This window comes from Microbacterium sp. GQ128, from assembly GCF_059758615.1.
Genome location: NZ_JCAXDY010000008.1, coordinates 1 through 57,671 on the forward strand (window position 1 = coordinate 1; position 57,671 = coordinate 57,671).

Annotated in this window: 54 protein-coding genes (1 of these 54 running past the window's edge); 25 read left to right on the top strand and 29 right to left on the bottom strand. The window is 65.3% G+C overall.

Translation table 11 applies throughout. The annotated features are described in order from the left end of the window. From AC6CHX_RS19135 to AC6CHX_RS19230, 20 genes are all read right to left on the bottom strand, one after another. Positions 1-598 (bottom strand): hypothetical protein (locus tag AC6CHX_RS19135; RefSeq protein ID WP_498274214.1); only part of this gene is annotated, 598 nt, incomplete at its 3' end. 160 nt (positions 599-758) lie between these two features. Next, on the bottom strand, positions 759-890 hold the full coding sequence (locus tag AC6CHX_RS19140) for a hypothetical protein (RefSeq protein WP_498274216.1): 132 nt from the start codon (positions 888-890) through the stop codon (positions 759-761). A gap of 411 nt (positions 891-1,301) precedes the next feature. After that, positions 1,302-1,817, bottom strand: coding sequence for a thermonuclease family protein (locus AC6CHX_RS19145; RefSeq protein ID WP_498274218.1), 516 nt, complete (start codon positions 1,815-1,817; stop codon positions 1,302-1,304). Further along, positions 1,810-2,292 carry a hypothetical protein gene (locus AC6CHX_RS19150; RefSeq protein WP_498274220.1) on the bottom strand — a complete coding sequence of 161 codons (483 nt, stop codon included), beginning with the start codon at positions 2,290-2,292 and terminating at the stop codon, positions 1,810-1,812. The genes AC6CHX_RS19145 and AC6CHX_RS19150 overlap by 8 nt, the downstream gene beginning before the upstream one ends. Positions 2,293-2,579: 287 nt before the next feature. Further along, on the bottom strand, positions 2,580-2,858 hold the full coding sequence (locus tag AC6CHX_RS19155) for a hypothetical protein (protein ID WP_498274222.1): 279 nt from the start codon (positions 2,856-2,858) through the stop codon (positions 2,580-2,582). Between the two features lie 9 nt (positions 2,859-2,867). Continuing rightward, positions 2,868-3,101 (bottom strand): glutaredoxin-like protein NrdH, encoded by a 234-nt coding sequence (gene nrdH / locus AC6CHX_RS19160; RefSeq protein ID WP_498274224.1) that lies wholly within the window; start codon positions 3,099-3,101, stop codon positions 2,868-2,870. Between the two features lie 617 nt (positions 3,102-3,718). Next, positions 3,719-4,048, bottom strand: coding sequence for a hypothetical protein (locus AC6CHX_RS19165; RefSeq protein ID WP_498274226.1), 330 nt, complete (start codon positions 4,046-4,048; stop codon positions 3,719-3,721). Between the two features lie 104 nt (positions 4,049-4,152). Further along, positions 4,153-4,581, bottom strand: a complete 429-nt coding sequence (locus AC6CHX_RS19170) for a hypothetical protein (protein ID WP_498274228.1) — start codon at positions 4,579-4,581, stop codon at positions 4,153-4,155. Further along, entirely contained in the window at positions 4,581-5,213 is a 633-nt protein-coding gene (locus AC6CHX_RS19175; protein ID WP_498274230.1) for an AAA family ATPase, read from the bottom strand. Before AC6CHX_RS19175 ends, AC6CHX_RS19170 begins: the two co-directional genes overlap by 1 nt. Before the next feature lie 263 nt (positions 5,214-5,476). Further along, positions 5,477-5,905 carry a hypothetical protein gene (locus tag AC6CHX_RS19180; RefSeq protein ID WP_498274232.1) on the bottom strand — a complete coding sequence of 143 codons (429 nt, stop codon included), beginning with the start codon at positions 5,903-5,905 and terminating at the stop codon, positions 5,477-5,479. Between the two features lie 15 nt (positions 5,906-5,920). After that, positions 5,921-6,328, bottom strand: coding sequence for a hypothetical protein (locus AC6CHX_RS19185; protein WP_498274234.1), 408 nt, complete (start codon positions 6,326-6,328; stop codon positions 5,921-5,923). 358 nt (positions 6,329-6,686) lie between these two features. Then, complete coding sequence (locus tag AC6CHX_RS19190) at positions 6,687-7,055, bottom strand: hypothetical protein (protein WP_498274236.1); 369 nt, start codon at positions 7,053-7,055, stop codon at positions 6,687-6,689. Positions 7,056-7,072: 17 nt separating this feature from the next. Then, entirely contained in the window at positions 7,073-7,399 is a 327-nt protein-coding gene (locus AC6CHX_RS19195; protein WP_498274238.1) for a hypothetical protein, read from the bottom strand. A 386-nt stretch (positions 7,400-7,785) separates the two neighbouring features. Next, positions 7,786-9,168, bottom strand: coding sequence for a ParB/RepB/Spo0J family partition protein (locus AC6CHX_RS19200; RefSeq protein WP_498274240.1), 1,383 nt, complete (start codon positions 9,166-9,168; stop codon positions 7,786-7,788). A 1,740-nt stretch (positions 9,169-10,908) separates the two neighbouring features. Further along, positions 10,909-12,753: a helix-turn-helix domain-containing protein gene (locus AC6CHX_RS19205; RefSeq protein ID WP_498274242.1), complete on the bottom strand. Its 1,845-nt coding sequence runs from the start codon at positions 12,751-12,753 to the stop codon at positions 10,909-10,911. A 412-nt stretch (positions 12,754-13,165) separates the two neighbouring features. Beyond that, the gene (locus tag AC6CHX_RS19210; protein WP_498274244.1) at positions 13,166-13,396 is read right to left on the bottom strand and encodes a hypothetical protein; all 231 of its coding nucleotides are present in this window, start codon (positions 13,394-13,396) and stop codon (positions 13,166-13,168) included. 255 nt (positions 13,397-13,651) lie between these two features. Then, positions 13,652-14,743, bottom strand: a complete 1,092-nt coding sequence (locus tag AC6CHX_RS19215) for an alpha/beta hydrolase family protein (protein WP_498274246.1) — start codon at positions 14,741-14,743, stop codon at positions 13,652-13,654. Next, positions 14,740-15,675: a hypothetical protein gene (locus AC6CHX_RS19220; RefSeq protein ID WP_498274248.1), complete on the bottom strand. Its 936-nt coding sequence runs from the start codon at positions 15,673-15,675 to the stop codon at positions 14,740-14,742. Before AC6CHX_RS19220 ends, AC6CHX_RS19215 begins: the two co-directional genes overlap by 4 nt. A 6-nt stretch (positions 15,676-15,681) precedes the next feature. Next, a complete protein-coding gene (locus tag AC6CHX_RS19225; RefSeq protein ID WP_498274250.1) occupies positions 15,682-16,077 on the bottom strand; it encodes a hypothetical protein in 396 nt (131 codons plus the stop codon). Positions 16,078-16,507: 430 nt separating this feature from the next. After that, positions 16,508-17,155 carry a helix-turn-helix domain-containing protein gene (locus AC6CHX_RS19230; protein WP_498274252.1) on the bottom strand — a complete coding sequence of 216 codons (648 nt, stop codon included), beginning with the start codon at positions 17,153-17,155 and terminating at the stop codon, positions 16,508-16,510. A 373-nt stretch (positions 17,156-17,528) separates the two neighbouring features. Here AC6CHX_RS19230 and AC6CHX_RS19235 point away from each other — a divergent pair, with 373 nt between their 5' ends. The 22 genes from AC6CHX_RS19235 to AC6CHX_RS19340 all read left to right on the top strand — a co-directional run bounded on the left by AC6CHX_RS19235 (position 17,529) and on the right by AC6CHX_RS19340 (position 41,936). Further along, on the top strand, positions 17,529-18,464 hold the full coding sequence (locus tag AC6CHX_RS19235) for a hypothetical protein (RefSeq protein ID WP_498274254.1): 936 nt from the start codon (positions 17,529-17,531) through the stop codon (positions 18,462-18,464). A 218-nt stretch (positions 18,465-18,682) separates the two neighbouring features. Continuing rightward, positions 18,683-21,790 carry an LPXTG cell wall anchor domain-containing protein gene (locus AC6CHX_RS19240; protein WP_498274256.1) on the top strand — a complete coding sequence of 1,036 codons (3,108 nt, stop codon included), beginning with the start codon at positions 18,683-18,685 and terminating at the stop codon, positions 21,788-21,790. Between the two features lie 289 nt (positions 21,791-22,079). Further along, a complete protein-coding gene (locus tag AC6CHX_RS19245) occupies positions 22,080-22,523 on the top strand; it encodes a hypothetical protein (protein WP_498274258.1) in 444 nt (147 codons plus the stop codon). 55 nt (positions 22,524-22,578) lie between these two features. Continuing rightward, the gene (locus tag AC6CHX_RS19250) at positions 22,579-22,815 is read left to right on the top strand and encodes a hypothetical protein (RefSeq protein WP_498274260.1); all 237 of its coding nucleotides are present in this window, start codon (positions 22,579-22,581) and stop codon (positions 22,813-22,815) included. A 38-nt stretch (positions 22,816-22,853) separates the two neighbouring features. After that, a complete protein-coding gene (locus AC6CHX_RS19255) occupies positions 22,854-24,248 on the top strand; it encodes a hypothetical protein (RefSeq protein ID WP_498274262.1) in 1,395 nt (464 codons plus the stop codon). 672 nt (positions 24,249-24,920) lie between these two features. Beyond that, positions 24,921-25,700: a DUF2637 domain-containing protein gene (locus tag AC6CHX_RS19260; RefSeq protein WP_498274264.1), complete on the top strand. Its 780-nt coding sequence runs from the start codon at positions 24,921-24,923 to the stop codon at positions 25,698-25,700. Between the two features lie 237 nt (positions 25,701-25,937). Further along, positions 25,938-26,681, top strand: a complete 744-nt coding sequence (locus tag AC6CHX_RS19265) for an RNA polymerase sigma factor (RefSeq protein WP_498274266.1) — start codon at positions 25,938-25,940, stop codon at positions 26,679-26,681. A gap of 60 nt (positions 26,682-26,741) precedes the next feature. Continuing rightward, the gene (locus AC6CHX_RS19270; RefSeq protein ID WP_498274268.1) at positions 26,742-28,079 is read left to right on the top strand and encodes a M23 family metallopeptidase; all 1,338 of its coding nucleotides are present in this window, start codon (positions 26,742-26,744) and stop codon (positions 28,077-28,079) included. Between the two features lie 47 nt (positions 28,080-28,126). Beyond that, entirely contained in the window at positions 28,127-28,792 is a 666-nt protein-coding gene (locus AC6CHX_RS19275) for a hypothetical protein (protein WP_498274270.1), read from the top strand. Then, positions 28,789-28,923 carry a hypothetical protein gene (locus AC6CHX_RS19280; RefSeq protein ID WP_498274271.1) on the top strand — a complete coding sequence of 45 codons (135 nt, stop codon included), beginning with the start codon at positions 28,789-28,791 and terminating at the stop codon, positions 28,921-28,923. Before AC6CHX_RS19275 ends, AC6CHX_RS19280 begins: the two co-directional genes overlap by 4 nt. Before the next feature lie 2 nt (positions 28,924-28,925). Beyond that, the gene (locus tag AC6CHX_RS19285) at positions 28,926-29,237 is read left to right on the top strand and encodes a hypothetical protein (protein ID WP_498274272.1); all 312 of its coding nucleotides are present in this window, start codon (positions 28,926-28,928) and stop codon (positions 29,235-29,237) included. Positions 29,238-29,239: 2 nt separating this feature from the next. After that, positions 29,240-30,307, top strand: coding sequence for a hypothetical protein (locus tag AC6CHX_RS19290; RefSeq protein ID WP_498274273.1), 1,068 nt, complete (start codon positions 29,240-29,242; stop codon positions 30,305-30,307). 14 nt (positions 30,308-30,321) lie between these two features. Beyond that, entirely contained in the window at positions 30,322-31,857 is a 1,536-nt protein-coding gene (locus AC6CHX_RS19295) for an SCO6880 family protein (protein ID WP_498274274.1), read from the top strand. After that, positions 31,854-33,332 carry a hypothetical protein gene (locus AC6CHX_RS19300; protein WP_498274275.1) on the top strand — a complete coding sequence of 493 codons (1,479 nt, stop codon included), beginning with the start codon at positions 31,854-31,856 and terminating at the stop codon, positions 33,330-33,332. The genes AC6CHX_RS19295 and AC6CHX_RS19300 overlap by 4 nt, the downstream gene beginning before the upstream one ends. Continuing rightward, a complete protein-coding gene (locus tag AC6CHX_RS19305; RefSeq protein WP_498274276.1) occupies positions 33,329-34,660 on the top strand; it encodes a MinD/ParA family ATP-binding protein in 1,332 nt (443 codons plus the stop codon). Before AC6CHX_RS19300 ends, AC6CHX_RS19305 begins: the two co-directional genes overlap by 4 nt. 12 nt (positions 34,661-34,672) lie before the next feature. Next, positions 34,673-36,490: a type IV secretory system conjugative DNA transfer family protein gene (locus tag AC6CHX_RS19310; RefSeq protein WP_498274277.1), complete on the top strand. Its 1,818-nt coding sequence runs from the start codon at positions 34,673-34,675 to the stop codon at positions 36,488-36,490. Positions 36,491-36,528: 38 nt separating this feature from the next. After that, complete coding sequence (locus AC6CHX_RS19315; RefSeq protein WP_498274278.1) at positions 36,529-36,903, top strand: hypothetical protein; 375 nt, start codon at positions 36,529-36,531, stop codon at positions 36,901-36,903. Then, entirely contained in the window at positions 36,893-37,348 is a 456-nt protein-coding gene (locus tag AC6CHX_RS19320; protein WP_498274279.1) for a hypothetical protein, read from the top strand. Before AC6CHX_RS19315 ends, AC6CHX_RS19320 begins: the two co-directional genes overlap by 11 nt. A gap of 172 nt (positions 37,349-37,520) precedes the next feature. Further along, positions 37,521-39,761 carry a DNA topoisomerase gene (locus tag AC6CHX_RS19325; protein ID WP_498274280.1) on the top strand — a complete coding sequence of 747 codons (2,241 nt, stop codon included), beginning with the start codon at positions 37,521-37,523 and terminating at the stop codon, positions 39,759-39,761. Positions 39,762-39,800: 39 nt separating this feature from the next. After that, complete coding sequence (locus AC6CHX_RS19330) at positions 39,801-40,742, top strand: hypothetical protein (RefSeq protein WP_498274281.1); 942 nt, start codon at positions 39,801-39,803, stop codon at positions 40,740-40,742. Between the two features lie 86 nt (positions 40,743-40,828). After that, positions 40,829-41,296: a single-stranded DNA-binding protein gene (locus AC6CHX_RS19335; protein WP_498274282.1), complete on the top strand. Its 468-nt coding sequence runs from the start codon at positions 40,829-40,831 to the stop codon at positions 41,294-41,296. A 136-nt stretch (positions 41,297-41,432) separates the two neighbouring features. Beyond that, positions 41,433-41,936 (top strand): hypothetical protein, encoded by a 504-nt coding sequence (locus tag AC6CHX_RS19340; protein ID WP_498274283.1) that lies wholly within the window; start codon positions 41,433-41,435, stop codon positions 41,934-41,936. 60 nt (positions 41,937-41,996) lie between these two features. On the opposite strand, the gene AC6CHX_RS19345 is transcribed toward AC6CHX_RS19340, so the two are convergent. Continuing rightward, positions 41,997-45,785 carry an AAA family ATPase gene (locus AC6CHX_RS19345; RefSeq protein WP_498274284.1) on the bottom strand — a complete coding sequence of 1,263 codons (3,789 nt, stop codon included), beginning with the start codon at positions 45,783-45,785 and terminating at the stop codon, positions 41,997-41,999. Between the two features lie 467 nt (positions 45,786-46,252). Between AC6CHX_RS19345 and AC6CHX_RS19350 the strand changes: the two genes are divergently transcribed. Together AC6CHX_RS19350 and AC6CHX_RS19355 are read left to right on the top strand one after the other, a co-directional pair. Continuing rightward, entirely contained in the window at positions 46,253-46,840 is a 588-nt protein-coding gene (locus AC6CHX_RS19350) for a hypothetical protein (RefSeq protein ID WP_498274285.1), read from the top strand. Further along, a complete protein-coding gene (locus AC6CHX_RS19355) occupies positions 46,765-51,999 on the top strand; it encodes a helicase-like domain-containing protein (RefSeq protein ID WP_498274286.1) in 5,235 nt (1,744 codons plus the stop codon). The genes AC6CHX_RS19350 and AC6CHX_RS19355 overlap by 76 nt, the downstream gene beginning before the upstream one ends. A 29-nt stretch (positions 52,000-52,028) precedes the next feature. Here AC6CHX_RS19355 and AC6CHX_RS19360 read toward each other — a convergent pair whose 3' ends face one another. The 6 genes from AC6CHX_RS19360 to AC6CHX_RS19385 all read right to left on the bottom strand — a co-directional run bounded on the left by AC6CHX_RS19360 (position 52,029) and on the right by AC6CHX_RS19385 (position 56,011). Continuing rightward, on the bottom strand, positions 52,029-52,658 hold the full coding sequence (locus tag AC6CHX_RS19360) for a DUF6349 family protein (RefSeq protein WP_498274287.1): 630 nt from the start codon (positions 52,656-52,658) through the stop codon (positions 52,029-52,031). Beyond that, positions 52,651-53,079 (bottom strand): hypothetical protein, encoded by a 429-nt coding sequence (locus AC6CHX_RS19365; RefSeq protein WP_498274288.1) that lies wholly within the window; start codon positions 53,077-53,079, stop codon positions 52,651-52,653. The genes AC6CHX_RS19360 and AC6CHX_RS19365 overlap by 8 nt, the downstream gene beginning before the upstream one ends. 394 nt (positions 53,080-53,473) lie before the next feature. Continuing rightward, entirely contained in the window at positions 53,474-54,475 is a 1,002-nt protein-coding gene (locus AC6CHX_RS19370; protein ID WP_498274289.1) for a zeta toxin family protein, read from the bottom strand. After that, positions 54,472-54,738, bottom strand: a complete 267-nt coding sequence (locus AC6CHX_RS19375; RefSeq protein WP_498274290.1) for a hypothetical protein — start codon at positions 54,736-54,738, stop codon at positions 54,472-54,474. Before AC6CHX_RS19375 ends, AC6CHX_RS19370 begins: the two co-directional genes overlap by 4 nt. A gap of 137 nt (positions 54,739-54,875) precedes the next feature. After that, on the bottom strand, positions 54,876-55,562 hold the full coding sequence (locus AC6CHX_RS19380; RefSeq protein WP_498274291.1) for a hypothetical protein: 687 nt from the start codon (positions 55,560-55,562) through the stop codon (positions 54,876-54,878). A gap of 68 nt (positions 55,563-55,630) precedes the next feature. Continuing rightward, on the bottom strand, positions 55,631-56,011 hold the full coding sequence (locus tag AC6CHX_RS19385) for a hypothetical protein (protein WP_498274292.1): 381 nt from the start codon (positions 56,009-56,011) through the stop codon (positions 55,631-55,633). Positions 56,012-56,808: 797 nt separating this feature from the next. On the opposite strand from AC6CHX_RS19385, the gene AC6CHX_RS19390 reads away from it, so the two are divergent. Beyond that, positions 56,809-56,937: a hypothetical protein gene (locus AC6CHX_RS19390; RefSeq protein WP_498274293.1), complete on the top strand. Its 129-nt coding sequence runs from the start codon at positions 56,809-56,811 to the stop codon at positions 56,935-56,937. A 114-nt stretch (positions 56,938-57,051) separates the two neighbouring features. On the opposite strand, the gene AC6CHX_RS19395 is transcribed toward AC6CHX_RS19390, so the two are convergent. Together AC6CHX_RS19395 and AC6CHX_RS19400 are read right to left on the bottom strand one after the other, a co-directional pair. After that, on the bottom strand, positions 57,052-57,627 hold the full coding sequence (locus tag AC6CHX_RS19395; protein ID WP_498274294.1) for a recombinase family protein: 576 nt from the start codon (positions 57,625-57,627) through the stop codon (positions 57,052-57,054). Further along, a protein-coding gene (locus AC6CHX_RS19400; protein WP_498274295.1) for a hypothetical protein crosses the window boundary here: on the bottom strand, positions 57,627-57,671 show its final stretch. It continues 198 nt past the right edge of the window; 45 of the gene's 243 nt are visible here — the last part of the coding sequence; its start codon lies off the right edge, out of view — the gene reads right to left on this strand; its stop codon occupies positions 57,627-57,629. Before AC6CHX_RS19400 ends, AC6CHX_RS19395 begins: the two co-directional genes overlap by 1 nt.

The window sequence follows — 57,671 nt, forward strand, 5'->3', positions numbered from 1 at the left end:
GAGGGCCGAAGAGTCGGGAGAGCTTGCGAAGACGCGCCTCTGTCACAGCCTCGATGGCCGCGGGCCCCTGGCCCGGGATGAGTTCCACCGACTGATTCGGATTGCGGGTGTGCTCCCCGACGTTCCGGAGGATCTGCTGGACCCTCTGCTTGGTGAGGCTCAGCACAAGACCGACCTTTTCGTGAGACCAGCGCTGCCTTTTCGGCAGGCGCTGGGTGAGGTCGAGCATGTACTGCGTGCGGACCTCGCGCGCGAGACCTGCTTGACTGTCGTGGTACCGCGCCGTTTCCTCTGCCAGCGCCATGAGCGCAGCGCGACGTCGCCCCGCATCTTCACCCGAGACCAGGTCGTCGTCCAGACGCATCGACCACTTCTCGTGCATATCCGGCCAATAGAGGGAGGGATCCGTCCGCGCGGCAAGCACGTCCGCGGGCGTCCAGCCGTAGGCGGCGAGGATCTCCGCGTCATCGGGCAGTTTGGTCCGATACATCATGACGGCCCGCCATTGCTCGCGGAGTGCGTCAGGAAGGGCAGCGAGCTCCCAGAGCAGATCCCACATCGGAGGTTCGAAACTGGTGCCAACGATCGCCATGTCCACGACAATACCCCTTGTCGAAAGGAGTGGACAAGGGGTATTGTCGAAACTCTCCGGGAGACGAGCCTGTTGGCTTCGGGTAAGCCGAACTCGTCGATGCTGATCTGACTCACGCACGGGGGTGTTGAAGGCCCAAAGGTGTCTTCAGCACCCGCGTGACGGGTTACGTCGGCGGTCCCAATCTGGCGATGCCGGCGCGCACGTGGCCGAGTAGCTCGAGGTGCCAGGTGACGATCGCGAATTCGTCGTCGGGATCTCCGTCGTATCCGAGGGCGATCACGCCGGCAGGTGACACGCTGCCATTCGGTGAGCGCGTCACCTGCCGGCGGCCCCGCCACGCCGGCTGCGGGCTCGCGCAGCGTGGCCGGATGCAGGTCAACAGGCATCGGCCGACAAGAGGCAGTCCGGGCAGGTGGCGGTTCGTCCATCGCTACCGGTGGTGAGACTGTCGGACGGGGTGTTGCAGAAGCTGCACATGTCATTCGCCGTGGATCAGTGAGGCGAGCAGGATGCTGCCCCTTCACCAGGTAGTCGTGACGGACGCCGCCAGAGTTAGCCCAGGTTCCGAGGAGTTTGAGCCCGCACCCGTTCCCATCCGGGGTCCGCGGAAAACCAGTCGGCGAGCCGCCCCCTGGTGACCGTCGCCGGTCGGGACCGCTCGCGCTTACCAAACATCGGCACCGCCGGACTTGAACGTGTCGATCGTCTACCCGGGGCAGGCGCTCCAGAGGCCGGCACCGGCCGCTTCCGCGTCCCGCTCGGCAGCCTGGTTCACGTCCTGGTTGATGTACGGGGCGTCGTACGTGTACTCGTAGCCAGCACCGGCGGTGATCGCCAGTTCGGAGGCGCTGCGCGTGTCGATGAGCACGTGCCGGAGAAGGCGACCGTACTTGTCGACGTCTGCCTGAGAGGGGTCGGTCACGAGTTCGACTTCCTGCCCGTAGAGCATCTCGTCAAGGAATGTGCGGGCCTCGTCCGCGTAGCAGTCACTGACCTCTCCCCCGCGGCCGATCTCCGGGGTATCGATCCCGATCAGCCGCACCCGAACGGTCCTCTCGTCCAGGGTGACGTCGATGGTGTCGCCGTCGACGACCGCGACGACCTCGGCCGTCGACGCGACAGGCTCAGCCGCCGGCGTCGCCACGGTCGGCGTGCAGCCGGTGAGGGCGAGGACCGCCAGGAGGGCCGCCACTCCCCCGCGGGCAATCGTCCGCTCAGGCATCGTGGCTCCTGCTCTCGACGTCCACGGCGGGGGTGCCGTCGATCAGGCTGCGGATCATCCCCAGAAGTTCCATGACCTCTGCGTTCGTCCACTTCAGGTCGGGGCGGTTGTCGTCGTTCGCGTAGACGGTTTGGTCGATGAATTCGAGCGCCCGACGCGTCTCGACGATCGGGAATCCCGTGAGCGATACGGGCGCCTCTGCCCGTTGATCGATCAAGGCTGTCCCCGGCTCTTCGACATCCGCGATCATGGCCCGAGCAACTTGCCACGCCTCGTCAGTATCGAGCGCCACGCCCTGCGGCGCACAGAGCCACACCATCCCGTCGCTCGCCCGCCGCCGAATCGTGACGGTCTCCCCCAACACGTCAGTGACCACAACTCGCGTTTGATCTGCGGTCATGACGTTCTCCGAATCTCGACATTTGCTCGGGCGGGGCGCACGCGGGTCATAAGGGCGATCTCCGAAACTTGGCATCTGCCAGGGTTTCCGAACCCTCAGAGCCGAGATGGGGCCACACCTCGAGCGGGGCGTCATCCCACTGCTCGGGGTCGCGGCCTCGGCCTTCGCCTTCCATGCAGTCGACGCAGACCTCCATAGGCGAGGGCGGGCAGTCGTCCAAGCCTTCGGGCTCGCCGTTCCCGTCGCGGTGCTCGCAGTCGCCTTCGAGGCAGTCCAACGGCCATGTCTCCGACACCGTCACGTGCTCTGCATGCTTCATGTCAATCATTGCTCTCTCCGGATCTCGTGGTTGGTGGGCGGGTTCATGCGGCGGCGCTTTGTTGTTCGGCGGGTGTCCATTCGCCGGTGAGTTCGTTGGCGCCGCGGGAGCGCCGGCGGTACATGAGTTGTCGCTCGAGGTCGGTGTAGGTGGCCTTCATGTACCAGTCGTTGGTCTGCTGTTCCCAGAAGGTCACGTCGGCCTGCAGCTGCGCGTTGCTGGCTTCGAGCTCGGCGATCTTCTGGCGCATGTACTCGTAGGTGACCCAGGAGATGTGTGGCCGTTCGACGAGGGGAGCCGGCGCAGTGGTTGCGGTGTTCATGATCGGGGCTCAGCCCAGACGGGCGGCGAGCTCGGAAATCTTGTCGGGACGGAAGCCCGCCCAGTGGTCCTCCCCCGCGATGACAACTGGCGCCTGGAGGTAGCCGAGGGATTTGACCTGCTCGAGCGCGGTGGGATCTTCGGTGAGATCACGGATCTCGTAGGTGATGCCTTCGGCGTCGAGGGCCCGGTAGGTGGCGTTGCACTGAACGCAGCTGGGCTTTGTGTAGACCGTGATGCTCATGATGTTTTCCCTGGCTATATGTGGTTTCCGTACTCCAATTCTACCCGGATTCGCCCTCTCAAATCAAGGTGTTTTTGCGTTCTGGTCTGGTGTTTTCTGAACCGTTAGCGCCGGGGCCGCTGGGTGCTGAGTGGGCTGGGAATCCCCGTGGCGCAGCGCGGGAACGGGTGCCCGTTAGTGCGTTTCAGGATGGCGGGATCTGCATCAGGGCGAACGTTTCTCAGGGTGTGGGGTCGTGAGGGAGGCTCGGTGACGGATCCCACAGTCAGGCCGACTCCGCCGTACTCAGCCAGGAGTGGTGATCTGTCGCTGCCGTCACCCGCACTCGGGCTTGGTGATGGGCGCGGGGTGGCGTTGAACGATCGGGGCTGGGTTGAGGCGGTCCACTGGGCGCGCGAGCGGTCGACGCTCGGTGTCCGGTCGGGGGGCACCCTGTGGTCCGGCTTGGGGTTGGGGTCCCGCTGTCCACCTTGTGGGCAGGACGAGCCCGAGCGATAGCTCCCGCTGTCCACAGGTGTGTCAGGGGGGTCGCCTGACGCGGGTGCGCGGCTCTCGGGGGGATCGCGAGGGGGTCGCCCCCGCCCGCCACGCTGGAACGCGCGCCCTCCCCTGGGCTCTCAGTTCGCGGGCGAGGCGTCGTCGACGAGCTCGACGGCGTTTCCCCAGACCCAGCATCGGAACGTTTGCTGCTCGGCGCGGAACTCGACACCGGCAGCGGTGGGCGTCGAGCGGACAAGCTTCGCATCGACTCGTACGGCCTCTCCCCCGAACCTCACCCACGCGCGTACGCGGCGCGGCCGCGGGTAGGTCGTCATGGGTTGCTCGCGCACCGCGAGTTCGCGATCAGTGAGCGACTGCAGCGGCCCGTGTTTCGCGGCCGCGAGGATCGACTGATGCTGTGAGCGCATGTCGTTGTACGCAGACAGGCGCGCTCCTGGGTTCCCCATTGCCGGCTGTTCCTTCCTCCGGCCGAGAGGAACCAAGCCTACGCGCGAGCACCGACGGCAACCAGCCAACCGCTCCCCCGCTGTACTTGCGCGTCGACCGGTCTCTACTTGAGGAGTTCCGCGCGGTCTCCAAGCTCTTCGGCTTCCCTGCGCAGGACATCAATCCCGCGACGAAGTGCAAGGAGGGTGGTCTGGTGTTTGTTACGTCCGACCAGCTCAGACAGTTCGTTGATCTCGAGCGGGATGCTGGGGTCTGGGTACCTCAGCAGGAACGTCTTTGAGACGTCATCAGGCCATTCGTTGGCTCGCACTGTGGCCGACCTGGGCGTGGAGGGCGCCGTGACCGCCTGTGTGAGGCGGTGGTCGCTGGAATCCTCTGCTGCAGTCGCAGCGCTAGTGGCGGAGTCGGCTGGGGTGGTCTCGCGCTGCACCGTTACAGGCCTCGGCGATTCGACGGGGGCATCTGCGGCCTCGCCGAAGGTGTCGATTGCCGCGCTGTCGACGGCGTTGCGTTCACGTCGCTTGATTGCCATCAGTCCATTACCTCCGCCGCGAGTGCGCGGATTTCCGCGCGTGCCGCTCCGTTGCTCCATTCGACGACGCCAAGGCCTTCTGGGATGACATCTCGATACGCCTTGCGGTCGTGAATGATCGTCTTGAAGGGTTTGATGAGGGGGAAGTCAGCGAGGTACTCCCCTGCGTCCTGGCTTTCGGTGACGCGGCGGTTAGAGGATGCGCGCGTGAGGAGCCCCCGCACTTCAAGGTTTGGGTTCAGGTCGAGCGCCTGTTCGATGACGTTGTGGAGGTGCTCGAATGTGTCGAGGTCGAACTGGCTGGGCTGGCTGAGCGCGAGCAGCTTGTCCGCGGCGACCATGCCGGTTCGCATCTCCTTGCTGTCTTTGCCCGCGACGTCGACGAGAACAATGTCGTAGCGGGTATCGAGGTCGACGAGCGTCGAGTGGATGTTTCCCAGCTTCTCGACGCAGGCGATCTCCGGATCGCGCTTCTGCTCGACGCGGTCTGCATGCCATTTGGCCGCGGACCGCTGGGAGTCGGCGTCGACCATGCAGACATCGTAGCCGCGGTATCGAAGTTCGACGGCGAGGTTGACCACGATCGTGGACTTCCCCACACCGCCTTTCTGGCTTCCGACGAGGATGATCATGAAGTCTCCTGATAGTTGGTTGATATTAGTTTGATGGTGATATCGGGTTGATGCTGGTATCGACGCGGGTTGATCGCACATCGGATTGAGGACAGATACATAGCAGTATCACTGTCATATCGGCAGCAATGCCATATCAATATCATGTCCATACTGATATCAGAACAGTAGCAGAAGCTTTCGGGATGCGTTCAATCCGATATCAGGGGAGTCTGAGGGGTGTCCCCTCAGCGCCGACGTTGGGGGTCGGCGCTGAGGGTGGGTTAGGGCCAGTAGCGGGGGTTGAGTGGGGTGGGGCCGTCGTAGTCGAGGGCGAGGAGTGCGGGGTTGAGTTGGTCGATGTAGATGCCGGTGAGGTGGGTGTGGTCGGTTCCGCGGGCATATTCGAGGACGTGGATGTCGATTTCGTCGGCGGGGGTGTGGCTGATCATGATGCCCATGCGTGCGGGGCGTTCGCGGCGGGTGCCGTCGCGGAGGGGGAGGATGCGGGCGGTGAAGAGGAGGCCGCCGAGCTGGTGGGCTCCGGCGATGGTGGTGAGGTCGGTTGCGCCGAGCGACATGAGCACGCCGAACTGTACGGCTGTGCGGAAGGCTTCGGCTGCTGCCCGGCAGCGGTCGCGGTCGTCGTCGGGGATGGTGAGGGTGTGGTGGGGGAATCGCTGGTAGGCGGCGCGGGTGGCTTCGAGGCTCATGGTGTGGGTCTCAGGTCAGTAGGTGAGGGTGCGGTGTGCGGTCTGCGCGATGACGACGCCGCTCGACGTGGCGATGGTGGCCCCGCCACGTGTCTGGGTCTGGGGGAGTGCGTCGGGTCCGAGCCAGGGGGCGAGGACTGTTCCGCCGGTGCGGGTGTCGAGGGCGAGTACGTGGCGGCGGCCGAGGTAGTTGCTGCGGAAGTCGACGTGAATCTCCGACCAGGGGCGGAACACGTCTGAGTGGAGGCGGTAATGCTCGATCGCACGGCGGATGTCGCCGGTGGCGGTGTTGGCTTCGGTGTAGTCGCGTTCGGCGTCTTCGCGGCGGGAGCGGTGGGGGCCGGTGGTGCCGTCGTCGTAGGCGGCGGCGAAGGTGTCGGGGGTGCGTGCGTACATGCCGATGGTGAGTTCGTGAATGGCCATGTGGGTATCTCTCTTCCCTCTCGTTGTTTTCCCCTGGCGGGTGGGGCGAAAGCTCAGAGAACGCAGCGGCAGAGCGGAGTGCGTTGGGGGAGCGGTAAGCGGACTAAGGAGCGGAGCGACGAGGGAGCATTAAGGAGCGGACCCGGCGCACGCAGAGATAGAGCGGAGCTATCGTGGCGCAGCACCCACGCCGCCTTGGGAAAACAATGTCTGCTGCCGCAGGCCGCGGACATGACCAGAGGGGCTGCCGGAGGCAGTCGGCTGGGAGGGCAGCCCTCCGTGGCTGCCCGTCGACCGGGGCGGCGTTCCGTCGCCGGCCCGGTCCGGGTGTGGTGCCCGAAGGCACCACACGAGGTGTTCAGGTGGTGAGGTGGATTCCCGCGTATCCGAGTAGCTGGTCGATGAGCGCGGATGCGGCTTCGTGCTCGTCCACCTCACCATCGCCGAGATGCCGGGCGTCGTGCCACTTCACCACCGCCGCGCGGACGTCGGAGCGGTCACCGGTGGCGGGCTGGTCGAACAGGACGCACACGGTGTCTCCGAGGGCGACGGGGTCGAAGCCGTAGTGCGCGCAGAGCTCGCGCGCCTGGTCGCGGTCGTCGAGGTCGAGACCTGCGGGGGCGGCATCGCAGATCCGCTGCGTGACGTCGGCGAAGGAGCCGGAGTAGAAGGTGACGATCGCGGCGACGGCCGCGCCGAACTTCGCGAGCTCGGGGTTACTGATCATGGTGTGTCCTTTCGGGGTTAGGCGTAGTGGCTGGCGGTGCGGGGTGCGCCGTTCCAGGGGTAGGCGTTGGCGTATGACTCGATCTGGATGAAGGGGGAGCAACCGTAGGTGATGACCTTCCGGCGGAATGGCTCACCCGCGTAGTCCTCGGGCTTCGGCGTCACCGTGGACGACATGTGAGCCCGCTGCTCGACGGCCTCGGTGCGGAGCTTGCGGACGACGACCGTGGTGCGTGTGACCTTCACAACCTCGTAGAAGTCGACGTTGGTCTGGTCGTATCCCCACATCGATTCCAGGATCTGCCCGACGGTGAGCGTGTGCGCGGGAGTGGTGGTGCTGGTCATGGTCTCTTCTCCTCGTTGTTTTCCCGTGGCGGGTGGGGCGAGAGCTCAGAGAGCGCAGCTGGAGCCGTGGAGAGCGGGGACCGTGGAATACCGGAAGGAGCGCAGCGAGTGAGGATATGCCGCGAAAGCCCGGCACGCAGGGGCGGAAGTGGAGCTATCGTGGCGCAGCTCCACACCGCCTTGGGAAGACAACGCCCGCGGCCGCCAGGCCGCGCAGGGGGAGCGGCGCCGGGCGCCGGGCGCCGTCCGAACAGGGAGGGTGCCGGCGCTCCGTCGACGGCGCCCGTCAGCACCGCGGCGCCGGCCTCCGTGCCGGTGTCGGGGTGCCCCGCCTCCGTGCCGGTGTCGGGGTGCCCCGCCTCAGGGGTGAGGCGGGGCACCCAACATCAGCTCTCCGGAGCGTCGGTCTCCGTGGCCTGGTCGTCGTGGATCATTGCGGCGATCTTCTCGACGGGGGAGAGGGCATATCCCCAGCCCTGGAGGATGTGCAGGTAGCGGGCGGTGATGGTCCGGGGGGATCGCCACGTGTTCCGGTCGGTGTGGGCTTCGATCCCGGCGAGGACGATCGTGAGGTTCACGTGTCCGGCCTTGGTCGGGTGCGCGGTGAGGTAGTCCGGGAGTCGGTCGATCCCGGCCCCGGTGGTGCCGTCGACGCCGAGCAGGTCAGCGGCCAGGGTGTTCCCGTGGCTGATCGCGTCGCCGACGAGGTAGCGGCCGGACGTGAGCAGTTCCGCGACCACGGCCGTGGTGTTCTTCGGGAGCGTTTTGCGGCTCAGGAACGTGGTCAGCCATTCCCGGCGGACGGTTTCGGCGGCTTCCCACTGCTTGTTGTTCTCGATCAGCACTCGGCGCTCGGCCCTCTGTTCGTCTGTCATCGGCGTCCGGGCCTCGCCCGATGCGGTGCGCTTCTTGAACCCGTGCGCCTTGGGATCCTCGATGTACAGGGACACGTCGATGGAGCCGCCGAAGTAGACCTTCACGTACGCGGATGCCCCGTCGAGTCCGGCGAGGGTGTCGGCGGTGATCTTCTCCCCGTCCGAGGTCGCGTACCCGGACACGTCCACGGGGGTCTTGTCGTAGTACCCGGGACGGTTCTCGCGGATCGTGATGCCCTTCGCGGTGAGGCCGTCGACGAGCTCCTGGCGCTGCTGGGCGCGGGCGCGGTCGTCGCGGGCGCGCTGGGTGGCGTGGTCGAACTGGGCGGGGTCCGTGGTGGCGACCTGGATCAGCCGTGCCACGGCCTCGTCGTCACCGTCAAACTCCATCAGGACCGCGGCCTGGTCGAGAGTGACAGGGTGCTCCTTGATCGCGGTGGTCGCGGTGGCGTTGGCCGCAACGGCGAGGGTTGTCTTGACCGTTTCGCGCTTGGTGCCGGTGCGCTTGGCGATCGCCGTCACACTCAGCCCGGACAGCTCGAGCTGCTTGTATGCGGCGAGACGGTCGGTGTTTGTCATTGAGTCACGGTGCTCGTTCTCGACCAGCTGGTGAATGATCCGCTCGTCCTCGGCGCCTGCCGCATCCACGGGGACGAGGTAGACCGGGACTGTTTCGAGGCCGACCTCACGCGCGGCGAGCACGCGGCGCTGCCCGGCACGCACGGTCACGGTGCCGTCGTCGTTGCGGTGGCCGAGGACGGGGGTCAGGACGCCGTTGGCGCGGATCGCGTCGAGGAACCCGGCATCGAGAGCCGCCTCGGTACGAATGTTCGTCTCCAGCTGGAGCAGGGACGGGTGTGCCTCGATCAGTTCGACGGTGCTGGTGGTGGTCATGATGTTCTCTCTTCCTACCCCCTCGTTGTTGTGGCCGAGAAGGCACGAAGTGTCTTGGTAGGGAGAGCACCCGGAATGCCACCCGGAGGGCCGCGGGGGAGAGAATCTGGGGCGGAATAAGCGCAGCGCGTCCCAGATTCTCGGCGGAGCGGGCCCCACGCAGTGGGGCTTGCGTGCAGGGGGATCGACCGGACAATGCCGAAGGCTTCACGGCACAATAACGACCCCGGCGGCGCAGCCGCCCGAAGGGGCAAACACATGGGCCGGCGGAGCCGGTCACGATCACCGTGCAACGCACGGCGGGGGAGTACGAGGGGGCTGTGCCCCTCTCGTGAGGACCGCAGGTCGTCGGGTGCTGCACGGCGACCATCACCGTGCAGCACCTGGCCAATCAGAGCGGCAATGCAGCTGCAGCTTCGGCGAGGAGCGGGAGGAGCTCGTCGCGGAACCAACGCCACCCGTCCTTGGCGGCGGCACGCAGCACTACTCGGAGAAGGAACGCGCCAGCACCGTGCCAGAGTCGGCGCCGCCACACGCCGCGCCGGAGTCGATGTCTCCGTCCCGCTCGGCCAATCAGAGATGCTCGTGTCTGTGGTGGTGTCGTCATACCTACACACGTGCGGCTCGACGTCTGGGATGAATGATGACTTTCGATGTGTTGCATGAGGCACCTATGCGCGAGGTGCGTCATCGCACGAACGCGTGGCACCAGGGGAGCTCCCCTCAGCCGAACACCGTTGGGGCTGAGCGGCCTGCGTCACCTCGCGAAGTCCCCGGGCCCTTGAGGACGCGGACCGGGCGGCACAGACGGTATGCATGCTTGCTGTCGGTGAAGTGGGGTGCCCCGGTCTGAGGGGAGGTGCTCCTAAAGAGGGGATAGGAGCCAACCGGGACACCCCACACGTGACCAGCTCACAGCGGCCCCAGCGCTGCTAGAGAACATCGCTCCACTGTGATTCGGTCGGGAGGCGGAACCACCCCAGTGTGACCGCCACATTCCAGGTTCCTCCCCGCCCCCGCAGCACGCAAGAGCACTGTTTCCGAGTCGTCGGGACGGATCTGGGAGAGGAGCGGGTGTGTTCCCTGTCAGGTGATGGCAGGGAACACACCCATGGGGCCGGGCTACGAGACCGGGCCCCACATTGCGAAGCACCTCACCCGAACGACCGTGCCCCGCCACACAAGATTCGCAGCACCACAGGCACGTACCCGACAACAGTCCCAGAGTGCAGTGGCGACACCGTCATCTACGTGTCAAAGAGCCCTGCGCCAGTGAGCTGGAGCTTCCACGGAACGCGAGCGAGCGCGCCTGCCACACCTCCGATACGGTTCGCTCACGCGACGGAGCGAGCAGCGATGAGCTCTCTCGCGGTGGTGTGGTCGAATGCCCCGCCGGCCCATCGCGGGTCCGGTTTGCGGGGGTATGCCGGTCGACGGCGGGGGATGACGTCGTCCTCAAACAACGGGACAGCGGTAGCTCCTGGTCGGGAGGGACGTCGGCGCCGCTCCTTCATGCTCTGGTGCATCCACCGCAGCTCCTCGAGCAGTTGTCCCCACCGCTCCCGCTCGTATCGGTACCTCTGCTTGCGCTCATCGAGATAACCAGCAACGTCCAGGTGTATCGCGATCGCATCCGGATTCGCACGCCCCTTAGCCCATCCGACCAGTTGTGGGACTGCCATCCAGGTGCGGGCGCCAGACTTGCACCGAGCCGATCACCGGGACGACCGGTAGACGGGGTTATGCCGCGAGTTCCGTGTTCCTTAGGTGTTGCAGGAGCCCGGCTACGACGTACCGCCAGGCCATGTGGTGGTCAGCACGTCCATCGGGACGTGTCGGGTACGCGGGGTAGGCCTCAGGTCCGCCATGTGCGTCGGAGAGTTGGAAGATGAGGGTTTGGCCGGGGCCCGCCCGGTTCTTCCCCTTCCGGCCGCCCTTTCGGGTGAGGTGGTTCTGCCACCACGCCCACTGCTCTCGTTCCCGCTCATGGCGCAGCGCACGCCCCGCCAAGATTCCTGCGGTACCGAGGCGACGTGCAGCGGCATGGCGTTGATCGCGGAGAGGTCGCCGCCACAGGCCTTTCTGAACGAACGCGAGATGATGCCGTTTCAGCCGCCGCAGCACAGCAACCACACGCGAGGGGGAGATCCCCGCCCGTTCTGCCACCACTCGTGTTTCTGCCTGATCCGTTCGCAGGGCCTCGTAGACGCGCCTCGCAGCTGGTCCCAGCCCTCGACGAGTGAAGACGTCGTGCCGACCCGCAATCACACGGTCTTCAAGCTCGGATAGAAGGACCGCACGCATGTCATAGACCTGGCCCGGGGGGCGGGCGGTCATTTCGTGGTGTGGCCCGACTTGTTCGGGGGGTGTGGAGAACGTGTCTTGGAGTCTCCACACGGCTGCATCCGGCCCGTCGCTCTCTCGTGCTCGGGCGACCCACCCGGCTGCTCGGAGGCGGATGAGGGAGCGGTCCACAGAGGTCGAGGGGATTCCTGTGGTGTCTGCGATCGTGCGCAGGGCCGCGTCGACGTCACGCTTCCCCGAGCGCAACGACAGCCATGCCAAGCCCGTCAGGACGGTGCTGTCGGTGAACGCGTGCTCGGTCCCCGACCATCGGCCGGGGGAAACTCGGAATGCGGTCAGCATGCCGGCGATGACGTCGACGAGGCCGGTCAACACAGTGAGGTCTCTGCCCGTGTCGGCCGGCGCGTACCGGTACAGCAGTGCTCGTTCCTGCGCTTTGGCCCACTGCCGCTCGAGGCGGGAATCCATATCCTTCCTCGAGCGGGGAGTACGGGGGCCTCCGGAGGGATTGTTCCGGGAGCGGTAGTGCTCCATGCCGGGATATGCCTTCGCAGCATGGGTGACATCCCGCAGGGTCCATCCGGCGACTGCGGCCGCTAGCAAGCACATATACCCGTTTCGTGACGGGTCGCGGCCACCGCCTGGCGCCTCCATGAACTGCTGGCCCCATGTCGGCAATGGACGATGTGTCCGGAGGGTGAGGGGTGCCGCTGATGAGTTGGCGTCGACGACGGGTGTGGTGGGGTCGACGGCTGGGCGCAGCTGTCGAAGTGCAGCGATCACGCGCAAGAGGTCGCCGGCGGCGACTGTGGGGGACAGGAGCGTGTTCGGGTCCCCTTCCATCACGAGGGACTGGCCGCCGGCGGCGTGTGGGGCGCCCGGGGGGCGGATCGCGCCTTTGGACGCGTTGCGCAGCAGCCCGTGGTCCAGGCTCGGCAGGACGGCCTTTGCCGCGTCGGCGAGCTTTTCCATCACCGACAGTTGCACGCCGGCGAGCGGCACGAAGACGTGGAACCCACCCTCAGGCTTCGGGCTCGACTTACACACCACGTACGGGACGCCCGCGTCCCGCAGCACCCGCACAAGAACGCCAAGGTCTTCGACCGCCTGTTCGAAGTCTTCCGGTTGTTTCGCATCGAGATCAAACGGTGCCAGCCAGAACCGGCCGTCCGCGTCCGCGATGTCGATACACCACGGCGTCGACGGCGGTACAGGCGATGCCACCGGATAGTTCACCGGGTACCGGTTCGAGCGGACAACACCGTCCGCCTCCGCCACCATCCGATGCACGAACGGCCGCCGAGCAAGCCCCCGCGTCAACCGCCACGCATCCGCCACCGACAATCCCGGCACACCCTGGTCGTCATGCGAACGGGGGGCTCCATCCTGCGAGCTCGATGCTCGAGCAAGAACCCTGGAAGCCTCACTCCCCGGCTCCAACCACACTTCCCACGTAGGCGCGCCAAGCTCGTCTAAACCACGAGTCTCGGGCGCGACACGCCGTGAGAAAGGTGTTAGAGACTGGAAATTCGCGAAATCGCGTCGTATGATGACATCACCTCCTCCTCACAGAGTGGGTGCACCGAAGCCCCGGCTTGTCCGGTACTTCAACTATTCGATCCGCTGAGATTGGCGTCCGTGACGGATCGAAAGACTTGGGAGAAACCCGCCGCACATGCGGCGGGTTCTTTCGTTATACGGCTATCGGAAGCGTCTCCTCCTGCAGTCGGGGAGGCGCGATGACGGGCAGGCCGCCGTCGCTGTCGAGCTGGAGGATGAGCTTCTCCAGGTAGTAGGCAAGACTGACACCGCTCTCGTCGGCAGCAGCCTTGATCGCTTCCCGAGCCGTCGGTGCCACACGACCCTGCAGAAGCACAGTTTCGGCGTTTGCCGCCCTGAGTGTGCGAGTCCGCTTGCGTTCCATGTCGCTCATCCTGCCGTGTAGATGCATACGTAACGCGCAGACACGCGGGGGCATATGCATTCATAAGCTCGCCTCATCCTTGCGCTCTTGTTGCTTACCTGCCGACGCAGGTCGCAGAAACGTTCACTTCCGACCATTGTGCGTATATCCGTACTTACTGTCCAGAGTTTCGCACTAACAAGCTAGCAGAACGTGTCCGGGCGACGTACTGATCTAGGCTGACGCCCAGCATTCAGATGCTCGTCGAGCGAGTCGCTAGATTGACCTCAGCCAAGCCACCAAAGCCCGGGTGAAGCCTTGGGGGTCGACGTTCGGTTCCCAGCCGTGAGTGCAGTCCGCGACTTCGTGCACCTGCACCAGCTCAGTGTTCGCGTCGGCGAAGGCGGCCACGAGCTCGAATGGCACATTCGTGTCGCCACGGGAGCCGACGACGAGTGCTGGAACCCTCAATCGACCGGGCCGGCTGACCCAGTTCAGTGCGGCGAGGTCTACCTGTCCGGGCATACCGACCAGGGGAGCGATGATCTGCGAAGTGATCGCACGTTCGACGAGCGGGGATACCCATCTGGGCATCCCCATGCGTGCGGCGCCGGCGCGCATAACGTGACGCCAGGAGAGTGTCGGGGCGATCAGAACTAGTCCAGCGATCCGTTCACGGTGCGGGGATAGCTCTGTCGTGAGGAGCGCTGCGGACGCGCCCATAGACCAGCCGATCAGCGCGATCCGCTCGGCGCCGTTCGCGACCGCGTATGCGACGGCTGCGGCGACGTCGGGGGCCTCGAGGTACCCCAACCCTGCGTTACGGTGAGCTGCCGGGCTGCCCGGGGATCCTCGGTAGGCGATCACGAGCGAGCGATATCCGGCCTCTGTAGCGCCGGGGACACTCCACAGGGCATTCAGCCGGTTAGATCGAACTCCGTGAACGTGGATCGCCCAGGAGGTGCTGGCAGGCCCGTATTCCCAGGCGGGGATCTCACCTGCCGGTCCGGGGATGCATCGGTCGACGAACGCCCCGGCGACGTGCGGGGAGTCGCCTGGGTCGGGGGAGAAGGCAACGACTCCTAGCGGAATGTGCCCCACTAGGGCGGACACGGGCCGGGTGACCGTCTGCCCCGACGTTGCGGGTTCCCCGATTCGGGCGCTGCCACCGTCGAAGATCAGCGTGTACTCGCCGTGAGCGTGGGCGAGTGGTCCGGCTTCAAGAGTGACGGAGTGGCTATCTGCGCTGACCACGGTGACAGTGCGGCGCCGTGGCTTCCACGAGAGCATCCGTCGCACGAACACGGCCACGACTGCCCCCAGCGCGGCGCCGACGCCGGCTACCGCGGCGACAAACGCGACGATCATGCGGGGGGAACCTCCACATATTGAGTGACGGATCCCGCATCGTGCGTGAGCGCGAGCCAGGATCGGGCAGCGGCGACCTGGTCGATCTCTACGTCCGCGAGCATCCCGCGCCCCCCTACTCGGATTGCATCTTCGATTGCGACGAGGTGCGCGACCGGTGTTGTGTCTCGGACCTCGATGCCGTGCTCGCTTGCTATTGCACTCAGCGTGTGAAGATGGTGACGCATCTGAACAACTTCTCGGTACCACTGGCGCAGAGATAGCCCGATCAGCCCGGCAGCGAAGTTCGCCAGCCCCAGGTAGAAGACCGGGACAAATACCTGGTACAACAGCGTCTCGATAGCCCTGGGCTGCCCTTCGTTGAAGAAGTCGATCGGACTGACGATGAATCTGGTCGTATGCGCCACCACCACCATCGCGGTGCCGACCCGGATCAGCCAGGCCGACGCCCCTTTCTCCGAACGCAACCAGTAGAGCGGGAGGACGCCGAGAATCACGATGCCCAAGGAGTACATCAGGGCGATGGTCAGGCTTTGGGGTTGCGGGAACATATCCCTCACGAAGTGAGATCGAGTGCCGTCACGCCCCACGAGAGTCATGAACATGACCGTGATGGCCACACACCAGGAGGCCACCAGGCCGATGACCCGACCGCGCAGCTTGACAGGAGCGTCATGCCCGACGGCGCGGCATGTCTCGGTCATCAGTGTGTAGGCGAAGTAAGCCGACCACGTCTCCAGGATGAAGACCCAGTTCATCGTCCCCAGTGCGGCATCGATCTGAGTGTCGAAGAGCACGGATGCGATGCCCACGGGTGCGATCACGCACGCTAGCCACGGCTGCCAGGCTTCCCGCTTCGCCCGCAGCTTCCAGGTGCGGGCTAGGCCGACAACAACGAAGGCGAGGAATGCCACCACGATGAGAAACGTCATGGCGGCTTACCCGAGGATTCTCTCGATATGCGGTGTACGGATCCGCAGCAAGCGTGTGGAGAGGTGCTGAGCGAGCGTCTCTGCCACGAACTCCACATAGTCGTCCGAGCACGCGAGCAACCCCGCACGGGCACTCCTGCCGGCGCGGGTCTCCGCGTCCCACATCAGCAAATGCGCAATCTCGTGGAAGAGGACGTGTGCGGGATAGACGCCATGCTCTCGTGGCAGGTGGATAACCGCTTCCTGTTCGACGAAGCTTATGAACCCGGTGAGACGCGGGGGGCAACCGGCAGGGAGTGGTTCAATCCTGATCACCACGCCCGTCATGCGTTGGACGTGTGTGACCAGATCATCCGTGTCATACACATGGTCGAGGTTGTAGATCGCGCGCAGCAAACGCACCTGTCGGTGACCCCGCAGCGAATCGCACCTCGGGAGTTGCGCAAATGCGCTTCCTCGAAACAGTGCCGCAGGTTTCATTGGGCACTCGAGGATCGTTCGACCCGAGGGGGAGTGGCGAGACGGATTCCTGGATACATCATCAGTCCGCAGTTCCTTACTACTGCTGTCGATCGCCTCCCCGCGATCTCATAGTTGGCGATCTTCCCCTAGATCGCATGGTTCCTCCCACTACGTAGACGGGGAGTAAGGCAAGTTCTTACGCGACTTGACCCCTGACTTTCGTCTAGTCTTCTCGTCGGTCATCATCGCGTCGCGCTCGTTTCGCGGAGTTGACGATGCCCTCGATGACGACCCAATACTGACACGAACATCAGACTCGGTCGCTGAGCGGCCGCGCGATCAACGGTGGCGACCTCGCGACGGATTCGCACTAGGGGCGAAGCGACCGCGCGATGGCCCGCAGTGCTTCTGCCGGCACATCACCGAGAGATCGCATGCCGATCTGGCCGCCCGTCTCTCGGAGCGTGCCGCGGAGCTCGAGCTGAGCTTCAAGCAAGTCGGCGGCCGGATCCGCGTCGGGGGCAGTGAGGAAACTCGCCTCGACGTCGAAGAATCCGGCGATCGCATCAATCAGGGCGCGGCTGACGCGCACTCGTCCGCTGCTATTGGTCAGAGACTTCCACATTTCCTCAGACACCGCGACACCAGTCACGGTGAGGTGGGGCAGAAGGTCCGCTGTCCCAACTGGTCGCTCACCAGCGTCTCTCAAGAGATCGATGCGACGAGAGAGGACCGGACCATTGACGAGGACATCGGCTGAGAGGGCCGACGCCCCCAGGTCACCAGAAGTTCCACTTGGCTTCGCCAGAAGTTCGACGGGGTCAACTGCGAAGATCGCCGCAAGCTCGGCGAGCGAGTCCACCGTCCAAGACGTCTCATTGCGAAGCCGCGAGTAGAAGGCGGAGCGACTCATTCCGGACTCTTCAATCACATCCGATGTCGTGAGCTCGGCTTCGTCGCGGAGCCTTTCGATGTTCGAAGCGATCCTTCGAGCCAGCTCAGCAGCATCCGAAACCATCCAACCAGGTTATCTGAGCCCCGCATAGCACGGATGTACTGATCGGCGCACTCCACGACGCCATCGCGGGCACACCCCACACGGTCCTGAAGGGAATCATGTATGCTGCTATTCGAACAGTTTTGTATCCCTGGATGCACACACATTGATCAATTAGACGCCTCAGGAATAGACAAAGCGTGCGAACGATGCGCGGCATCGAGGCCGTGGAGGAAGAGAGAGACCAGTGACGAAGCCAGACGTACTGCTGACTGTCGATGAGGCTTCTGAGGTGGTCCCCACTGAGCGGAGGAGGGGGCCGGGGCGGTTTCGTTGGATCGGCATTGCCGTCGTCGCTGTGGTGGTGAGCTGTGTCGCGTATGGGGTACCGACCGTGCTGCAGGCAGTAGAGCGTCAAGAGGCAGCGGAAGCGTTCGAGGTGGCGGTCTCCGCCCGTGCCGATGCGTACGAGACGCAGAACAAGGCGATCGAACAGCTGCACACGATGGAAGATCTCGTCACCGCGGCCTACCCTCAGTACCTGGCGATCGCTACCACGCTCACGGACAGTACCGTGGCTGACCCGGCGCTTCGCGCGGACCTGTTGACGAAGACGTCAGAGCTCGCGACCGCCGCACTCGCGCTCGATGGGACCGGCGCCCTCGATGTGGAACGTCCCTATCTGTTCACCGCGCTCGTCCCGGCCGATGACTTGCCCCTCGAGGGCCTCACCCCGCCCGCCCAGACGAAAGACGTGAACGCGCTCACCAACGAGCTCACCGACGATGCCGCGTCGGTGCTCGAGTACGTCGACCTTGTAGGCGGCGTCACAGACGACATCATCGACGCAGCTGACGCCGTCGCGGACAGCGCGAATGCTGTGATCGTGTCGGCGGGGGAGAAGGGCGTCACCCTGACTTGGGAGAAGGCGCCCGCCGAGACGGCCGCGGTCACCGCGGCCGCGACCGCTCTCACCGCTGACGGTGCGAGCGATCTTCCCCTCGAGGAGCGTGCGGCGCTCGTCGGCACGTACATCGCGACCGTGAACGCGGCCGGAACCGCGCATCAAGCCGTTCTCGACCAGGAAGCCGAAGCCGCCCGCCGCGCTGCGGCAGAAGAGGCCGCACGACAGTCCGCCTCCCAGCCGCAACGGAACACGACCCGCGGCAGCTCCTCAAATAGCGGACAACCGTCCACGAACACGAACACGAACGGTTCCACTGGGAGCATCCCGCAGGGCGGCGGTCGCCCCGGTGGCGGCACGAACGAGACCAACGGCGGCTGCTGGACGAGCAACGGTGCCGGCGGAACAACGCCGTGCGGTGGATAGTCGCCTGATGCCCACCCAAACGACTTTGCGGGAGTGAGCCTGCGTTGAGCTCCACGCCCTACCGAGGCGTGGCGACGGGAACCGAGGTAGCAGCCTCGGCCCCCGTCTTATCCAAGAAAAACCCCATCAAACCAAACGAAGGAAATTCAATGCGTTCATCTCGGACGTCTCACATTGTAGAGAACGAAAGGGGTTCCGGCGGTTCGGGCCGGAACCTGATGGTGAGGAGTACCCCGCGGAAGATCGCTGCCGGCGTCGCTCTCGCGGGCCTGGCTTTCGGTCTCGTCGCCGGTGGACCAGCGGCGACGGCCGCGGTCGGCGGCGGAAGCTCAGCCGGTGGCGGCGGCGGGGGAGCAGCCTCTGACGACTACTGGCTGTACACCCTCGACAACTACCCTCAGGGTGGTAACCCGGAGCAGGGGTGGGGGCCGGCATCGACGGACTACTTCGCTGCGGCGATGGAGACTCAGGGGCAGTGGGCGAGTGGTTCGGGCCCGATGGATGGCACCCGTTCAGCGCTGCACAGCTCCTGCAACGATGCGATCGCGGAGGCGATCGCGCGCTCCGGTGTTCCGGGGGCAAAGGCTCGCGTGGTGCAGGTCGGTGTCTCCGTCGGCAGCCTGGGCGGCCGGCCGATCATGGGCTGGGGCGGCACGAAGGCCACGATGACCAGCTGGTACCAGGGCCTCACGGCCTCGAACTACTGGCAGGGCGACCTGATCGACTTCGATCAGTCCATGCTGGACGCGGTCTCGAACGAGTTCCTCACGAGCATCCCGGACGCGCCACGCATCGTGTGCGTCGCGCTGAACGAGTTCGAACCCGAACGCAACTACACCCTGCAGATTTCGACGACGGCGATGAACACGTTTCCGATCGCGGGGGGCTCGGAGCCTGTGTACGACATGATTCATGCGTCGGCCGGGAAGTCGCCGATCCGGGAGAACGTGAACGCGGATTCCATTCTGCGTTGGACCGGGGATGACGGCAGCAAGAAGGAAGTGCGGAAGACGAAGTCGATCGCGAACCATGGTGACACGCCGAGTCACTCCTTCCGGCCCGACGATTTCGGTTGGGATGTCTGGCCCGGTGGTGACTGGTGTTATGACACACAGGTGCCGCAGCAGGGTGGCATGGACGGCTCGGTGGATACCCCGGACCGCGACGATGGCGAGTGCTGGGTTTCGTGGATGGCGGAGCCGAACAAGGAGGTCATCGGGTCGGGTGAGGCTCCTGGCGATCACGTGTACGAGAACATCAATGGGATGTCGGTGTGGCCTGGCCAGAAGCTCGAGTACTCGGTTGGTGTTGATCTGAACATTCCTGCTGCGGTGCGGGACAAGATGACCTCGTTCGCGGTGAAGGACTCGTTCGATGCGCAGTTCTCTCCGGACAAGTCGAGTGTGGAGTTCTGGGATTCGCGAAACTCCGCGAATCCGAAGCCGGTGTCGAAGAAGGCGTACGAGATGGTGTGGGACGCGGCGTCGAACACGTTCACGGCGACGTTCTCGGAGGAGTGGGTTGCGGCGAACATCCGTGGTACCACGGATCAGGGGTGGCTGAGCATGCGGTTCACCGGGACGGTGAAGAAGACCGCAGCTCCTGGGTCGACGGTGAAGAACCAGGCGTTCCAGATCGTGAACGGTGTGGAGATTGCGACGGAGACGCCGGAGGTGAAGATCCCGTCGGTTGAGCCGGATAAGAGTGTGCTGAGCACGGATCTGATCGATATCGACGGGAAGGCGCTCCTCGAGGGCGATCAGATCGTGTATCACGTCATGATCGACGCGATGCCTGGCCGGGAAGACCTCGCCAGCTACGTTCATAAGCTTGGGATCAGCGATGACTATGACGACGAGTACGTGAAGGTCGATGTCGCGGACATCGGTGTGGCGGACAAGGGCACTGGTGCCGATGTGACGGGTGAGTTTAACTCGCAGATCCTCGATGGTGTGCTGTACACGTTCGCGAAGACCGTGGACACGGAACTTCCGACGGGTGAGGTGATTCCGGGTGACCCGCAGCCGGCGAACCTGAAAGCGTACGACGAGGCGGAGATCGACACGAAGACGGACCCGGCCATCAACCAGGACCTCATGGGCCACCAGTACATCGTCACCATTCCGGCGACGGTGATCAAGGTGACGGATGGGTACGTGATTGAGAATCAGGCTCGCCAGAACATCGAGAACTCTTACAAGGTCACCAAGACGGTCTCGAACGTGTTGAAGGAGATCGACCCGAAGAAGGATGTTGTGATCGGCCCGGGGGAGGACTCCATCGATGGCACGAAGGTGCCGTTGAACTCGGTGTTCAACTACGAGCTGTCGAGCTCGGTGATTCCGGCTGACCGCGCCAACGGTGCGGCGATGCCGTGGGCGGTGCGTGACGCGTTCGATCGTGTCCACGACCGGTACACGGGCATCTGGGCGGCGTATGCGAGCACGGATCTGTATGACGGTGAGGACCTCGTGGTGAAGAAGGGCGAGCTGCTTGCCGACTCGACCGGGTTCACCCCGAAGGGGCGCAGTGCCCTGTTCACCGCGACGTTCGATGAGAAGTCGTACACGTTCCGAGCCGCTGCCACTCAGGCGTACCTGGATCTGGTCAACACCCGTGGGGATCTCGAGCAGGGGTTCTCCGTGTACACGAAGATGGAGCGCATCGCGCCGGCTGAGAAGGTCACCAACTTCCACACGGAGACGTATAACGGTGTGGATCGTGAGTCGAACGTGGTGTGGACGTCGACGCCGGAGAATCCCGCGATTGACGTGGAGAAGTTCACGCTCAGCGAGGGTCTGACCGTGGGGGATCGTGACAAGTCGGAGCAGGCGTACAGCATCCCGGCGAAGGACCTGAAGGCAGGTACCCGGGTCGGGATCCGTGTCACCAACACGGGTGACGTTCCGTTGAAGAACGTGGTCCTGACGGACGCCACCCACAAGGGTCTGGCTGGCACGGTCACCGACATCGTCTGCACGAACGGGATCAGCGAGATCGCTCCGGACAAGATCGGCGAGCTCGCCGTGGGCGAGTCGATCGACTGTCAGGGCACCCTCACCGGTGTCACGGATGGTCAGCTCCACGGAGACACGGCGACCGCCACGGGCGAGTCGGCCTTCACCGGTAAGAAGGTCACGGATGAGGATGCGTGGTTCGCGTCGACACCGGGGATGCTCGCGCAGACCGGTGGCGGTGTGAACATGACCGGTGTGGTGGTGGGTAGCTCCATGCTCGCCTTGGCCGGTGCCGCGTTCCTGGCCGCGAAGCTCCGCCGCCGGGACCGCACCAGCACCCTCACCACCGTCGAGGCTGCAGACAGCTAACCCGCACAGTCGGGTGGCGCTCCGAACTATCGCAGATCCGGGGCGCCACCCGTGGGGGGAGGCGTTCCGAACTGCCACAGATCCGGAGCGCCACCCCCCTACCTCCACTGCCGTTTTCTTCGGCCCCTCTTCTCTTCTGCGTGTAGTCCGGCGACTGCCCTGCACGCCCCGGCCGTACCCGCGGCCCCATTTCACCTCACGTTCGGGTTCCTCGTCGTCGACAGCGACGTCGACGACCGTCCCGGACGGCCCATGCCCGTGCACCCTTCTTTGCCCCTGAGAGAGATCGATGACTATCCGACACAGAGACACCGCGTTCCGACACCTGAGCCTGACCGTCGTGCTCGGCCGCGGGAGCACCTTCAACATCTTTGACGTGATGGACGAAGTGCACTGGTACCGCACCGTCATCGACGGTGACGGGCCTCTCGTCCTGGGCGGGGCGCTCTCCGGTGCCCTCGAGGGGCTGCGCCGCCTGGGCGTCACCCCGGCGGACGTGCTGTCCTGCCCTGTCGTGTCGCCGGGCGGCGCGGTGACCGAGGACGACATGTCGACGGCTGCGGGTTGGTTGGCGACCGGGTTGCTGCAGGAGGCGGACAGCATGCTCGAGCAGACCCTCATCACGACGACGCTGCAGAACGCCGGGTGGACCCGAGACCCGGCACGGGTGACATCGCTGGTCCTCGCGATCGCGATCACCGCCGGCCACGCCGAGGACAACGACCGTGGGTAGGGGACAGTCCAAGCCTGCCGGTACGTGGGCGAAGTCGGTTCATGAGGCGATCACGGTGTTCCTGCACCGGTCGGGGATGAGTACCCAGGCGATGTTGCAGGGTGCGGGGATCTCCGCCCCGTATTGGTACAAGCGTGCCGCGGGGGACCTGTCCTACACGGCGAACGATATGGAAGCGATCGCCACGGTCCTCCAGATCACCCCGTTGGAAATCGCAGTCCTGGCCACGAAGCTCGGCGAGACCTCCCACACGTCACATTTGGAGCTTGTGATGAAAGGGCGACGTGCGTGAGCGGGTCATGGGTTGAGGTTGTTGTTACTCGCGATGGGGTGACGCTGCTGGAAGGTGCGGTGGTTGGCACTGTCGATGGGTTTGCGCGGGTGATCGACCTGGTTGCGTCTTCCGCCGCGGCGGCCGGGGAACCGATGTTGGTGCGGTCGGTGGACCACGCTTCGGGCGCAGAGCCAATGTGGTTCACGGTCGACGCGGCAGGGCAGGTGACCGCCGCCGATAGACCAGCTTCTGATCTCGATGATGTCTCGAACACGGATGCTGTCTCGAGCATGGGCGATCGTCGCCAGGTGGTTTCTCTCGAACGTCTGGACCCTGTTCGCTCGCCACGCGCGCTGCAGCGATTTCTCGTTGTGGTGGGCGCCGTGATCCTGGGTGTTGCGGGGCTGTTTGCGGGTGTGGCGATGTTCTCCGATGTTCTGGACTGGCCGACCCCGAAGCCCGGCGCGACGCCGGCGGTATCGGTGGAGGTGCCGGCGCAGGTGACGTTGCCCGGTTTCAGCGTGGAGCCGACATGGTCGGCCTCCAAGGTGTCGGGGGCAGCGGTCGCGGGCTCCCGGGTTATCTCTGTCTCTGGGTCGACGGTAGCGGTGAGGGACGCGAAGACCGGGGATATCACGGCGACAGTGGACGTCGCCGGCGACAAGGTGACTGTGCTCAGCGGGACGGTAGGGGGCGTTGCGGCGTTGGCGGCGGTGTCCGATGGGGGAGCGCTCGTCTGGGTGGGGGACGCGGTCGATCCTCTGTCCGTGGATCTTTCCGGCGGCCGCTGGCTTACCACTCGCACTGGTGCGTTTGTCGTCATCGGTACGGACTATGCGTTTGAGGTCGTGACCGCCACGGGGACTGTCCCGGTGGTGCCACCTCGCCCTGAAATGGTTGTGCTGGGTGTCGCCGGGGACGCAGTGATCTGGGCGGGCGCGCCCCGCCAGGTGATCTTCGCGGCCACGAATGGGACTCTGGTTCGTGAAGTGACGTTGGCTCCCCCGGTTGAGGGGGCGGTCATCACTCCGAAGGTCGGGTGGGTTCGGGCGGCCACCACGGCCACGGTCGTTGTCGGCTGGACGACCCCGGATGGCTCGACGATCACCGGAGTGCACTCAGCCGAGACCGGGGAACTCACCGGCGAGGTCCCCGGCCGCGGCACGGGTGTACTCGACCCAGCCGGCGTGTACTGGGTCGTCGACGGTCACGGTGTCGACTTGGGCTCCGCAACCTCTTCTCCTCTTCCGGACCGGTTCACGGCGTCCCAGTTTCTGGGCGGGATCCTTTATGGGGCTTTGCCGTCCGGCACGAACGCAATCCTTCGATCGGGGGATGCCAGCCCAGTCGAGATCGAGGCTCCCACCGCGCGTCCCCTCGGTGAAGCCAACGGGACGCTGCTCACTCTGACCAACGGTCTCCTCGCGGGCTTCCCCGCGAGGACGAAGTAATCACTCACCACACTCGCCAGAAAGAGGAATCATCATGCCTACCCATCTCTCCCGTGTCACCGCGGGCACGGCTCTGGCCGTCGCGCTCACTCTCGGGTGCGCGGTCCCCGCCCTCGCTGACACCCCTGACCCTGCCCCGCCTGCCACGCAGACCAGCAGCACGACGGGAGTCCTGCCTGTCAGTGAAGAGGAACCCGGTACGGATCCCGGCACAGATCCGGGGACCGATCCGGGGGTGGATCCTGGCACTGATCCGGGTCCTGACCCGGGTGTTGATCCGGGTGTTGATCCGGGTGCTGACCCGGGGACGAGGCCTGAGTCTGGTTTTGACCCTGGTGCGGGGTCGGAGAAGCCGAAGCCCCTCCCGGAGACGAACGCAGGAACGGGCAATGGCGGGAAAGACTCGGGTGTCTCGTCGACCACGTCTCGCGGGGACCGGTCTTCGTCAGCGTCGCAACTCGCAGCAACCGGTGCTGACGAGCGGCGCACTCTGATCGGGTCGCTGATCGCCGCGTTCTTCCTCACCGCCGGCGCCGCGGCCATGTTTTGGTCCCGTGCGGGCGTCCGCTTCGGCCGGGTCGCGCGCAACGACACCGTCTGATCATCTGGCCGGTGTCCTGCAGGAAGCCTCTGCAGGACACCGGCCCCAAACTTTCCGGAAGGGACCGTGTGATGAGTGACCCGCTCGTGGTTCGCCCACAGAACAAGAGTTTGGCGGTAGCGACAGCTGCCGGCGTCGGCGCGTTGGCGATCGGCGGGTTCACCCTCTCGTTCACGGCTCTGCGTGAACTTGCACAACGTGAGTTCGCGATCGCCCCGCACCTGTCGTTCATCTACCCCCTCGTGATCGATGGGTTCATTGTGATCGCGACGGCGGCCGCGTTCACAATGAAGACGCGCGGCCCGCGAGTGACGTGGTATCCGTGGGCGGCGTTGGTGGGATTCGGGGCGCTGTCTGTGCTGGGGAATGCGGCTCATGCAATCGATAACCCGTCAGCGACATTTCCCGGGTGGCTGTCCGCGCTCGGTGCGAGCGTGCCCGCGGTCGCCCTTCTGGTTGCCTCCCACCTGATGGTTCTGATGATCGATGGGAAATCTGCAGCGGGTAGGCGTGCACGCCCCAAGAAGCCCAACGCCCGTTCGACCCCAAAGCCGCCAGAGGGGGCGACTATGCCGCCACGTAGCCAGCCGGTGACCGTCACGGCTCCCGTCGAGGACGTGCCGGTTGAGGTTCGTCGGCTGCATGCGGTGGATCAGCCCATGGTCAAGGCGAACCTGACCGCCCAGATATCTGAAGCAGTAGCGGCCGGTCGACCGGTGACGGCAGCGATGGTCGCCGAGCTCGAGGGCGTGTCCGAGCGGACAGGTCGCCGTCGACTGGCGGAACTGCGGGAACAGCACCCTGAGCTGTTCGCTCCCACAGTGCAGATGCGGCAGGAGAGTTCCCGGTGACAGGTTTCGCGATCGTTCCCGTGAAGCTCGCGCGGTCCTCTGTTGTTTCGGCGCAAGCGAAGGCCGTGTATGTGGCGTTGATGTCACATTCGGGTGAGGAGAGCGTCGATTTGTCCCAGCTCGCAAGGGAAGTGGGAACCACCCCGCAGGCGACACGGAAAGCGTTGGATGCGTTGCACCGACGCGGGTGGGGGAGCGCACTGGACGTCCTCGCTCCCACTGTCTTGGACGCATCAGATGGATGAGACAACGAAGGCCCTGTTGGGGGAAGTCGACCGTCTTCACAGGTATGTGCAGGGCCGGATGTGGGGGTTCCCCAGCGATGTAGACACCGTGCTGCAGGAAGCACGTGTCACCGTGTGGCGGTGCGCGCCACGGTTCGATCCGGCGCGGGGTGAGGCCGACGCGTTCGTGTTCGGAATCGTGTCCCGGGTCACCAGTAAGGAGATCGGTCGGCTCATGAGGTCACCGTTCACTGCTCCTCTGGAAGCGGCGGAGATGATGCTGGCTGACGACGGGGATGACGTGCTTGACAGCCTGGTCATCAGTTTCGAGTCCGAGACGCAGGAGCGTCGTGTGACCCAGTGGCTTTCTGTGGTGGCGGATGCGGCCAGCGAGGTCGAGTGGGCAGTAGTCACGGCGCTGAGCCGTTTCGATGGGGACACGGCGGCCGCGGCCGCATCGCTCGACATGAGTGTGGGCACGCTGCGATCGGCACGGGGGAGAACTCGGGCTCTGGTGCAGACCACTCGAGCGGCGATGGCGCTGCTCGAGGTGGGGGAGACGCCGACTGCGGAGCGGTGTGTCCCGGTGGAGGGTGGGCTGCGGGATGTGCTCGCGTTCGTCAATGCGCAGCGTCCATCGGAGGCGGCCGCGGCGTTGGGGATCGCTGAGGGCGTGTTTCGGACCCGACGTGCTCTCGTGAGGCGGACGGTCGCGCTCATTGAGGATTTGGTGCGCGCGGCGACATCTCCTGCGTGAATGTTGCGCTGTCTCTCGTCATGCAACTGGGTATGCGTGCGAGAGACGGGAACGATTCTGATGGCTGTAGGTGTGGGAGCTGCGGTCAGCGCGGCTGCGAAAGCGTTGGGCTCGGCAGCGGGAAAAGCTGCTCGTGGGGCCGCGGCCCGGAAAGCGCAGAAGAAGAGTGGGGGGATCCTTGGCCTGTTCGCCATGGTCGCGGCGCTCTTACTGGTGCTGACGATCATTCCGGTGGCGTTGATCGGTGTGGCGTTCTCGGTGGGGATCAGTAGCTTCGTGGTCGTCATCGGGGAGAAGGACCCGTCGGCCGGTGCGCAGATGGGCGGCACGATCCCCACCTGCGCGGTGCTGCGTCCCGCCTCGGCGGTGGACCCGGTGACAGCGAACGGCACCTGGTCGCTTGAGCAGCTCGAGAACGCGCGCACCATTATCAGCGTCGGACGGGATCTGGACTGGTTGGCGTTCACCGACGAACAGTCACAGCACCTGTTGCCTCCCGTGGGGAACTGGCCGACGAAGCCTGTGGCGACAGTGCCCGTCAAGGCGGTACAGATTGCGTTGATCACCGCGATGCAGGAGTCATCGTTGACGAACCTGGACCACGATGACGATGCGATGAACCCTGATGGGTCAATCGCTGACGGTGGGGGACTGTTCCAACAGCAGGTGTCGCAGGGCTGGGGCACGTGGGCCCAGATCACCAACCCGGCTTGGTCGACGTCGAGATTCCTGTTCGCGTTGGCGAAGGTGAACGGGTGGGCGGACATGTCTGGGTGGGAAGCCGCACATAAGGTGCAGCGGAATCAGCGGGCCACGGACTATCAGAAGTGGTGGGACGGCGGGGACGCCACCACGCTGATGTCCCGGTTCCTTGACACGTCGAACTGTGCGGCCTGGCCCCTCTCGCAGCCGTACAACCTGACCTCCGGGTACGGGCCGCGCAACATTTCTGTCCCAGGAGCGTCGAAGTGGCACCCGGCATGGGACTTCGCGAACGGTTCGCGCAACGGGACGGTGTTCTCCATGCGGCCGGGGACGGTCACCACCATTCACGGCCCCGCGAACACTCTCGGTATCACAGACCCGGAGACTGGGGCGGAGATCCAGTACCTGCACATGGAACCGGGGACAGAGCGTGTTGCCCTGGGAGACACGGTGGCTGTCGGGCAGGAGCTCGGCCCGATGGGCAACTATGGCGTCTCCGGGGGGCACCATTTGGATCTGCGGATCTATGCCCCGCGAGTGGCCGGAACTCCGCGACCGACGGATGCTCTCACCCATACCGAGGATCTCACCGGTGCCGCTCGTGCCGGGTACGTCCATCCCCAAGAGTTCGCTTCCTTGTTCGGGCTAACGCTGTGCCCGCCGGAATGGTGTAACACCAACGGTCTGAACTGAATGTTGTTCACCCTCCCACCTGGCAACTGGGTGGGAAGGAGGTCGACATGAATCGACACACACCGCACCGCCTGCTGGTCGCTGCAGCACTCGCAGGCATCATCGCGGTCACCACCGGTTGCACCAGCACGGCCACAGACGCCACCCCGACGCCCTCGCTCACCCCGGTACCCACCGCCGATCCATGGGAGGAAACCGGCCCGGTCAAACCGTTGGAACAAGCGGCTCTCGCGAATGGCCTGTGGAGCATCTACGAGGTGGTCCGCTACCGGGCCGGCACCGGGTGCGGGTGCACGGAGACTGCAGGCGGCTCCGAGCTGTTCCCTGCTGGGTCCGAGGCGGTGCTGCTGCGGCTCACGTTCACCCCGCAGTGGTTGCCGGGACAGGAAGGGAGCACCTGGACGATCCCCGACCTCACGCTGGTGGGCGATTTCCCGGCCGACGACGGCATGGCGGTCCTGGAAGACACCGAAGGCCCGAAACGGGCCCGGGAGGCCGGCCTCCCCTGGGGCCCTGACGGCCTGTTCCCGACGATGCCCGCCACCGTCACCAACGAGGTACCGGTGTCGTTCGCGGTCGCCTACTACCTCCCCACAGGCGCCCAACGGCTGGATCTCACCCTCACCGGTCATTACGAACCCACCGAGGTGAATTGGCCCGCCAAACCCTCGGTGATCGAAGTTCCGATCGAAGTCCGTGTGGACCACGAATGACTGCCACTGACATCGCGGAGATCGCCGCCGCAGGGCTCCTGCTGCTCGTCGTCGTGACCAGCGGCATCGCCATGCGGGCCATGCTCGCGCACCGCCGTATCCAGAACCGCCACAACGAATGGGAGAAGTAGCCATGTCCATCCAGTACTCCATCACCTCGATTGTCCCGGGCGCAGGCCTTCCCGACCCGACCCCGGATTGGAACTTCATCGGCACCGACGCCGGCATCGAGCTCTACAACGGCATCTACACGATCGTGCTCATTCTGTGCGGTATCGCCCTGCTGGTCGGCGGCCTCCTGACCGCGTTCGGGAAGGTCGGCCAGCACCAAGGTTCGTTCACCGCGGGCCTGTGGACTGTTGGCGCCGCGGTCGGTGTCGCCGCGCTCGTCTCGGGCGCAGCGGTCCTGATCAACTGGGGCTCCGGCATCAACCTGGGTTCCTGAGCATGCTCCCTCTGTCCGAAGGCGGCTTCCCGGAGCCGAAGTTTGATTGCGGGTGGGGTGACTTCAGCTGCTACACCAACGAGAACGTGTTCAACGTCATGATCGGCGGGATCACCGGAATGGGAGACTTCACCGCCGACATCATCGTGAACGCGTTCGACAAGCCGATCACCAACGCCGAGTGGGGCATCGCCTACGGGCAGTGGGGCATGTGGGCGGCAGTGATGCTCATCTTCGTCGCCATCGTGATGATGTACCAGATGGGCCTGGGCCTGATCCTGCAGAACCGGCGCCGCATCGGAACCGCGGCGCTCGGGGGCATCTTTTCCATCCCGATCGCCGCACTGGCGGTGATGCTCATGGCCCGCGTCGTCAACGCCGTCGATACCAACTCGCAGAAAGTCGTCGAGTCGATCCAGGGTGGAAAAGTCGGCGAAGCGCTCATCGCCACGATGGGCCTGGACGGTAGCAGTGGCGAGTTCCGGGAAACGTCGGTCATCCACACGGAAGTATCCGACGCGGTCGTCGCGCAATCGATCGCCGGTCTGATCCCGGCAGGGTTCCTGCTCATCCTGATGATGATCGGTGGGGCGCTGCTGGACATGGCCATGAGCTTCCGGAAAGACGGCCTGTTGATCCTCGCCGCCCTCGCACCGATCGCGTTGATGATGATCGGCCAGGGCAAACTTGCCGCCTGGTCCGAGAAGTGGCTGTCCATCGTGACGGGTTTGGTGCTGATGAAGCCACTGGTGATCGGGATCCTCTCGGCAACCATCGCGTTGTCCGCCGACGCCACGGGAAGCACGTTCTCCGACCTTCTGGTGAGCGTGCTGATCGTGTTCGCGTGCGCCTTCGCACCGTTCTGGGTCGTGAAACTCGTCGACGTCACCGGCGGCGAGATCGGTCACGCGATGGCCAACCGTCCGTCAGGTCGGTCGGGCATGAACCGCACGAACACCATCGTGAACAACAAGGTCGTCCAAGGTGCCGCCCGAAGTGTGAAGAACGCCACATCGGCAGCGGGCCGCGGCGTCAAATCGGCGCTCAGCATCCTGCGCCGCAAGAAGTAAGGAAAGGACACCTGATGTCGGTCATCACCGAAGAACTCATCCCCACAGTCCGATTCACGCAGCGCGAGCGGCGCGGAGTGTTCCTTGGGCGCAGCTGGCCACAGATCCTGCTGGCCGGCACGACGATTCTCGTCTTCGTGGGCATGCTGCTTCTTATCGGCTGGGAGCACGCGATCTGGTTGCTCCCGCTGGTGCTCATCCTGGTGGTCGTCGGGGTGTGGCAGTGGCACGGCCAGCCGCTGCTGAACCTACTCACCGACTGGACCACCTTCCGGTCCCGGGCGGCGCGCGGCCAGACAAAGTACCGACGCGATGTGTGGGCAGAGGACCGCCGAGTGGACCTTCCGGCGGGCACACCTCTGGGCAACGCTCCGCACCCGCACGTGTTGAACACGGTGACCCTCCCCGGGGGACTGGGAGAAGTCCAGTACGTCGACATCACCGGTCGCGGCGGTTTCGTGTTCAACACGAAAGAGAATCTCGCCGCCGTCACCGTGCGGGTGAAAGCCACAGCGTGGCTTCTTCGAGACGATTCCCACAAAGCCTCCTCCTACCAAGGTTTCGGTGGGTGGATGTCCAGTCTGGAAGGAATGCCCGGGTTGGACGAGGCGGTGTTGCGGGTCCGTGTGGATCGGGCCCCGTCGACAGAACTTGTTGAGTATGCCCGTCAGCGCGAGGACGAGTCCCCTGTCCCGGTGACAGAAGAGTTGAAGCGGTCATATGACTGGTTGGCGTCCGCGGAACAGGCGCGCTCGATGGAATTCACCAGCACCATCACCGTCTCGTTCGACACGGGCGCGATGAACACCGACATTCGAGACTCGGGTGGGGGTCTGGCGGGCCTCGCCGCTGTGCTCGTCGACCGAGTGCAGGCCCTCAAGGACAGCATGGACGACCTGGGTGTCGAGTTTGAAGCCTGGTTGGGTGCGGAAGAGCTCGACATGACAACGACCACGGCGTTGGACCCGGTGACCGCTTCCGCGCGTAGGGAGAAGCTTGGCCGGTCCCGGAAGGAGATGCGATCGCGTTCCCCGATCATGGCCGGCGACGAGTTCGGTAACCACGTGATCTTCGATGAGACGGTGCACCGCACCCTGTGGATTCATGAGTGGCCGCGAACCAAGGTGCGCGTCGGGTTCTTCCAGCCGTTGCTGTATACCGGGGAGGCGACGCGGTGTTTGGCAGTCCAGTTCCGCCCCGTGCCGCTCCACCAGGCACAGAACGAGTTGGGATCCGCGCAGGTGGACATGCAGACCGCTGAGAACATCCGCCTGAAATGGGGCGGCCGCACCAGCATCGCCCACGACCGCGAACGCAGTGACCTCGAGGAGAGAGAAGAAGACCTCGCCGACGGGTTCACGGATGTGCGCTTTCGTGCTTTTGTGACCATCAGTGCCCCCACGCTGGCTGACGTCCGCCGAGACCAGGCCAGCTTGGAGCAGGCCGGCTATCAAGCGGGCGTGCGAATGAGTCCGATGCGCTGGAGGCAGTGGGCTTCGCTCGTGACGAGTTCTCTGCCCGTGCCGACGAAGGGGAAGGGCAAGCGATGAGCGCATCCACTCGTCTAATCGTCGATTCACGATCAGGTCAGGAAACCAAGAGCGAACGGCAGGAGCGAGAAGCTGAACGTCGTCGCGCCGCGACGCCGGAAGCAGAGTCCTCCACTGCCGGCGGGCTCCTGCAGGTGGGCGCTTTCCCCTCAGCGAAGATGCCCCGCAAGGGGTGGAAGGTGGCGCACTCGTTGCGCGGCCGGGTGCGCGTGGACCCTCCAGCGCACCGCTCGTCTTCACGGGTCTTGGCGGCCGCATACCCGTTCCTCGCGGAGAGCGGCGAGATCATGCGTGGGGCGTATGTCGGGGAGAACATGCTCTCTCGGAGCCCGTTCTGCATGGACCCGTGGGAGGCGTACGACGCCGGCGTCATCAAATCTCACTCTGCATGCCTCATCGGCGTAAAGGGGACAGGCAAATCGATCCTTGCTAAGGCTTGGGGATCCCGACTCTCTCGACTCGCGCGTCACATCGCGGTCCCTCATGACCCGAACGGTGAGTGGGTGCGGGTCTCCGAGTACGTCAACGGCCCTGGCCGGGGTGTCGTCAAGGCGGGCCTCGGCACGGGCATGAAGATCAATCTTCTTGACACGGGGGAGCCGGACACCACGTTCAGTCGCGACGACTGGCGTGCGTACGTCCTGCAGGAACGCCGCGCGACCGTGAAGGCCATCGTTTCGCAACTGCGAGCGGGTAGGTCCACAGGAGAGTACGAGCACACAGCCATCGACGAGGCCCTGGAATCTCTGATGGGACAGACGACCGTGACTGTGGTCGATGTCTTCCATGCGTTGCGCGGCTACGAGTCCAACGAGGACGAGGTTGTCCGGGCAGCCCATGGGTTGGCCCACACGATGCGTCGCCTGGTCGCCGGTGATCTCGCCGGCATGTTCGACGGCCCGTCCACGGTGACATTCGACCCGACCCTGCCGATGATGGTCGTCGACACATCGGCGTTGAAGAACGCGTCCGCCGACATGCAGGCTCTCTCACGGCTGGCGACATCACGGTGGGTACGCAACGCGACGAGTGGATCGAACCAGCGCCCGCGCGTGATCGTGCACGAGGAAGCGGCGATTGCGTTGATGAACGACGTGTCCGGTGGGGCAGGCCTGGAACGTCGGGTCGCCGACGAGAAGGTTGCCCGCCACACCCTCACCAGCAACTGGTACCTGCTGCACCGCATCACCGATCTTGACGCGCTTGGCGATGAGGGTTCAGCGGTGCGCACCCAAGCTCGAGGGTTGCTTTCCGACTGCGACACCAAAATCAGCTACCAGCAGAACCCCGGTGAGATCCCCCAGACCGCCGCAACCTTCGGGTGGAACGACACCATGTCCGGTCTGGTCCGCGAACTCAAAAAGGGCGAAGGGCTCTGGCAGATCGGGCAAGAGCGGGTCGCGCTCGTGAAGAACAAGCTCACCCCGAAGGAGTTCGAGGTATTTCGGACAGATCAGGCAGGACGGACGCAGTGAACACCGAACAGCACACCAGCGGTCAGATTCGAGCGATCGTGAAGGGCACCCAGGCGATGCTGACCCTCCCCGACAGCACGGTCGAGAGCATCGTGGTGGGCGACGACGAAGACATTCGCGGGCAGATTCTGCGACGCAGCGTCACTGCCGCCCGCATGCTCAGCCAGAGCATCGTCCTGTCCTGTTCGGGCGACGGAGGCGACGTGGAGCTCCACATCGCCTCCGATGGCTCCGTCACCGTCGCAGACGCCGAAGAGCCCCGCACGGTCACCAAAGAACGGGGAGCCGAGGAACAGGCCCCGTCCGCAGACACAGGACACACTGACATCGAAAGAACGGATGTCTGGGATGTACCCCGCTCTGGGAAGACCATCCCCTCCCTGCAGGCCCTGATGGCGCCGCTCAAGGAGCCCACACGACGAGATGACGACCGCGTATTCCCCCCAGCAGCGGAGCTCGCCCCATCGACCACGGAGATCGAGCCCACCCCTCGGCTCACCGTTCCCGCGTTCGGAGTGAGGCCGTCCACGCCGCTGGCGGAGCCGGACCAGGAACAGGGCAGACCAGTGACGCCTCCCCGCCGCGGCGAGTGTCGGCGCGTGGTCGTCGGTAACGGGAAGGGGGGCGTGGGGCAGTCGATGACCACGGCGATGCTCGCTGCCGCGCTGGCGCGGGGGAGTGGGGAAGGAGTACTCGCGTGGGACAACAACCCGACTCGAGGCAGTGTGGGGTGGCGCACCGAATCGGCCACGCACGCTGCGACGGTGCAGGATCTCCTCGACAACGCCGGCCGCTTGTTGGCCTCTAACGCGCCGTCGACGGCGCTGAACAAGTTCGTGCACCATCAGGCCTATGACCGGTATGACGTGCTGCGGTCACATCCGCAGCCGATCAATGCGGACGAGTTCGCCCTGATCAGTCAGGTGGCCTCGCACCATTACCGTCATGTCGTGTTCGACAGCGGCACCGACGAATCCACGCCCTGGTGGTCACGCATGATCGACCTGGCGCACCAACTGATCGTGCCCACAACGACGTCACCTGATTCGGTCGAGTCTGGGTTGTTGCTGCTGCGCGAACTCTCGGAACGGGGGGCACGCTTCCAACGTCTCGCATACAGCGCCGTGGTCGTGCTGACCCACACCGAAGCGGGTGTCACACCGAACACCGATGAGCTCCGGGCCCGGTTCGTAGAGCTTGGGGCGAAGGTCGTGGAGATCCCGTTCGATCCGGGTCTGCGAGCGGTGCGACTACGGTTCGGGGCACTTGCCCAGCAGACGCAGGACGCCTGGCTCGACGTCGCCGCAGCAGCGGCCGAGCGGTTCTAGGGAGAAAAACTGATGACCAGACAAGGACAGGTTGTCCTCAGCGCTCTTCTCGGGGCGATCGCTGCGGGGGTCGTTTCGACTCTGGCCGCGGCCGCGGCCGCGACGTTCATGGTATGCGGGGCGTGGCCGACTCGACTTGGCTTCTTCGACGGGTTTTGGCTGCTGGCCGGCAAGGACGTCACCATCGTCACGCCGGACGGTTGCTCTCCCACCCGGGCATGGGCTTTCGGCGCCCTCATCGGAATTGCACTCCTGGTGGCGGCCGTGACTGTGCTGGCAACGCTCGCGTGGATGAGGTGGCGCGAGTCAGATGCCTACTTTGTCCGTGAACTCCGTATGCGGCGTGGGTTCGCGTTGCGCCCCGAAGTCAGTGCGAGACTGTCCGCCCGTGCGGTGCGGAGCAAGGCGAAGACCTTGCGCCCCGATCTTGGGAAGACGGCGCAGGCGAAGGACGTCGCCTGGAAGGTGGGGGCATCCCGCGGGGTGGAAGCATACGTATCGATCGAGGATTCGGTGATCGTGATCGGTCCACCACGTTCCGGGAAGGGATTCCGGTTGATCATCAATGCGATCCTCGACTGGCCCGGCCCGCTGATCACGACCTCGACCCGCAACGACAACCTGGCAGCGACCATGGCGATGCGAGAGAAGGTCGGCACGGTGACGGTGTTTGACCCACAGAGACTCTCGGGGGTGCGCTCGGCAACGAAGATCTCACCCCTTACCGGGTGTGAGGATCCGATGGTGTCAGAGCAGCGGGCCGCTGCCCTGATCGCCGGTTCCGGGCTGGGCACGTCCGGTCAGAACATGGAATGGGCAGGAGCTGCCAGGGAGGTGCTCTCACAACTGCTGTTGGCGGCCGCGGTCGACCGGCGCGACGTGCGTACTCTCGCCCGGTGGGGTGGTAACCCTGCCCAGGCGGTGGAAGCCGTCGACATTCTGGAACGCTCCGGCCCTCCCGGGTGGGCGACCAGTCTGGATGCCGTCCTCACGGGGGACGAGAAGTTGCTGGCAAACAAATGGTTCGGCGTCTCAGGAGCAGTAGCACCCCTGCGGATCCCACAAATCGCGGAGGCGATGACGCCCGGGCCAGGGGATCAGGTGTTCGACCCGATCGAATTTCTGAAGGGGCAGAACACCCTGTACCTGATCGGCACGAAATCCGGCGCCGGCGCCGCGGGCGGATATCTGGCTGCACTGCTCGACGACATCGTCGAGCAGGCCCGTCGCCGTGCCTTGTCAATGCCGGGCTCGCGTCTGAGCCCTCCGCTGGGGTTGATCCTTGACGAGATCGCAAACATCTTCGCCTGGCCCGCATTGCCCACGGTGATGGCAGATGGCGGTGGTATCAACATCTGCCCCCTGGTGGTTTTTCAGGCGCGTACCCAGGCGGAGACGGCATGGTCGCGGGCGGAGATGGATTCGGTGTTCTCCGCGGCAACCGCGAAGGTGCTGCTGGGTGGTTCCACGGACACCGCGTTCTTGCGCGACATGGAGACGCTGGCCGGACACCGCGACAAAGACCGCCGCAGTCGTTCCTATAGCGACCAGGGCACCTCACATTCCGTGCAGTCCGAGCGGCTAATTCTTGTCGAAGCCGAAGAGATGCGCCGCTTTCCGCAAACGTTGGGGCTTCTCACGTACCGCAACATTCGCCCGGTGCTGCTGGACCTGGATGCGTGGATTGACCGGACAGATGCGAAAGAGATCCAGGCGGCGAAGCGGTCGACCGAGAACGCCCAACGTGCGGTGTTTGCGGAGCAGGATGCGTTCGCCCTGGCCAGGCGCCAACGATACGATCGCACGGGCGAACCGGGAGAGCGGGAATGAGGTTCGGCCGGCGCGCACCGCGTCGACGAAAGGGATACGTGCACGGATATCTGAAGTCAATCGTCTGGTTCCGTCGGCGCGACCAGTGGTTCATCGAGGAGACCGCACGGCATGGCACCGTACGTTGCATCGTCTGCCGCAAATCTGGACGACCAGCGCGTTTCGAACTGCACCATCTGGACTACACCGGCGTCACCCAGACCGCCACCGGGCAGTGGGTCGCGGGAGAACGCCACGAAGACCTCGTCGCCGCTCACCCCCGCTGCCATGAATGGATCCACACCCTATTGGATCGGGACACCGCCGCATCAGCGGCCAAAGATCGGCGCACAGCAAACGTCCGAGTGATTCGAGGGCTGCGCGCGAAGTTCGCCGTGACCCTCACACAGTTGGGGGATGATGATGGCCTCTGACGACGACATGTCGATCGAGGAGCTGGTTGCCAGTCTCAGCGACGACAGTACCTGGAGCGACGAGGCCCTCGCCGATCGTGCCGGCGCACCGCAGATGATCACGCCCACGGTCGTGAATTGGCGCACGATCAGCGACCAGGACCGCCCCGAGGCATGCGCTGCCCTCGCTGATTGGGTTCAGAACTGGTTGGTGCCGCGGTACGTGGTGCCGCGAAAGCTCATCCCCGACTGCTGGCACCAGCACTCCGCGATGGTGGAGGAGCTCTCCGCCCTCCATATCGCCTGGCTCGTTGCTTTCGACGCCGCCGACAGCGGGTTTGGCCCTATCGGGTGGCACGAACGCTATGCCCTCGCGTGCACCCGTGAAGCGTTCAGGGAGAAGTGCACCGATGGACACCGTGCTGTTCCCCCCCGAGAAATGACCCCGGTCACCGACACGTTCTGACCGCCGCGCAATCTCTGACCGCCGCGGCCAGATTGAAGCCCCACCGCCAGCATCGGCGGTGGGGCTTCGCTGTTCTCGGACGTCCTCTATTGAATGTCGCCGCCGCCGTTTCCGGGCAACTGGAACGAGTACTGCAGCCGCGAGGGCGTGCGAGGACGGAGAACTGATGAGCATGACACCGAAGGCCCGTGTGGTGGGGATTCTGACCGAGAAACCCGGGGCAGCAAGTTACATGGCAGCCGCGTTGGGCGGCATGCGAGGCCGGTTCAACGGTGAAGAGTATGTGATCGCGCACGCCGTCGGCCACCTGTACGAGTTCGTCGACCCGCACCGCATGGTCGCCGACCCGGCACGGGCGGCGCACTACAAGGCGTGGGACCTGGCCCACCTGCCCTGGGCACCAGAGGAGCTCACCTGGCAGCTGGAAACGATCCCCACAGCCAAATCAGTAGCCGCGGACGTGAAGCGCACACTCGCCGGCTGCGATGAGCTCGCCATCGCCACAGACGTCGACCCGTCCGGTGAAGGCGGCATGATCGCCGTGAACGCGTTCCGAGAACTCGGACTACAGCCGACGTCGTGGTCGCGAATGTACTTCACCGACGAAACGCCTCTGTCTCTGCAGAAAGCGTTCACCGAACGCCGACGCCTCCCATCCCTGGAGGACCTCGATGAGTACAGAAAGGCGATGTACCGGTCGAAGTTCGACTTCCTGTCGATGCAGTGGACCCGTTGCGCCACGGTACTCGCACGGACCACCGGCCGCGACGTCGTGCTGCGACAGGGCCGGCTGAAGTCCGCGATGGTGACCCTCGTCGGCGACCAGATGAAAGCACACCTGGAGTACGTGAAACGGCCCTACTTCCAGAACCGGTTCCGGGACGAGAACGGCATCTCCTATACGCATAAGGAAGAACCACGCTTCGACGATCCGGGGCAAGTCCCGCAGGTGTACTCGCCATCAGCCGTGGTACTCGACGACACAGCCATCAGATACACGGCACCGCCGAAGCTGCTTGACCTCTCCACGCTGTCAGCGATGCTGGTTGGCGACGGCACGACGGCAAAGCAGGTGCTGGACACCTACCAGCGCATGTACGAGGCGCAGGTCGTGTCCTATCCGCGCACCGAAGACAAGACCATCACCCCCGAGCAGTTCAACGAACTCGCACCGCTCACCAACCAGATCGCCACGGTCGTCGACGTCGACCCGACCATCCTCACCCGCCGCGCCCCTCGAGCGACGCACGTGAAAGCGCAGGGAGCCCACGGTGCGAACCGGCCCGGGCTGAACGTCCCCGCAACCCTCGACGACGTCACACAGAGGTTCGGGCACACCGGTCGCAAGATCTACGAAGTTCTCGCACGGAACTACCTCGCAATGCTCGCCGACGATTACTCCTACGAGCAGCAGAAAGGACACCTGCAGGACTACCCGGACTTCGCGGGCATCGCGAACGTGCCGCAGGCCCCCGGCTGGAAGAGCGTGTTCAACCCGGATGCCGGCACAGACTCCCGTGATGCCGCGGCCGAGGACACCGGCGCCACCGACAGCCCTGTCGGTCTGGGCACAATCGCGGCGCCGTTCGTGTTCGAGGGCGCCAACAAGCGGCCGGAGCATCCGAGCATGAGTTGGCTGATGAAGCAGCTCGACAAGCGGGATGTGGGTACCGGCTCCACACGAACATCCACGTACAGTGATGTCACCAACACGGCCAACGCCCACCCCCTGCTCGAAGCGCAAGGCCGCAAAGTTACCCTCGCCGACGCTGGGCTGATCAGCTGGCAGCTTCTGCACGGGACCCGCATCGGCAATCTTGACCTCACCGAGAAGGTGTACGCCGACATGCGAGAAATCGCTGCCGGCACCGCAACCGCCGAGGAACGTCTCGCCGCGGTGTCCGACTGGGTCCGTGAAGACATCGTCACGATGACGCAGAACGCGGCGGCACTCGGACGTGCCGATGGTGCACCCGCGCCGAAGGAGCGTGTCACCGGCACGTGGAGGAGCCGGGAGGTCACATTCCTCCGCGAATGGGGAGGACACCGGTTCACCGACGACCAGGTGAAGCAGCTGCTCGACGGCGAAACGATCGAATTCACCGCGCTGAACCAGAAGGGTGTGACCTTCGATGTGTTCGGGGCGCTGGCCGATCAGGAATACAAGGGCCGCGCGTTCGTGGGATTCGTCAGGCAGGGCTTCGGGCGACGCGACGCCGACGGCGCCACACTGCCTCCAAAGCAATGGTGCTCCCACGTCTTCACCGCGAAAGAGATCCAGCAGCTCCTCGCCGGAGTCCCCGTGACAGCCAGCGACTTCATCAGCAAGAAGGGCAAACGGTTCCGATGCACCGTGTCCTTCATCGAAGAGACGTCAGGCGAAGGAAAGAAGATCGTCCCCTCCTTCGCCTGACGTCACCCACCAAACCTCACGAAACCGAAAGGCGACGCCATGTCGAACAAGTACCTGACCGATGTGCACCTGAACAGCGCGGAACTTGCCACGCTCCTCACAGATATCCCGGAACTATCCGAGTACATCAACGTCGACGACATACTGGACCTCAGCAATCGCGATGCCGTGATAGCGATCCTCAATACCTACGCCGCCGCCGTCGACTCCGCGGAGAACGTCGTTCCTGAGCACCTGACGGACATCGTTCGGGACGCGAAGTCCGTCTGGAATGAACTCGGCTTTGCTGCGGCCGAGGCCGCATACGAAGACCGGTGGAAGTCCCATTCTCCCGCTGACACCGCTGCCGCTGCCGCTGCCGACGACCTGGCTGCAGCCGCTGACGTGGCTGACGCCGACACGCGCGACACAGACAACGACAACGACTGGCTCACGCTTGAGCAGCGTCAGGACCATCGGTGGAAGACCTACGAGAGCGAGACCTTCGCGCGGGTCTTCGAGTTCGACAATCAACGCCGGCTCCAGCTGTGGACCGAAGGTGACGAGTTTGCCGGCACACCCGAGGGCTGGAGTTGGCAGGAACAGGTGTGGACCGGGCAGGACTGGGCTGACATCGAAGACATCCAGACAACGAACGATCCGGAGAGCCTCGCCCTGCAGATGGAGTGGTTCCGGGAAGACGTAAGGGCAACCGACATCCACCTGGCAAGCCCGACCGAACGCCACGCCCACAAGATGGCCACCGGGGCACTTCAGACGATGACTCAACTGCAGGGACAGCTCCGGAAGCTCGAATCGAAGCTCACAGAAACGGAGGACAGGCTCCGCGCTAGTGAGACCAAGAACGCGAAGATCGAGTCCGCACTCATCTCCCTCGGCCAACGATTCATCGCACCCTCGAAAACGTTGCGAACGTCACCGGAAAGCACCGGGCCGACGACCGCTCCGGCACAGGTCGCCACGCCCGGACCTGACCTCTAACCCGGGTCTGGATCGACGGGGCCTCAGTCCTCGTCTCACTGGGGCGCCTCACCTTTGGGCGCCCCTTAGTAGAAAGAAGAATGAAGATGGCTGTGAAGGTACCGATTACCGTCGAGGGGAATCTCGGCAAGGATCCGGAGCTCGGTGAGAAGGATGGTCGCGCGTATGCGCGTCTGTTGGTCATCGAGAACGATCGTCGGTTCAATGACGAGACGAACGAGTGGGAGGACGTCGGCGAACCGATCCTCCACAATGCGGTCGTGTTTGGTCGTCAGGCAGAGAACGTCGCAGCGTCACTACGGGGAGGCCATGGAGTTATCGTCACTGGCGACTTGCACTTCAAGTCGTATGAGAAGGACGGTCAGCGTCGACAGGGGACACAGATTGTGGCGTCCGCTGTCGCACCGTCGTTGAAGTACGCGACCGCAGAGGTGCAGCCGAACGTGAAGGGTCCGCAGCGCAGGCCGGAACCGTGGGTGTCGCCGTCCGCAGATGCCACGGGACCGGTGGCGGTGCCCGATGCGGGCTGGGAGGTGGCGAGCATCCCGCGCTGACCGCTGACCAGTCCCTGGAGGGGCGTGTGGATCACCAGATCCATACGCCCCTCGTTCTGTGTTGGTCGCCGGGCTGACAGGGTGGGACGTGTGCGCGTCTTTCGAGCGGTACGTCGCACGCTTAGGAGGCGGTGTTGTGATCGAGTCTGTGGCGAGGGCGGTCTACGGTTCGTTCTGGTTGATTCCTCTGATCATTGCGGGTGTGGGCATCGTGGCAGTGGTGCGCAAAGAGCTGCGACAGGAGAAAGCCAACAAGGCCACAGGGTTGACCGGCCGGGCGGCTCGACGGGAATACCGGTTCTCTCGGATTGATGAAACCGTTCGGGGCTTCCGGCGGCAAGGAGCGATCGGCGCCAAGGTCAAACGTGTCTACCAGCGCGGCAGACGCGGATCGAAGGCGATTATCGTTCTGCCGGATGGGGACCGTGTGGATGCCTGGTTCTGGTGGTTCACTCCGCAAGCGGGTTCTGTCGTTTTCATCTCCCCGTCGGTCGGGTACGGTCGCCACACGTCGTCCCACAGAGTTCACTACGTGGGCTCTCCCAACCAGCATGGGGTGTACGGGACGATCGGGGCGAGCGACGCACGATTCCACGCGGCTTACGCCGCCAAGGCCGACACCGGGGTCCGCTTCCGCTGAGATAGCGGGCCGGCGCGGGCGTCGGCCGTGAGCGTCCCGCACGATCGCGGATGGCATGGTTTAGTTCAGAGTCGGCCCGTCTGCCCGGCGTCTCGTTACTGTGGCAGGTCCCGCTCCTGCGGGGTCGGAGCGACGGCGGTGTGTTTGGCGTGCCTGCTCTTCTTCGATCGCCCGGCGGGGCGCGGCGTGCAGTTCGGCCAGCTCTGTTGTCAGACGTGCTCGGCCCTGCTCGGTGAGGACGGTGCCATCGTCATCGACGCCGACGTCGAGCTGGGCACGCAGCTTGTCGATGCGTTCGGTGATCGCTGCCGTATCCGCTTCGAGCTGGGAGCGGATGCCTTGTTCGCGTTCGATGGCCTGCAGGAGTCGCACTCTTTGGGTGTGCCGGGCGACGACCTGGTCGTAGGCGTCCTGTGCTCCCTCGAGGAGAGTGGCGACTCGTTCTCGTTGCTCGACGGTGAGGGGGATTCCGTCCGGGCCGGCGTCGGTGCGCAGCATGGTGTGGACAGCTGCGATCTTCTCTGCCCGACGGTCTCGTTCACCTGCGAGCTCGTCAAGTTCGGTCTTCGCCTCGATGGCCTTCGCGCGCAGCGCCTTGACCATCCCGAGGGGCCGGCTGGCACGATCGTCCCAGGCAGGAACGTCCTGGGTGAACCGCGCCCGGGTCGCGCGGCGGCGGGCGTCGTCCTCATAGGCGGTGACGTCGGGGCCGAGCTGATCCCGGATCGCGCTCTCGCGCTGCAGGTCATTGATGCGACGGGTGATCTTCCCGTACGCACGCGACAGTTCGGCACGCTCCGACCGGGCGGCGGCGAGCCGCGCATCGAGGGCATCCTTCGCCGGGAGCAGAAGCGGGGCCGGCTTGTGGTCACGGTCGCTGACCGCGGTGGCGTGGCCGACAGCGGACCAGGTCGCGATCTTGACGTTCAGTTCGTCGAGGGCGGTCTGGTCGACGCTGATGGTGTCACCAAGGCGGGCGATCTGTTCGTAGAGGCTCTTCTCCTGGTCGACCGCATCGGCGAGCAGCTCATCAATGCGCGACCAGGTGCCGAGGGGACGGGCCGTGCGGTCATGCCATGGGGCCGGCGTGCCGTCATCGTCGACAGGAACGTCGACACGGCGAGCCGCCCGGTCAAGCTCGAGCTGTGCCGCAGCGCGCGCATCGTCGAGGGTCGCCTCAATGCGGCCGCGGCGCATCGTGTCGACCAGTTGCGCGCGGGCTTCCCTGTTGCTGTCCGCGACGAGGATGGCGGCGTTGTGGAGCCGCCCGCGGGTGAGGCCGACGTAGAGGCCCGCAGCGTCGACGCCGGGGCCGACCAGGGCGCGGTCGGTGGTCTCACCCTGCACACCGTGCACGGTGGCCGCGTAGGAGAGGTGGGCGTGCTCGGCGAGGTAGGCGCCGTCGACGTCGCGGAACACTCCGGAATCTTCCACGGAGGTGAGGCGGGCGGAGCGCACGCGACCGGTCAAGGTCAGGGAGACCTTGCTGATCGTCCACTGCTGACGGTTTTCGACGTCGCGGTCACTGTTGTTGCGTCGGGTTTGGATGATGTCGCCGATGTAGGCGACCTGCCCGCCCTGCAACCCGACCGGACGGGTGGTGTCGAGGTGTCCGGCCTTGATGCGGCGGGCCTGGATGGTTTCGCTGATCGTCTGCGATTCCTCGTGGGTGGCGGTCACCAGGGCGATGCGTTCCCCGGACGAGTAGCCAGCAAGCCACGCCTCCACCATGTGGGCGTAGGCGTCCTGTTCGGTGGCCACGATGACCGCATGACCGGTCTCGATGATTTCGTGCGCAACCTCGCTGGCGTCCTTACCCGGATCCCGCACCCGCAGCGACAGGTCCGCCCACGCCGTGTCCTTGGTGGGCTGCCCGTTTTCGTCGGTGGTGAGGAACCGGTGCACGGAGGACAGTTCGACGACCGCGGAGGAGCGGGTGCGCATCAGCGACATGGCACCGGAGTGACCCACGGGCAGCGCCTGCAGGTGGTCGCCGACCATGGCGATACCGGCACCGGTTTCCAACGCGATCGCGGCGAGGGCGTTCGCGGTATGCAAGTCGACCATGCCCGCCTCGTCGACGACGATCCGGTCGCCGCGATCCAGGGGGAACAACCTCGGGCCCGCGTAGGCCATCTTGGTGGCCGGGTCGATCTGTCCGGGAACGAGGCGAGTCCACACCTGCCCGGTGGGGGAGTCCGTCCACCGGAATCCCCAATCCAGCAGCAGCCCGTGCAGGCTCGATGCTTTCGCGCCGACCTCCCGGCCGGCGACACTGGCGGCCTTCTTCGTCGGTGCGACGACGACCATGCGGCGGCCCTGGTTTTCCAGCAGGCGACGGGCGACCTGTAGCAACGTGGTTTTGCCGGTGCCGGCTGGGCCGGTCACGGTCACCAAGCAGTCCGTGCCGGCGATCGCGGCCGCGGCGTCGGACTGTCCCGTGTCCAGTGTCCGCCCCTTGGCGAGTGTCGCTTTGGCTACCCTGGCCACGGTCTTGGCGCGAACGGTTCGCCCGGGCCTATTGAGACGGTCAAACCGGTCCGCGAGAGTGAGCTTCGCCCCGGCGGTGCGGGTGGCCATCCGGTACTTGACGTGCCCAGGCATGTCCGGAGCCTCGGTGACCGTGACCGTGGAATCAGTGGCCGCGCGGGCGGTCACGTCCTCGATCAGTTCGGTCAGCTGGGGCCGGTCAGCGACCACACCGGACGCGGCCAGGGCACGGACAACACCCGCCCGCAGGTCGAAGTCACTGAAGCGGCCACCCGTGCTGGCCGCACGGCTGTCCGCGTCGGCGACGGCCCGGGCGGCCAGGTCGTCCCGGTCAAGTTTTCCGATCGCGACCGGCTTGACCGGTACCGGCTTCCGCCCGCGGGCGGCCACGACCGCGGGGTCGATGTCCGCGATCTCCCGGCGGACCGTGTCCAACCATTCGTCCTCGTCGACGTGACCAGGCTTGTCCGGACGCTGGTGCGCCCACGCCCACCGGTCAATGGCCATAAGGACGTCGTGGTCAGGTTCCTGGCCGGGGTTCTCCGCCCTCCACGCGGCCAGGCGGACAGCCTTGTTGGCCTCGATCTGGTTCGACCGGCGCGACAGTGGCCGGACGACGGTGGCCAACTGTTCGATCTCCCCGTCGTCCCCGATCGTGTACCCCTTGGCCGCGAGGGCGGCCACCCACTCCGGGTCTGTCCGTGCAGCCAGTTCGCCTTCCGCGTTGACCACGTTCTGGAAGCGGAGCATCACCCGGGAATCGATCGAAGACCACTTCCCGTCGACGCCGAGGACCTTCGCGTTCAACCACAGGTGACGGTGCTTGTGTGCGTCGAGGGCGCGGGAGCGTTCGTGGCGCAGCTCGACGACTTCGATCTGCGCGAGGTCCATGCGTTCGCGACCAGCCTGACCGCGACGACTGTTGAGCTCTTCCCGCCACATCGTGATGATCCGGTCCCGGAGCCGGTCCTGCAGAGCCTCGTAGGCGTCGTTGAGCTCGGGGTCAAGGACCGCGGCGAGGCTGAAACTCTTCGGGGCGTTGATGGTCGCATCGAACACCAGGTCGGTAGCGGGGGATGAGAGGTCCCGGCCGCGGCGCTCCCCGGTATCCGGGTCGGAACCGGCGAACCAGGTCTGCAGTTCGTCGACGTTGAGCCGGTCCAGCGCGATCCCCGCATCGGTGACCACGAACCGGTCAACTGTGGCGCCGGCGTAGCGCGCCGCGGCGATCGTGCCCTGGGTGCTGTCGACGTCCCGATCGTGTCCGGCGTCGCATGCACCGCCGAAGGCGTAGGCGGCCGCGGAGGTCACGCCGGAGGTCCCGACGCCCTTCTTCCACCGTGCAACACCACCCCGCATAAGGCCAGCGTAGCGGCCTTTCACTCATAGTGCCTGCGTGCATTCTCTAATTTCTTATCGGGGAGTGGTAGCTTTCTAGCTATGGCTGGTCGTCTTCTGAGCTGGGTTGCTGGGTCTTCGGATCTGTCGATCAGTGGTGTTCTGAGGGCTGGTCGTCAGTTCGCGCGAGTTCCCCGCCTTGTCGTCTCCGGATCTCGGTTCGTCGTCCCCCGCACGGGGGAGGGCGTTCTGCAGTCGGGTGTTGTGGCCGCATCTCACTTCCTGAACGCGAGGAATGATGCCCCGATACACCCGCCGCACCGCCGGCACCGACTGGCAGCAGCCGGAACTCGACCTGTGGGGACTCTCCACGTCGGAGGCCGACGCCACAGTGGAAGACGCGCGAACCGCCCCGCCGACCGAGCGGGAGCGCGAACTTGCCGGACTGCTGGACTTCAGCGCCGGAGTGGCACCGGAGGAGGGGCACGATGATGAACGAGCAGGAGACGCGGGCGCAGGTCGGGGATCTGACGATGCAGCTGGCCGGTCCGGACGTGCCGGGAGAGTCGTACCTGGAGAAAGTGGGCCGGTTCAACAACGCCCGGTCGCGGGCGACCGAGATCGTGATGGCGGACATGCCGCGGACGGTCGATCAGGACGACTGGGAGCACCGGTTCGAGGTCTGGCAGGGCGGGCACCCGATCAGGGTGCTGCTGCGCGAGTTCCACAGGACGATGAACGACCTCGACGATCAGTGGCCGGAGCCAGAGGAGCAGACCGCCTGGAAGCGGGACCGGCTCCTGACGATGACGCAGCTGAGGCACGAGCTGGAAGAGATGGAAGTCCCATTGCCGCTGATCAATCAGTGTCTGAAGCCCGTACTGGGGGACGCAGAGGTCGTGATGGATCTCTGGGTCATCACGCCACAGCTCGAGCAGGCGCTGCAGGCGTGGATTCGTCCGCAGTGGAAGGCACTTTCGATCGAGACGCGCGAGGACGCGTGGGACGCGCCCTCGGACGGGGCGGACTACTACCAGGCGACGCAGCGAGTGGCGCAGGGGATGCCGCGCTTCTAACCGCAACACCCCGGTTCATCCCGGGCACCCAGGAGAACCTCGCGCCCTCGGGCGCGAAGGCCCGCTACGAGGCGAACGTCACCGCGATCCGCCTCGCACACATCCTCTCCGCTGAGGGGCGTGCGGCGACGGCCGCGGAGCAGGGCGTGCTGGCACGGTACGGATCCTGGGGCGCCGTGCCGGACGTCTTTGACCTCCGCAAGGAGAACTGGGCGACCGAACGTGCCGAGCTACGTCAGCTGCTCGGAGACGATGCATACGATGCGGCGGCGATGACGACCATCAACGCCCACTTCACGGACCCGGCGTATGTGCGGGAGATCTGGGCAGGTCTGGAGCGTCTCGGCTTCGACGAGGGACGGGTGCTGGAGCCCGGTGCCGGCGCCGGGACCTTCATCGGCCTCGCTCCCGCGTCGGCCGAGATGATCGGTGTGGAGATCGACCCGACCACCGCGGCGATCGCGACCGCCCTGTACCCGCACGCGGACATCCGTAGCGAGTCGTTCGTGGACACGAACCTGCGCGGGCAGCTCGTCGACGCCGTGGTCGGGAACGTGCCGTTCGCGAACGTGCAGCTGCACGACCCAGTGCACAACCCCGACCGCCGCCACTCGATGCACAACCACTTCATCCTGAAATCACTCGCCCTCACCCGGCCCGGGGGGATTGTCGCCGTGCTGTCATCGTCGTTCACCCTCGACGCCGGCAACCCCGGTGCTCGCCGTGAAATGAACAAGCTCGCCGACCTGGTCGGTGCCGTCCGCCTGCCCACCGGAGCACACAAGCGTGCCGCGGGCACCGAGGTCGTCACCGACCTGCTCATCTTCCGCCGCCGCGAGGCAGGCGTCCCCCCACGCGACCGCACCTGGGAAACCGTCACCGCCCGTCACGTCGACGGGGAAACGGTGCACATCAACAGCTACTTTGACACCCGCCCGGAGAACATCCTCGGCGACGTGCACGCCAGTCACGGCATGCACGGCAGCACCACACTCCACATCACTTCCCACCTGGACACAGTGCCTGCACGTCTCCGACAGGCGATCGACGGGATCGTCACCGACGCGATCGCGCACGACCAACTGTTCACCCCGCGCACCGCAGCCGCGGCCGTCAACGTCGCGCCGCCCCGCGTGGCGGACGACGCCCTCTGGGAGGGGTCGATCGTCGTCGACGGCGCCGGGTTCGCGACCGTCGAAGACGGCATGCTCACCCCGCTCAAGGTGGCGAAGAAGAACGCACCCGAGCTGCGACTGCTGCTCGAGCTGCGCGACCAGGCGAAGCAGTTGCTCGAGCTGGAAGCATCCACCCTCGACGACACCACCGAGATCGACATCGCTCGTGCCACGCTGCGCGACCGATACCGGGCGTATGCCGCCACGTACGGGCCGATCAACCGGTACAGCTACGCCTCCAATGGTGCCCGTCTGACCCCGGAAGCACCGCGGAAGATGCTGACGGACCCGTTCGGGCCTCCGGTGCTCGCGCTTGAGCTGTTCGACGACGAGGAGCAGACCGCCACGGAGGCGGCGATCCTGAGTGGGCGGGTCATCGCCCCGCGTCCGCTCAAGGAGGGCACCGACAGCCCGGCCGAAGCGATCACGTTGAGTATGGAGCGTCACGGCCGTGTCCAACTCGACACCATCGCCTATCTGCTCGGGACATCCGACACCGAGGCGAGGGCGCAGCTGGGGGACCTGGTCTACGACGACCCGGAGGATCCCGACCGGATCATCCCCGCGGCCGAGTACCTATCGGGGAACATCGCCGAACGTCTCGACGTCGCCCGTGCCGCGGCCGAGACCGACCCGGACCGGTTCGGGGTGAACGTGACCGCTCTCGAGAAGGTGTTGCCGGTGCCGATGCTGCCGGAGGAGATCGAGCCGCGCATCGCCGCGGTGTGGATCGACCCTGCCACCCACCAGCAGTTCTTCCGTGAGCTGCTGCGCAACAACAACCTCCACGTCGGATCGCCGCTCCCGGGATCCTGGGAGGTCACGGGCGGCACGAAGTACGGGGTGCTGTCGACGGAGACGTGGGGCACGGAGCAGAAGCCCGCTCATGAGCTGATCCGGTCGCTGCTGAACCAGACGCCGATCAAGGTGGAACGCGAGGTCGAGTTCGGAGACCGGACCACGAAGATGATCGACCCGGAAGCGACCGCGGCCGCGATGGCGAAAGCGGAGGAGATCCAGGAGCGGTTCGCGGAGTGGGTGTGGGAGGACCCGGAACGCTCCGCGCGTCTGGCGGCCGAGTACAACCGGCGCTTCAACTCGATCGTGCTGCGCAATTACGACCAGGCTGGCGACTTCCTCACCTTCCCTGGCATGGTCGAAGGGTTCAGCCCCCGCCCGCACCAGCGTGCCGCGGTCGCCCGTGTCATCAGCGAGCCCGCGGTCGGCCTGTTCCACCAGGTAGGAGCGGGTAAGACCGCGGAGATGGTGATGGGGGCGATGGAGCTCAAACGGATGGGCCTGGTCAACAAGCCCGCCGTGGTGGTCCCGAACCACATGCTGAAGCAGTTCGCCCGGGAGTGGTTGCAGATCTACCCGCAGGCGAGGATCCTCGCCGCGGGCACCGCGGATCTGGAGAAGGACAGGCGCCGGCTGTTCGTCGCCCGCGCCGCAGCGAATGACTGGGATGCGGTCATCCTCACCCAGACGGCCTTCCAGTCTCTGCCCTTGTCACCGGACGCGACCGAACGGTACATCCACACTGAACTCGTCGCCTACCACGAGGCGTTGCAGGCGGCGCAAGAAGCTGGTCTCGAAGGCACAAGTGTGAAGAAGATCCAGAAGGCGATCGCGAGCCGCACCGAGGCTCTCAAGTCCCAGTCCGCGATCACCCGGGATGCGGGAATCGGTTTTGAGCAGACCGGGATCGATTACCTGTTCGTCGACGAGGCGCACCTGTACAAGAGTCTGTTCACGCCGACGTCGCTGGACGTGGCACCGAACCCGTCAAAGAAGGCCACCGACCTGCACATGAAGCTCGGCCTGCTGCGCGAGCGCAACGGCGACCGGGTCGGCACTCTCGCCACCGCGACCCCGCTGGCGAACAGCATCGTGGAGGCGTTCACGATGCAACGGTATCTGCGCCCGGACCTGCTGCACGCAGCGGGGATCCGCACGTTCGATGAGTGGGCGGCGACGTTCGCGACCGTGGCCTCCGATGTGGAGGTCGACGTCGCGGGCCGGCTGAAGATGAAGTCGCGGCTGGCGAAGTTCCAGAACGTACCGGAGATGCTGCGCATGTGGCATGTGTCCGCGGACGTGAAGACGCAGGAGGACCTCAACCTCCCGGTCCCGACGATCACGCCCCGCGAGGACGGGAAGAATCTCGCCGCGACGCACACGATCGCCCCCAGCGCGCAGCTGGTGCAGTTCTTCGAGCACCTGGCCGTGCGCGCCGATGAGGCGAAAGGACACCGCCCGCAGGAAGGCGCGGACAACATGCTCGCGATCGCCACGGACGGGCGCAAGGCCGCTGTCGACGCGCAACTGGCGGGGCTTCCCGCAGACACAGGCTGGGTCACCAAGGCCGAAGTCATCGCCGAGAAGGTCTATGGGATCTGGGAGCGCACGCGCGATCGCGAATACGCGAACACGGAGACCGGGGAAACCTCGCCGATCAGGGGAGCCCTGCAGCTGGTGTTCAGCGACTACGGCACCCCCAACGCGGACGGCACGTACTCGATCTACGAGGACCTCCGGCAGAAGCTCGTCGACCGGGGGATGGATGCCTCATCGATCCGGTTCATGCACGAGGCGCGCAACGATCGGGAGAAGGATCAACTGTTCACCGCCGCGCGCGCCGGGCACATCGCCGTCCTCATCGGGTCCACCGAGAAGATGGGCATGGGCACCAACGTGCAGGCCCGCGCGATCGCGCTGCACCACGTCGACTGCCCTTGGCGACCGGCCGACGTCGAGCAACGCGAAGGGCGCGTGATCCGGCAGGGGAACCAGAACGCGGAGGTGGAGATCCACCGCTACGTCGTCGAGCGGTCTTTCGATGCATTCATGTGGCAGACCGTTGAACGCAAGGCCCGGTTCATCGCCCAGGTGATGCGTGGCAGCCTCGATGCCCGCGAAATCGAAGACGTCGGGGATGCGGCGATCAGCGCCGCGGAGACGAAAGCGATCGCCACCGGCAACCCGCTGCTCCTCGACCAGGTGCAGACGAACGACGAGCTGCAGAAGCTGCGACGCCTCGAGCGCGTCCACAACCGGTCCCAATCGAACCTGGTCCGCTCCCGCGAGTACGCGCAACGCCGCGACATCATGCTGCGCCGCGACATCACCGAGCTCGAGCGCGCGACCTCCCAGGTGGTCAACACGGCGGGCGAGCAGTTCGCTGTCGAGGTGAACTCCAACGGCGGATACGGACGCTCCTGGAACAGGTACACGAAACGGTCCGATGCCGCGCAGGCGATCGGCCAGTGGGCAGCCCAATCACGCATCGCCTACCGATCCACGACAGTCCGGCTCGGGGAGATCGCGAAGATCGGGGCGTTCACCATCGAAGCGCAGCTGCTCGCATTCCCGGGGGTGGCGGACGCGACCGTGAAATTCACGATCGATGGGGTCCCCGGCGCGGAAGCCACGGCAACGCGCAGCGACGTCCTCGCGGGCAGCATAGGCGTCGTGACCAGGATCGAGAACCTGCAGGCCTCCCTCCCGACGCTGCTGGAGCGGACCCGCGAACTCCTCGTCGACAACGAGCTCAACCTCGCAGACGCCGAAAAGCGCATCGGGCAACCGTTCAAGCACGCCCAGCTCCTCGCCGACGTTCAGCGGCGATCGGACGCGATCGCGGTCCAACTCGTCGAACTGGAACGCGCCGATGTCACCCCGGCAGTTTCTCCACACGCTGCGCTTCTCACGCAGATCCAGGACGACGCCTGGTGGCGTGACCGACCGGTAGCGGAGGTCCGTGAACTGCTCAACAGTGCGCGCGACACCCGGGGTCAGGACCCTGACGCCGACGCCCTCTACGGGGCACTCAGCACACAACTGCGGAACCGCTATCCCGCGGCGGTGGCACATCATCTCGGTCTGACGCCGGACCCCACCGAACGACCACGACGCGATTCGCAGCCTGCGACAGGTCCAGCAGTGCCATCGCACGAATCGAGCAACGTCCCCTCACTCAGATGACGGCTCCACGCCTCGACTGCTGCCCTTCTTCATTGCATGGGCCCCGGTGTGGCGATGTCGTATCCGCCGTACGGGCTGTAGCCGGGCACGCATCGACCGGGGCGGTCGGTGAGGATGGGGGCACCGTCGATGCGGAACTCGGGCGGATAGTTTGCTTCGAGCCACGCGGCGAGGGCGGGTGTCATGGTTCGGGTGCCAGCCTTCCCGCAGAGCTTGGCCGGGAGGGTGGGAAGGTCACGCCAGCCTGGCCAGGCGTGGTCGTGCCAGGCGATGACGGCTTCACTTTCGTTGGCGCTGATGTGGTGCCAGGAGCAGTCGGGGCAGTTGGCTTGGTAGAGGAGGTCGCCGACGCAGGAGCAGGGGCCGATCTTTTCCCACTGGGCGACGGTGTAGGGGAAGTGGCAGCGGCAGCGGAGGTCGGTTTGGAGGAGGCAGAGGCGGTGGCCGGGTGCGGTGGCGCACCATCCGGTGGTGATGCCAAGGATCCAGGTTCCGCGGGTGGGGTTCTCGTTGGACCAGTGCCCGCGGGCCCGTGCGAGTTCTGCACGTGCTTCGAGCAGCTGCTCGGGGGTGAAGTAGCGGCTGGTGAAGCCGAGTGGGGCAGGGCCGGTGTAGTCGGGGCGGGTGAGGTCTTCGAGGAGGTCAAGGAGGTCATACATGGCGTGCGACCTCCGTCGGGCAGGGCTGCACCTGGTGGGATACGTGGCACCCAGTGTCGCAGTGCTCGTTGCGGCACGGCCAGATACCGAAGGTGGGCCAGTGGCAGCTCATGCAGGAGGCGACACGTTCGAACATCCAGTGCTGGGGCCAACAGGTGCCGAAGCGTGCGATGGTGTCGTCGTCGAGGGCGCCGTGTTCGATGACGAGGGCATAGGCGTTGCGGACGGTGATGCCGCAGTGGGGGCAGGTGAGGGCGAGGCACTGTTCCGCGTGGACGAGGTTGTCCATCGGGACGAGGTGCCCGCAGCCACGACGGGGGGCGTCGATCTCGGCGAGGAGGTCCAGGAGATCAGTCGGCCGTGTCCGGCCGGGGGCGTGTGGGGCCGCCACCTGGTGCTGTGAACTCGTGGTGTTGCTCATGGTTCTCCTCCTCGTTCTTTTGCCTTGAAGGCACGTATCGTGCCGTCAGGGAGAAGAACGGAGCGCAACCCGGAGGGCGGAGGAGGAGAGAATTTCGCCGCGAAATAAGCGCGGCGCGTGGCGAAAATCTCGGGGGAGCCGGCCCCACGCAGTGGGGCTTGCGTGGAGGACGCCGACCGTAGGATGCCGCAGGCTTCAAGGCAAAAAGAAAGGGGGTGCCGCGCTTGCGCGGCTCCATCGGCACGCCGTGGCGGGCCGCCGCGCCCTGTGGGCGCTCCTGCTCTGCAGGCGGTCGTCCCTTTTCGGGAACGGGAGATTGGGATCCCGCTGTCCACCTGTGGGCGAGCTGAGCCGGGCGTAGCTCGGGTCGTCCACAGGTGTGTCAGGGGGTCGATCAGGCGAACCTAAGGCCGCCGGTCCCCGGGATGATCGGGCCGGTAGACGATCCCGTGTCCTCCGGGGCACGTGTGGAGGACAGGCGGCGGGTAGCGGCGCGAACCGAATTGAGAACGGCCGGGCGTTCCGCTGGCTCGTAGGAGGCGTGGATGATGGCGGGTGCGTCGCCGGACAGAGCGGTCATCGTGTCGCGGAGATCCGGGCTCGCGTCTCGGGCGTGGGAGATCTTGACGGCCGCGGTTATGTATTCGCGGACCCAGTGGGTGCCCTCCGTAGAAGTCATTGCGCTGATGCTGCGGCCGGCGTCAACGGCACGGCGGGCCTCGCGTCCGACGGCGCCGGCGGAGGTGGCGTCGACGTCGCGGTCGTAGAGGACCTGCTGGGATCGCGTGAGAACGGTGATGCGGTCGACGGCAGAGCCTTCGACGAGCTGCTCGACCGTGTCAGGCATCGCCGAATATGCGGCGGCGTGTGCTCCCGAGGGAGTCCAACGGTTGCGGTCCGTCCCCGTGCCGGTGCCCAGGAATCGGGACACCGTACCCAGAAGCGAGACCGCCCCGGGGACAGCGAGTGCGCGCACTTCGGCGCGGTACCCGGACGCACGAAACGCGGCCGCAGTGCCCGCGACGACGCCGTGCTGGCGCATGGTCGTCTCCAGGATGACGCTGCGACGCTGTTGCCGGAGGTACTCCGCGGACATGCCCACCCACGCGCCAGAGGCCTGCGCGGTCACTCCGGGCATCGCCAGCGGGTCTGTCCTCATCATCTCGCGGTAGTCGGGATGAAAGGAGCGGAGGTCGTCCCCGATCACGGGGACAGCATCCGGATGATCGGATCGCACAGCGCCGATCGCACGCGATTTCCCCGCCCCGGGCTGCGCGCCAACGAGAAGGAGGGTCGGTCGCAGCGGGATCGTGCCGCCGATGATCAGCGTGGGTACGATGTCGCGTTCGAAGATCTCGCGCAGGGTGTCCGCGCCGAGAGTGTGCTGCCAGCTCACGCAGTTGCGCGAAGTTGCTGCAGGCGTGTGCGGTACTCGACCGTCTTCGCCTCGATCAGCGGAAGATCAAAGCCGTTCACGCTGTCCACGTCCTGCCACAAGGCGATGTGCGCCTCTCTCGCGGCCTCACGCTCTGCCTCTGTGCCCGCATGCCGGGACAGCCAGATGTACTCGCCACGGAGCTCTGTGGCGGTCTCGCGCATGATGTCGTAGATCATCGGGTCGAAATCGGCGACCATGGTCGCAGCTGCTGCTTTCGCCATGGGATTTCCCCTTCCTCTACCTTTCGATCATACGCTCGGGCACCGACACGCGACCTGGGGGCTGCTGTCCACATGTGGGCGGGTCCGGCCCCGGCGAACGCCGGAGCCGTCCCCATGTGGTCAGGAGCAGGCGGCGCTTAGAAGATTCTGATCCGGAAACGGTCTGATGCGGAGATCAGGTCGTTGTCACTCAGGGTGATGGGTTCGGCGGAGAGTGTGAGAATCTCGCCAGCTTCGGGGTGGTCGAGCCAGAGGGCTTTGCACCAGCCCGTTCCGTGCTTGCTCCCGAAGTGGATACCCAGCGGCGGGTGCCCCGTGTCGAGCGTGACGCCGTGGAGGTGCTCGGCGATGGCGGTGGTTACCGGGCGCTCTTCGCTGCGCAAGGTGCCGGTCGTCAGGTGCGGCACTTGGTGTGCCGCCAGTTGGGCACCCATCATGCCCTCGATCGCAGCGATGGAGTCCGGGTGCTCGATATCCACGAGCCAGCCGGGGTCGGGCATCACGACAGGAATCATGCCGCGGTCGTACCGCCATCCTGCGGGCAGGGCGCCTAGACCCATGAAGTCACGCTCCGACCACTCGCGTGCGACTTCTTCCACGTAGGCCTTGAGGGTCAGCCCTACCGCTGCAGCGTCTTTGGCGAGGGTGTCGTTGGCCCCGTTCGCCCGCTTGTACTGAGACAGCACTTCGGCGTACGCGCACTCGCGAGTTTCCGCGATGTAGAACGTCTGCCCGGGCACGTCATACCGCCCCCAGGATTGTCTCCACTTGGCCGCGGCATCGCGAGTCGCGGCAGACAGTGGCGGGTAGTCGTTCTTCCCCACGTGGTACCCATAGACCCCGGGGTCAGAGACCAAGTGAAGCCCCGTGGCCTCACAGACTCTCGTAACGGTCACGAGTCGGTCGTGCCGTCGAGGAATGACTCGACAGCCGCAGAGACCTCGCCATGGCGGCCCTCCCGGATCGCCGTGACGGGAGTGTCTTCCCTCAGCCACGGATTGCCACCGATGAACCACTGACGCGCAACATGCTCGCCGTCCGCGGCCGCCAGAAGAACCCATTGACGGTGCGCAAACAGCAGCCGGTTCGACGCTTCAGGTCGCGGCTCTGGACCATCCGGCTTCGCCCACCGGATCGGCAGCTTCCGGTCCGTCGACCCCACCATTGCTGAAACCAGCGTGGGGCCCAGAACAGCGTTGAGCTCGCGAACGATCTGATGAATGTCCATCCGCATCGTCCGCCCGTGCTGTGTCGTTGGCGTGAGCGTCTCCATACCCCCAGGGTACCCCCAACAACCACCAAAAGCCACCCGAAAGCCACCCTGGTCACGTCAAGCCGGACGCCTGACGTGACCTGCGTTTTCAGTTAATGAGGATTAACCGATAATAGTTATTATGTCAACTCAGGTTGACGCGAGGGTCACTGAAGAGCCTGCATCCGGCGCGCGACCGCGACGCGGGCACCGGCGTGCTGAGGATCCACGTCTTGGTCTTCAGCACGCCGGAACTTCTACGTCGCTGGTTCCGGTTCGGCGAATACTGCTCGCACGAGGCCCTGGGCCTTCAGGTGCCAAGTGATGATCGTGAGATCGTCACTTGGATCACCGTCATATCCGAGGTCGACCATGGCGTCTCGGAGCTCCTGCCATTCAGGGAGAGGAGACTCCTCGAGAGCGTGATCCGGGATCTGCTGCGGGGCATCAGTCATCGGCGGAGCCGAGACAGTCAGGGCAGGCCTGGGTTCGGCCATCGCTACCGGTCGTGAGGCTATCGGACGGGGTGTTGCAGAAGCTGCACATGCGTCTCTCCTTGTGAGTGTGGGACGGCGGTTGCCTCCCTTCCACTAGGTAGTCGTTGCCCACCGTGCGCGAGTTAGCTTTTCGTCGACCCCACTCCGGCCGCGGGTGTGTTCTGTCTCGCCGTCGTCGCAAACGACCGCAGTTCCTTCTGGACACCGCGCATGCGGGTGAGGAACGGGGTCGCGCATAGAGACCCTGGACGGGTTTCAAGGGCAGTGTCCGATCTGACCGGAAAACCGTACCCATGGTTCGAAACGGAGCGAGGAGTACGAATGGTGAAGCAGCTGGAATCGAAGAAGGGCGCATGTGCACGTTGGCGTGAGGTCGCGGTCTGGATCTCGGTGGCGTTGGCGGCCTTTCCCGCCGCCGACGTCGTCATCAGGTGGGCCACGATACTCTGACTCACTCGCGGCCGCCGGCGTGCCGAAGACCGCCTTCCAGGCCTCGGCACGCCGGCATCACCTGTCGCGATTCACAGTTTTACGCGCCCAGCGTCCACTGGCGCGTCAGGACTGCTATCCCTTCCGACCGTTGTGGCGTGCGGCCGCCCGGTAGACGCTGGCCCTCGAGGTGTTGAACAGGCCTGCGATCTCGATCGGTGTCATGTCGCCCTCCTCGAGGTGCTTCGCGATCGCCGCATCCTGCTTCGGCGAGAACCGCGGCTGACGCCCTTTGAGCTTTGCCCGCACGCTCGGCCGCGCCATCGCCTCCTGGGTGCGCAGGCTGATCCACCCTCCCTCGGCCTCTGCAATCGCGGCGAGGAAGGTCAAGAACAGCTTCGAGAACGGGTCACCCGGGTCGTACACGGTCTTCCCGAACTGAAAGGCCACACCGCGTGCGGTCAGCTCGCGTAGCTCTCGCAGCGTCTCTTCCGCGTTGCGAGCGAACCTGTCCAGCTTGGGCACGATGAGCTTGTCACCCTCGCGCACGGCCGCTAAGACGGTGCGCAGCCCGTCGCGCTGGAGATTCTTGCCAGTGAACCCATGGTCAACGAAGATTCGGTCCTCGTGGACACCTTCCCCGAGAAGAAGCGATCGCTGGAGCTCAAGGTCTTGGCCGATCGTGGAGACTCGCGAGTATCCGAAGTCCATCACTCCCCCGCGCGACGCTCGCCCAGACGGCGCAGACGTTCGGC

Excerpts from the sequence above, each read along its gene's own strand:
- AC6CHX_RS19145 (WP_498274218.1), bottom strand. The coding sequence starts at position 1,817 with ATGCCTGAGCGGACGATTGCCCGCGGGGGAGTGGCGGCCCTCCTGGCG.
- AC6CHX_RS19150 (WP_498274220.1), bottom strand. The coding sequence starts at position 2,292 with ATGCCAAGTTTCGGAGATCGCCCTTATGACCCGCGTGCGCCCCGCCCG.
- AC6CHX_RS19155 (WP_498274222.1), bottom strand. The coding sequence starts at position 2,858 with ATGAACACCGCAACCACTGCGCCGGCTCCCCTCGTCGAACGGCCACAC.
- nrdH (WP_498274224.1), bottom strand. The coding sequence starts at position 3,101 with ATGAGCATCACGGTCTACACAAAGCCCAGCTGCGTTCAGTGCAACGCC.
- AC6CHX_RS19165 (WP_498274226.1), bottom strand. The coding sequence starts at position 4,048 with ATGGGGAACCCAGGAGCGCGCCTGTCTGCGTACAACGACATGCGCTCA.
- AC6CHX_RS19170 (WP_498274228.1), bottom strand. The coding sequence starts at position 4,581 with ATGGCAATCAAGCGACGTGAACGCAACGCCGTCGACAGCGCGGCAATC.
- AC6CHX_RS19175 (WP_498274230.1), bottom strand. The coding sequence starts at position 5,213 with ATGATCATCCTCGTCGGAAGCCAGAAAGGCGGTGTGGGGAAGTCCACG.
- AC6CHX_RS19180 (WP_498274232.1), bottom strand. The coding sequence starts at position 5,905 with ATGAGCCTCGAAGCCACCCGCGCCGCCTACCAGCGATTCCCCCACCAC.
- AC6CHX_RS19185 (WP_498274234.1), bottom strand. The coding sequence starts at position 6,328 with ATGGCCATTCACGAACTCACCATCGGCATGTACGCACGCACCCCCGAC.
- AC6CHX_RS19190 (WP_498274236.1), bottom strand. The coding sequence starts at position 7,055 with ATGATCAGTAACCCCGAGCTCGCGAAGTTCGGCGCGGCCGTCGCCGCG.
- AC6CHX_RS19195 (WP_498274238.1), bottom strand. The coding sequence starts at position 7,399 with ATGACCAGCACCACCACTCCCGCGCACACGCTCACCGTCGGGCAGATC.
- AC6CHX_RS19200 (WP_498274240.1), bottom strand. The coding sequence starts at position 9,168 with ATGACCACCACCAGCACCGTCGAACTGATCGAGGCACACCCGTCCCTG.
- AC6CHX_RS19205 (WP_498274242.1), bottom strand. The coding sequence starts at position 12,753 with ATGGTGGCGGAGGCGGACGGTGTTGTCCGCTCGAACCGGTACCCGGTG.
- AC6CHX_RS19210 (WP_498274244.1), bottom strand. The coding sequence starts at position 13,396 with ATGGAACGCAAGCGGACTCGCACACTCAGGGCGGCAAACGCCGAAACT.
- AC6CHX_RS19215 (WP_498274246.1), bottom strand. The coding sequence starts at position 14,743 with ATGATCGTCGCGTTTGTCGCCGCGGTAGCCGGCGTCGGCGCCGCGCTG.
- AC6CHX_RS19220 (WP_498274248.1), bottom strand. The coding sequence starts at position 15,675 with ATGACGTTTCTCATCGTGGTGGCATTCCTCGCCTTCGTTGTTGTCGGC.
- AC6CHX_RS19230 (WP_498274252.1), bottom strand. The coding sequence starts at position 17,155 with ATGGTTTCGGATGCTGCTGAGCTGGCTCGAAGGATCGCTTCGAACATC.
- AC6CHX_RS19240 (WP_498274256.1), top strand. The coding sequence starts at position 18,683 with ATGGTGAGGAGTACCCCGCGGAAGATCGCTGCCGGCGTCGCTCTCGCG.
- AC6CHX_RS19245 (WP_498274258.1), top strand. The coding sequence starts at position 22,080 with ATGACTATCCGACACAGAGACACCGCGTTCCGACACCTGAGCCTGACC.
- AC6CHX_RS19260 (WP_498274264.1), top strand. The coding sequence starts at position 24,921 with ATGAGTGACCCGCTCGTGGTTCGCCCACAGAACAAGAGTTTGGCGGTA.
- AC6CHX_RS19265 (WP_498274266.1), top strand. The coding sequence starts at position 25,938 with ATGGATGAGACAACGAAGGCCCTGTTGGGGGAAGTCGACCGTCTTCAC.
- AC6CHX_RS19270 (WP_498274268.1), top strand. The coding sequence starts at position 26,742 with ATGGCTGTAGGTGTGGGAGCTGCGGTCAGCGCGGCTGCGAAAGCGTTG.
- AC6CHX_RS19275 (WP_498274270.1), top strand. The coding sequence starts at position 28,127 with ATGAATCGACACACACCGCACCGCCTGCTGGTCGCTGCAGCACTCGCA.
- AC6CHX_RS19280 (WP_498274271.1), top strand. The coding sequence starts at position 28,789 with ATGACTGCCACTGACATCGCGGAGATCGCCGCCGCAGGGCTCCTGCTG.
- AC6CHX_RS19285 (WP_498274272.1), top strand. The coding sequence starts at position 28,926 with ATGTCCATCCAGTACTCCATCACCTCGATTGTCCCGGGCGCAGGCCTT.
- AC6CHX_RS19290 (WP_498274273.1), top strand. The coding sequence starts at position 29,240 with ATGCTCCCTCTGTCCGAAGGCGGCTTCCCGGAGCCGAAGTTTGATTGC.
- AC6CHX_RS19295 (WP_498274274.1), top strand. The coding sequence starts at position 30,322 with ATGTCGGTCATCACCGAAGAACTCATCCCCACAGTCCGATTCACGCAG.
- AC6CHX_RS19300 (WP_498274275.1), top strand. The coding sequence starts at position 31,854 with ATGAGCGCATCCACTCGTCTAATCGTCGATTCACGATCAGGTCAGGAA.
- AC6CHX_RS19310 (WP_498274277.1), top strand. The coding sequence starts at position 34,673 with ATGACCAGACAAGGACAGGTTGTCCTCAGCGCTCTTCTCGGGGCGATC.
- AC6CHX_RS19320 (WP_498274279.1), top strand. The coding sequence starts at position 36,893 with ATGGCCTCTGACGACGACATGTCGATCGAGGAGCTGGTTGCCAGTCTC.
- AC6CHX_RS19325 (WP_498274280.1), top strand. The coding sequence starts at position 37,521 with ATGACACCGAAGGCCCGTGTGGTGGGGATTCTGACCGAGAAACCCGGG.
- AC6CHX_RS19330 (WP_498274281.1), top strand. The coding sequence starts at position 39,801 with ATGTCGAACAAGTACCTGACCGATGTGCACCTGAACAGCGCGGAACTT.
- AC6CHX_RS19335 (WP_498274282.1), top strand. The coding sequence starts at position 40,829 with ATGGCTGTGAAGGTACCGATTACCGTCGAGGGGAATCTCGGCAAGGAT.
- AC6CHX_RS19345 (WP_498274284.1), bottom strand. The coding sequence starts at position 45,785 with ATGCGGGGTGGTGTTGCACGGTGGAAGAAGGGCGTCGGGACCTCCGGC.
- AC6CHX_RS19350 (WP_498274285.1), top strand. The coding sequence starts at position 46,253 with ATGATGAACGAGCAGGAGACGCGGGCGCAGGTCGGGGATCTGACGATG.
- AC6CHX_RS19360 (WP_498274287.1), bottom strand. The coding sequence starts at position 52,658 with ATGTATGACCTCCTTGACCTCCTCGAAGACCTCACCCGCCCCGACTAC.
- AC6CHX_RS19365 (WP_498274288.1), bottom strand. The coding sequence starts at position 53,079 with ATGAGCAACACCACGAGTTCACAGCACCAGGTGGCGGCCCCACACGCC.
- AC6CHX_RS19375 (WP_498274290.1), bottom strand. The coding sequence starts at position 54,738 with ATGGCGAAAGCAGCAGCTGCGACCATGGTCGCCGATTTCGACCCGATG.
- AC6CHX_RS19385 (WP_498274292.1), bottom strand. The coding sequence starts at position 56,011 with ATGGAGACGCTCACGCCAACGACACAGCACGGGCGGACGATGCGGATG.
- AC6CHX_RS19390 (WP_498274293.1), top strand. The coding sequence starts at position 56,809 with ATGGTGAAGCAGCTGGAATCGAAGAAGGGCGCATGTGCACGTTGGCGT.
- AC6CHX_RS19395 (WP_498274294.1), bottom strand. The coding sequence starts at position 57,627 with ATGGACTTCGGATACTCGCGAGTCTCCACGATCGGCCAAGACCTTGAG.